This window comes from Nitrosomonas sp. Is35 (assembly GCF_033063295.1).
Taxonomy (GTDB): domain Bacteria; phylum Pseudomonadota; class Gammaproteobacteria; order Burkholderiales; family Nitrosomonadaceae; genus Nitrosomonas.
In genome coordinates this window covers 576,317-633,987 of record NZ_JAWJZH010000001.1, presented here as the reverse complement: position 1 = coordinate 633,987, position 57,671 = coordinate 576,317, and the positions used below count along the sequence as shown (strand labels likewise).

52 protein-coding genes and 3 pseudogenes (2 of these 55 running past the window's edge) are annotated in these 57,671 nt (G+C 47.0%); 14 read left to right on the top strand and 41 right to left on the bottom strand.

All coding sequences use genetic code 11. The annotated features are described in order from the left end of the window. The 7 genes from R2083_RS02955 to R2083_RS02925 all read left to right on the top strand — a co-directional run. Positions 1-157: the 3' portion of an FAD-dependent oxidoreductase gene (locus tag R2083_RS02955; RefSeq protein WP_317537449.1), read on the top strand. It extends 1,112 nt beyond the left edge of the window; only the last 157 of its 1,269 coding nucleotides appear in the window; its start codon lies beyond the left edge, outside the window; it ends in the stop codon at positions 155-157. 12 nt (positions 158-169) lie between these two features. Further along, the gene (locus R2083_RS02950; RefSeq protein ID WP_317537448.1) at positions 170-1,609 is read left to right on the top strand and encodes a class I adenylate-forming enzyme family protein; all 1,440 of its coding nucleotides are present in this window, start codon (positions 170-172) and stop codon (positions 1,607-1,609) included. A gap of 730 nt (positions 1,610-2,339) precedes the next feature. Then, on the top strand, positions 2,340-3,689 hold the full coding sequence (locus tag R2083_RS02945) for an NAD(P)/FAD-dependent oxidoreductase (RefSeq protein ID WP_317537447.1): 1,350 nt from the start codon (positions 2,340-2,342) through the stop codon (positions 3,687-3,689). A gap of 124 nt (positions 3,690-3,813) precedes the next feature. After that, a complete protein-coding gene (locus R2083_RS02940; RefSeq protein ID WP_317537446.1) occupies positions 3,814-4,848 on the top strand; it encodes a hypothetical protein in 1,035 nt (344 codons plus the stop codon). 1 nt (position 4,849) lies between these two features. Further along, positions 4,850-5,614, top strand: coding sequence for a lysophospholipid acyltransferase family protein (locus tag R2083_RS02935; protein ID WP_317537445.1), 765 nt, complete (start codon positions 4,850-4,852; stop codon positions 5,612-5,614). After that, a complete protein-coding gene (locus tag R2083_RS02930; protein WP_317537444.1) occupies positions 5,574-6,332 on the top strand; it encodes a glycosyltransferase family 2 protein in 759 nt (252 codons plus the stop codon). The genes R2083_RS02935 and R2083_RS02930 overlap by 41 nt, the downstream gene beginning before the upstream one ends. 6 nt (positions 6,333-6,338) lie before the next feature. Then, positions 6,339-7,115 (top strand): class I SAM-dependent methyltransferase, encoded by a 777-nt coding sequence (locus tag R2083_RS02925; RefSeq protein ID WP_317537443.1) that lies wholly within the window; start codon positions 6,339-6,341, stop codon positions 7,113-7,115. Here the strand turns inward: R2083_RS02925 and fabG are convergent. The 12 genes from fabG to R2083_RS02865 form a co-directional block, all read right to left on the bottom strand. After that, positions 7,108-7,836 carry a 3-oxoacyl-ACP reductase FabG gene (fabG, locus tag R2083_RS02920; RefSeq protein WP_317537442.1) on the bottom strand — a complete coding sequence of 243 codons (729 nt, stop codon included), beginning with the start codon at positions 7,834-7,836 and terminating at the stop codon, positions 7,108-7,110. The genes R2083_RS02925 and fabG overlap by 8 nt on opposite strands. Before the next feature lies 1 nt (position 7,837). Next, positions 7,838-8,683 (bottom strand): beta-ketoacyl synthase chain length factor, encoded by an 846-nt coding sequence (locus tag R2083_RS02915; RefSeq protein WP_317537441.1) that lies wholly within the window; start codon positions 8,681-8,683, stop codon positions 7,838-7,840. Positions 8,684-8,685: 2 nt separating this feature from the next. After that, positions 8,686-9,894: a beta-ketoacyl-[acyl-carrier-protein] synthase family protein gene (locus tag R2083_RS02910; protein ID WP_317537440.1), complete on the bottom strand. Its 1,209-nt coding sequence runs from the start codon at positions 9,892-9,894 to the stop codon at positions 8,686-8,688. A 28-nt stretch (positions 9,895-9,922) separates the two neighbouring features. After that, positions 9,923-10,633: a class I SAM-dependent methyltransferase gene (locus tag R2083_RS02905; protein ID WP_317537439.1), complete on the bottom strand. Its 711-nt coding sequence runs from the start codon at positions 10,631-10,633 to the stop codon at positions 9,923-9,925. Positions 10,634-10,666: 33 nt separating this feature from the next. Then, entirely contained in the window at positions 10,667-11,452 is a 786-nt protein-coding gene (locus R2083_RS02900; protein WP_317537438.1) for a polysaccharide deacetylase family protein, read from the bottom strand. Between the two features lie 12 nt (positions 11,453-11,464). Beyond that, a complete protein-coding gene (locus R2083_RS02895) occupies positions 11,465-13,762 on the bottom strand; it encodes an MMPL family transporter (protein ID WP_317537437.1) in 2,298 nt (765 codons plus the stop codon). 155 nt (positions 13,763-13,917) lie between these two features. Further along, entirely contained in the window at positions 13,918-14,502 is a 585-nt protein-coding gene (locus R2083_RS02890; RefSeq protein WP_317537436.1) for a LolA family protein, read from the bottom strand. Next, positions 14,499-15,434: an acyl-CoA synthetase gene (locus R2083_RS02885; protein ID WP_317537435.1), complete on the bottom strand. Its 936-nt coding sequence runs from the start codon at positions 15,432-15,434 to the stop codon at positions 14,499-14,501. The genes R2083_RS02890 and R2083_RS02885 overlap by 4 nt, the downstream gene beginning before the upstream one ends. A 151-nt stretch (positions 15,435-15,585) precedes the next feature. Next, entirely contained in the window at positions 15,586-16,827 is a 1,242-nt protein-coding gene (locus R2083_RS02880; RefSeq protein ID WP_317537434.1) for an AMP-binding protein, read from the bottom strand. A 208-nt stretch (positions 16,828-17,035) separates the two neighbouring features. Next, entirely contained in the window at positions 17,036-17,542 is a 507-nt protein-coding gene (locus tag R2083_RS02875) for a hypothetical protein (RefSeq protein WP_317537433.1), read from the bottom strand. Between the two features lie 43 nt (positions 17,543-17,585). Further along, positions 17,586-17,873 carry a phosphopantetheine-binding protein gene (locus tag R2083_RS02870; RefSeq protein WP_317537432.1) on the bottom strand — a complete coding sequence of 96 codons (288 nt, stop codon included), beginning with the start codon at positions 17,871-17,873 and terminating at the stop codon, positions 17,586-17,588. A 551-nt stretch (positions 17,874-18,424) separates the two neighbouring features. Further along, entirely contained in the window at positions 18,425-19,600 is a 1,176-nt protein-coding gene (locus tag R2083_RS02865; protein ID WP_317537431.1) for a cation:proton antiporter, read from the bottom strand. Between the two features lie 361 nt (positions 19,601-19,961). Between R2083_RS02865 and R2083_RS15370 the strand changes: the two genes are divergently transcribed. Genes R2083_RS15370 through R2083_RS02850 form a run of 3 tightly spaced genes read left to right on the top strand, consistent with a single transcriptional unit; the run spans position 19,962 to position 21,302 of the window. After that, the gene (locus tag R2083_RS15370; protein WP_411172550.1) at positions 19,962-20,168 is read left to right on the top strand and encodes a hypothetical protein; all 207 of its coding nucleotides are present in this window, start codon (positions 19,962-19,964) and stop codon (positions 20,166-20,168) included. Beyond that, positions 20,071-20,391, top strand: coding sequence for a transposase (locus R2083_RS02855; RefSeq protein WP_317537430.1), 321 nt, complete (start codon positions 20,071-20,073; stop codon positions 20,389-20,391). Before R2083_RS15370 ends, R2083_RS02855 begins: the two co-directional genes overlap by 98 nt. Further along, the gene (locus R2083_RS02850) at positions 20,388-21,302 is read left to right on the top strand and encodes a hypothetical protein (RefSeq protein WP_317537429.1); all 915 of its coding nucleotides are present in this window, start codon (positions 20,388-20,390) and stop codon (positions 21,300-21,302) included. Before R2083_RS02855 ends, R2083_RS02850 begins: the two co-directional genes overlap by 4 nt. On the opposite strand, the pseudogene R2083_RS02845 reads toward R2083_RS02850, so the two are convergent. Continuing rightward, positions 21,283-21,948 (bottom strand): annotated as a pseudogene (locus R2083_RS02845) (IS3 family transposase); the annotation flags it as partial. The gene R2083_RS02850 and the pseudogene R2083_RS02845 sit on opposite strands and share 20 nt — an antisense overlap. A 43-nt stretch (positions 21,949-21,991) precedes the next feature. Between R2083_RS02845 and R2083_RS02840 the strand changes: the two are divergent. Continuing rightward, positions 21,992-22,807, top strand: a complete 816-nt coding sequence (locus R2083_RS02840) for an integrase core domain-containing protein (RefSeq protein WP_317537428.1) — start codon at positions 21,992-21,994, stop codon at positions 22,805-22,807. A gap of 169 nt (positions 22,808-22,976) precedes the next feature. Further along, a complete protein-coding gene (locus R2083_RS02835) occupies positions 22,977-24,206 on the top strand; it encodes an IS256 family transposase (RefSeq protein ID WP_317537414.1) in 1,230 nt (409 codons plus the stop codon). Between the two features lie 36 nt (positions 24,207-24,242). Here the strand turns inward: R2083_RS02835 and R2083_RS02830 are convergent. Continuing rightward, positions 24,243-24,619: pseudogene (locus tag R2083_RS02830) on the bottom strand (transposase); the annotation flags it as partial. Between the two features lie 57 nt (positions 24,620-24,676). Here R2083_RS02830 and R2083_RS02825 point away from each other — a divergent pair. Next, positions 24,677-25,096 carry a hypothetical protein gene (locus R2083_RS02825; protein WP_317537427.1) on the top strand — a complete coding sequence of 140 codons (420 nt, stop codon included), beginning with the start codon at positions 24,677-24,679 and terminating at the stop codon, positions 25,094-25,096. A gap of 187 nt (positions 25,097-25,283) precedes the next feature. On the opposite strand, the gene R2083_RS02820 is transcribed toward R2083_RS02825, so the two are convergent. The 15 genes and pseudogenes from R2083_RS02820 to R2083_RS02760 form a co-directional block, all read right to left on the bottom strand. After that, positions 25,284-25,805 carry a hypothetical protein gene (locus R2083_RS02820; protein WP_317537426.1) on the bottom strand — a complete coding sequence of 174 codons (522 nt, stop codon included), beginning with the start codon at positions 25,803-25,805 and terminating at the stop codon, positions 25,284-25,286. Positions 25,806-25,981: 176 nt separating this feature from the next. After that, a complete protein-coding gene (odhB, locus tag R2083_RS02815; RefSeq protein ID WP_317537425.1) occupies positions 25,982-27,232 on the bottom strand; it encodes a 2-oxoglutarate dehydrogenase complex dihydrolipoyllysine-residue succinyltransferase in 1,251 nt (416 codons plus the stop codon). A gap of 12 nt (positions 27,233-27,244) precedes the next feature. Next, complete coding sequence (locus R2083_RS02810) at positions 27,245-30,088, bottom strand: 2-oxoglutarate dehydrogenase E1 component (RefSeq protein ID WP_317537424.1); 2,844 nt, start codon at positions 30,086-30,088, stop codon at positions 27,245-27,247. A 29-nt stretch (positions 30,089-30,117) separates the two neighbouring features. Then, on the bottom strand, positions 30,118-31,419 hold the full coding sequence (gene gltA, locus R2083_RS02805) for a citrate synthase (RefSeq protein ID WP_317537423.1): 1,302 nt from the start codon (positions 31,417-31,419) through the stop codon (positions 30,118-30,120). A gap of 84 nt (positions 31,420-31,503) precedes the next feature. Further along, the gene (locus R2083_RS02800) at positions 31,504-31,737 is read right to left on the bottom strand and encodes a succinate dehydrogenase assembly factor 2 (RefSeq protein WP_317537422.1); all 234 of its coding nucleotides are present in this window, start codon (positions 31,735-31,737) and stop codon (positions 31,504-31,506) included. Continuing rightward, entirely contained in the window at positions 31,734-32,429 is a 696-nt protein-coding gene (locus R2083_RS02795; RefSeq protein WP_317537421.1) for a succinate dehydrogenase iron-sulfur subunit, read from the bottom strand. The genes R2083_RS02800 and R2083_RS02795 overlap by 4 nt, the downstream gene beginning before the upstream one ends. A 273-nt stretch (positions 32,430-32,702) precedes the next feature. Next, a complete protein-coding gene (locus tag R2083_RS02790) occupies positions 32,703-33,002 on the bottom strand; it encodes a hypothetical protein (protein ID WP_317537420.1) in 300 nt (99 codons plus the stop codon). Continuing rightward, positions 32,953-33,072, bottom strand: a complete 120-nt coding sequence (locus R2083_RS15365) for a hypothetical protein (RefSeq protein ID WP_411172537.1) — start codon at positions 33,070-33,072, stop codon at positions 32,953-32,955. Before R2083_RS15365 ends, R2083_RS02790 begins: the two co-directional genes overlap by 50 nt. Further along, positions 33,018-33,767 carry a DDE-type integrase/transposase/recombinase gene (locus R2083_RS02785; protein ID WP_317537419.1) on the bottom strand — a complete coding sequence of 250 codons (750 nt, stop codon included), beginning with the start codon at positions 33,765-33,767 and terminating at the stop codon, positions 33,018-33,020. Before R2083_RS02785 ends, R2083_RS15365 begins: the two co-directional genes overlap by 55 nt. A gap of 97 nt (positions 33,768-33,864) precedes the next feature. Continuing rightward, positions 33,865-34,509, bottom strand: coding sequence for a hypothetical protein (locus R2083_RS02780; RefSeq protein WP_317537418.1), 645 nt, complete (start codon positions 34,507-34,509; stop codon positions 33,865-33,867). Next, positions 34,481-38,104: an RHS repeat-associated core domain-containing protein gene (locus R2083_RS02775; protein ID WP_317537417.1), complete on the bottom strand. Its 3,624-nt coding sequence runs from the start codon at positions 38,102-38,104 to the stop codon at positions 34,481-34,483. Before R2083_RS02775 ends, R2083_RS02780 begins: the two co-directional genes overlap by 29 nt. Before the next feature lie 162 nt (positions 38,105-38,266). Next, positions 38,267-38,419, bottom strand: a pseudogene (locus tag R2083_RS15360) (DUF6531 domain-containing protein); the annotation flags it as partial. Positions 38,420-38,482: 63 nt separating this feature from the next. Beyond that, a protein-coding gene (locus R2083_RS02770) for an IS5 family transposase (RefSeq protein ID WP_317530936.1) occupies positions 38,483-39,246 on the bottom strand; the annotation gives its coding sequence in 2 pieces (ribosomal slippage) (positions 38,483-38,931 and positions 38,931-39,246; 765 coding nt in all). 12 nt (positions 39,247-39,258) lie between these two features. Further along, the gene (locus R2083_RS02765; protein ID WP_317537416.1) at positions 39,259-39,696 is read right to left on the bottom strand and encodes a hypothetical protein; all 438 of its coding nucleotides are present in this window, start codon (positions 39,694-39,696) and stop codon (positions 39,259-39,261) included. 325 nt (positions 39,697-40,021) lie between these two features. Continuing rightward, positions 40,022-40,785, bottom strand: a protein-coding gene (locus R2083_RS02760; protein WP_317529838.1) for an IS5 family transposase whose coding sequence is annotated in 2 segments (ribosomal slippage) — positions 40,022-40,470 and positions 40,470-40,785 — 765 coding nt in all. Because the reading frame shifts where the segments join, the coding sequence is not laid out codon by codon here. Positions 40,786-40,874: 89 nt separating this feature from the next. Between R2083_RS02760 and R2083_RS02755 the strand changes: the two genes are divergently transcribed. Continuing rightward, entirely contained in the window at positions 40,875-41,306 is a 432-nt protein-coding gene (locus R2083_RS02755) for a hypothetical protein (RefSeq protein ID WP_317537415.1), read from the top strand. Here R2083_RS02755 and R2083_RS02750 read toward each other — a convergent pair. The 12 genes from R2083_RS02750 to rpoC form a co-directional block, all read right to left on the bottom strand. Next, positions 41,303-42,532 (bottom strand): IS256 family transposase, encoded by a 1,230-nt coding sequence (locus tag R2083_RS02750; RefSeq protein ID WP_317537414.1) that lies wholly within the window; start codon positions 42,530-42,532, stop codon positions 41,303-41,305. The genes R2083_RS02755 and R2083_RS02750 overlap by 4 nt on opposite strands. 192 nt (positions 42,533-42,724) lie before the next feature. Next, on the bottom strand, positions 42,725-43,489 hold the full coding sequence (locus R2083_RS02745; RefSeq protein WP_317537413.1) for a DUF2971 domain-containing protein: 765 nt from the start codon (positions 43,487-43,489) through the stop codon (positions 42,725-42,727). A 38-nt stretch (positions 43,490-43,527) separates the two neighbouring features. Continuing rightward, positions 43,528-44,106 carry a hypothetical protein gene (locus R2083_RS02740; RefSeq protein ID WP_317529999.1) on the bottom strand — a complete coding sequence of 193 codons (579 nt, stop codon included), beginning with the start codon at positions 44,104-44,106 and terminating at the stop codon, positions 43,528-43,530. A gap of 98 nt (positions 44,107-44,204) precedes the next feature. Continuing rightward, a complete protein-coding gene (gene thrC, locus R2083_RS02735; RefSeq protein ID WP_317538964.1) occupies positions 44,205-45,623 on the bottom strand; it encodes a threonine synthase in 1,419 nt (472 codons plus the stop codon). A 91-nt stretch (positions 45,624-45,714) separates the two neighbouring features. After that, complete coding sequence (locus tag R2083_RS02730; protein ID WP_317537412.1) at positions 45,715-47,028, bottom strand: homoserine dehydrogenase; 1,314 nt, start codon at positions 47,026-47,028, stop codon at positions 45,715-45,717. Between the two features lie 94 nt (positions 47,029-47,122). Then, entirely contained in the window at positions 47,123-48,349 is a 1,227-nt protein-coding gene (locus R2083_RS02725) for a pyridoxal phosphate-dependent aminotransferase (RefSeq protein ID WP_132429315.1), read from the bottom strand. A 204-nt stretch (positions 48,350-48,553) separates the two neighbouring features. Then, a complete protein-coding gene (locus R2083_RS02720) occupies positions 48,554-50,032 on the bottom strand; it encodes a DEAD/DEAH box helicase (protein WP_317537411.1) in 1,479 nt (492 codons plus the stop codon). Between the two features lie 229 nt (positions 50,033-50,261). Beyond that, the gene (locus tag R2083_RS02715) at positions 50,262-50,954 is read right to left on the bottom strand and encodes a NapC/NirT family cytochrome c (protein ID WP_317537410.1); all 693 of its coding nucleotides are present in this window, start codon (positions 50,952-50,954) and stop codon (positions 50,262-50,264) included. After that, positions 50,954-51,673 carry a cytochrome c-550 CycA gene (gene cycA, locus R2083_RS02710; protein ID WP_317529994.1) on the bottom strand — a complete coding sequence of 240 codons (720 nt, stop codon included), beginning with the start codon at positions 51,671-51,673 and terminating at the stop codon, positions 50,954-50,956. Before cycA ends, R2083_RS02715 begins: the two co-directional genes overlap by 1 nt. A gap of 97 nt (positions 51,674-51,770) precedes the next feature. Next, the gene (gene haoB / locus R2083_RS02705; protein WP_317532046.1) at positions 51,771-52,763 is read right to left on the bottom strand and encodes a hydroxylamine oxidation protein HaoB; all 993 of its coding nucleotides are present in this window, start codon (positions 52,761-52,763) and stop codon (positions 51,771-51,773) included. A 35-nt stretch (positions 52,764-52,798) separates the two neighbouring features. Continuing rightward, positions 52,799-54,511, bottom strand: a complete 1,713-nt coding sequence (locus tag R2083_RS02700) for a multiheme c-type cytochrome (RefSeq protein ID WP_317529993.1) — start codon at positions 54,509-54,511, stop codon at positions 52,799-52,801. Between the two features lie 247 nt (positions 54,512-54,758). Next, positions 54,759-57,671, bottom strand: the 3' portion of a protein-coding gene (gene rpoC / locus R2083_RS02695; protein WP_317537409.1) for a DNA-directed RNA polymerase subunit beta'. 1,290 nt of this gene lie beyond the right edge of the window; only the last 2,913 of its 4,203 coding nucleotides appear in the window; its start codon lies off the right edge, out of view — the gene reads right to left on this strand; it ends in the stop codon at positions 54,759-54,761.

The following is a 57,671-nucleotide window of genomic DNA, read 5'->3' as shown; positions in this document are numbered from 1 at the left end:
GAACATCTCGGCTTCTGAAGAAGCGCTTGCCAGTGCCAGAGTTATCGGAACTTGTTTGGCGACAGGATATGCGGCAGGTCATCTAGCAGCAGGTGTTATTAATAATGAAAGTTATGAAACAACCATAGCGACTGTTCAACGATTGCTCTTTTTTTGAACAAAAATCATTATGAAAATACCGGATTTTCTTTACCAATCCGCACGCCGTTGGCCGAACAATACAGCAATAGTCGACGAATGGGGCATGGTGAAGTATGCAGAATTGGAAGCCTTAGTTAGACAAATTGCAGCAAATTTGAAAGCTCTTAATATAGCACCTCATCTTGGCGTGGCCGTGATGGGCAAAAACAGTCGCTATTTTATAGCGCAATGCTTTGCTGTGATGGAGTGTGGGGCTGTAGTCATCCCGCTTTCCAATGAGATTACAACTGACGAAGTTCATGAAATAGTCAAGACCACGGGCTTACATGCAATATTGGCTGATCACACTAGTAAAGCACATTTTGATAATACACCGGACTTAATAAAACTTACTTACCAGGATTGGCGTTTATTCTTCTTCAATAATGCTAATAAGCGAATCCCCTTTGCAGCGCATGTCAAAAACCCCGCCTTCGTTCGTTTCACTTCCGGCACCACAAGTATTTCCAAAGGTGCCATTCTTTCTCATGAAAGCATCGCAGAACGCACTGAGTCAGCCAATCGAGTACTCCAGCTCGGACCAGCGGATACTATTACCTGGGTTCTTTCAATGGCTTATCATTTTGTAGTAACAATTATTCTTTATCTGCGCTATGGAAGTAGTATAGTCATTTGTAAAAACTTCATGGCGGATACCATTATTGAAAACAGCAACCGCCATAAGGCAACTCTACTATATTGTTCACCCTTGCACATACGTCTATTGATCAATGATCAAAGTGGACGAAAAATGCCTTCTCTTAAATATGTCATTTCCACATCCGTTTCTATTGCTGGAGCACAATGCCAGATGTTTTCAAATCGATTTGATATTCCCGTCAGTCAAGCTTATGGCATCATCGAAATTGGACTTCCCATCCTCAATTTTAAAAGAAATAAAGAATACCCTGATGCTATAGGCTATGTCCTTCCAGATTACCAGGCACAGATAATCAACGATCAAGGCAGTATTCTGCCTTCTGAAAAAACAGGAAATCTAGTAATACGCGGCCCCGGCATGCTGGATGGTTATCTTGATCCTCCCTGCAGCCGAGAAGATATTCTAAGAAACGGTTGGTTTCACACGGGGGATCTTGCTTCTATGGACATCGATGGACTGATACGCATAGCAGGAAGAAAGAAAAATATGATTAATGTTGCGGGTAATAAAGTGTTCCCAGAAGAAGTGGAGGCGGTTCTAAATCAGCACCCTGCTATAAAACTTTGTCGGATAAGCGGCTGTATGCATAATCTTCTGGGTGAATATGTTCAAGCAGAGGTCGTCTTGTATAATGGCGAAAAAAAAATTGATGTAGAGGAATTGATAACTTTTTGCCGAGATTATCTTTCTCCTCATAAGATTCCGCAAAAGATAGATTTTGTCGAATCACTGCCAATGACATATAGTCAAAAATTAGTTAGATATTAGTTTTGATTAAAAAATACAACTCTTCAGTCATTTCTAAAATCCATATCTACCCGAAACGTTAATGCGTTTTTTCCTGCGTATTATTCTACGAAATCACTGAATGCCGACCTATCGCGAGCGGCACACTACAAAAGGACAGCACTGGCATCGAAATGAGATGCCGAAGTGATTGATGCGCTTAATGCCATCGTGACCTGCCATGAGCGCTGGAGCTGACCAACGCACCGAATTGCTGCTGAGCACTGATCTCATGCATGACATCTTATACTGTGGCAGACGGCTCCGAACGTTGAATGTGATAGATGAAGCAAACCGAGAGTGCCTACGGCACATCGATTCCTTCAGCACGGTTGATCGGGTGTTAATCGCCTGCTCGGTCGCTATGATGTTCCCGATACCATATGGCTGAACACTGGACCGAAACTGGTCTCACAGTTGTTCACCGAATGGGCAGCGGCCAAAAGCAGACCATCCGATATATCCACAGCCAGGCAGCCTGACTAGGTCACCAACTCACTATGGCAAAATCCCAATATTTCTACGTTTGATTAGATCAAAAATGCGAGGAGACTACAGTCATTAAGCTATTTTCTCCTAACTAAACTGTTCGGATTCGTAAGGCCAGGTCAGTCAGTGGTAGGTTTGAAAAAATATTTAACATCCGGTATATTTCGGATCGGTAAAAAATGTTTTCTTCTGCGTCATTAACATAAGGATTATTTAGTCGGAGATGAACAATATCGCGCCAGAAATCATGCCTACACCGAAGGAATCCGCATTTACACAATGCGATGTACTCGTAGTAGGCGGCGGTCCTGCTGGATCAGCATGCGCCGCATTGTTGGCCAAGAAGGGCTTCGACGTCATTATGCTGGAAAAAGAAGAACACCCGAGATTTCATATTGGTGAATCGCTTCTGCCCGCTAATATGCCTCTACTGGAACGATTGGGCGTTGCCGAAGAAATAAAAAAAATTGGCCTGCTAAAACTCGGTATAGAATTTAACTCACCCGAACATGAGCATGTTTCTCTGATAGAATTTTCAGATAGTTGGAATAAGGATCTATCGTGGGCTTATCAGGTCAGGCGATCTGAATTTGATGAAATATTATTTCGTAACGCGGCAAAAAACGGTGTACATACCATAGAAAAGTGTCGTGTTCGGGATGTTCAGATCGATGATAAAAATATTGCACCAGTCCATGTCTATGCAGAAATGGAAACTGGACGAGCAATTACTTTTGAAGCTAAATTTATAGTGGATGCTTCTGGACGCGATACGTTTCTAGCCAATAAATACAAAACTAAACAAAAAGACAAAAAACATAGTAGTTCCGCAATTTTTGGACATTTCCATCAGGCCACTCGGTTACCCGGAGACAAGGAGGGGTATATTTCCATTTTTTGGTTTGAACATGGCTGGTTCTGGTTTATTCCCTTAGCGGATGGCACAACTAGTGTAGGTGCGGTATGCTGGCCGTATTACCTGCACTCCCGTAAAAAACCTCTAGATGATTTTTTTTGGGATACCATTAACTTAAGTCCACAATTGGCTGAACGCATGAAGCATGCGAAACTTGTATCTGAGACATATGCAACGGGCAATTACTCTTACTCAAGCACGATATCCCACGGCAAACAATTTATTATGATTGGCGATGCCTACGCATTTGTCGATCCAGTCTTTTCATCAGGCGTTATGTTGGCAATGAATAGCGCTTTCAAAGGGGCAGAAGTCGTTGAAACTGTTCTAAAAGAACCCACAAAAGCTCCTGCTAAACTTAAAGAATTTCAAGAAGTCATCAAGCATGGCCCCAAAGAATTTTCTTGGTTTATTCACCGAGTAACCAACCCGATGATACGTGAATTATTTATGTATCCCAAAACCATTCTCAAAACAAAAGCGAGTATCCTCAGTGTCCTATCCGGGGATATTTTCGGAAACCCTAAAATTTGGCCGTCTCTCTATGCTTTCAAATTCATATACTATTTATCATCTGTAATTAATCTAAAACGTTCCTGGGTAGCAATGAAGCGACGTACTCATAACATTCGTGATGTGGATAGCACTGTGCAGTGAGACATCAAGACAATCTGTGGTTTGAAATTAGTTTCGCAACGTGGCACATCATAAAATTCTCTTCTCTGTTCATCGATATTAAAATAAACAAATCTCCCGAATTTGTGAAAAGGCATAGTGCATCGTGGAGACGTTGATTATATCGCCATCAGCACAGCAACTGGAACAAAGTCAGTACGTATTGGGAGGCATGAGTCATACACATGAATTCGCTACTGAGCAAGGTACTATACTGCAACTGCCTTTACCCTTATTAGAGAAAAAAACTGAATTAAATGAATTGATCTTGATCGATACGCTTCCTGTAACACATGAATGCTCCTTTCCTCGTGGAACAATTCGGTATAGCAAAACACGGGAATTTATTTTCGGATATATCAAAACTGAACAGTATTTAGGATTGGAGCATTTGGAAGAAACAAGTCAACATGCCTATCGTGAAATGTTGCAATTGTGCTTGACATTGCAATTTCCACATCTTTTGCGAATATGGAATTATGTACCCCATATCAATGAAACTGAAGGCATGACTGAGCGTTATCGATTGTTTAATATAGGCCGAAAAAAGGCCTTTGACGATTATCCTCAGATAATCAGTAACAGATACCCTGCAGCTTGCGCTTTGGGCTCCTTTGATACTACTCTCAGGATCGTTTTCTTAGCCTCTACCCGGAAGCCGTACTACATTGAAAATCCACGCCAAATGAGCTCCAGTTTTTATCCTGAACAATACGGTATCGCCCCCCCTCTTTTTTCGCGCGCCACACTTGTACCTCAAGTCGCCGGCGCAGCACTTTTTATCAGCGGCACTGCCAGTATTGTGGGCCATGAATCACGTCACAAAAATAATATTCAAACCCAAGCCTATGAAACTTTGAAAAATTTGAATACGATACTGACACAAGCCAATATGATCATTAAAGAAAACAGAGCAGAATTTACGAATGCTCAATATTCTTTGAGTTTGAATGAGCTTTTCTGGCGTATATATATCCGATTACCCGAACACTTTGAAAGTGTGCGAAGTGTTTTGCAGCAAGCGGGGATCACACAAGCAGTATATGTGCAAGCCGATATTTGCAGAACGGAATTACTATTAGAGATTGAAGCGAGCGCGAATTACTTCACTCCTCAATCAGATCATATAAGAAATGCCTAAAATGACAAAATTAACCCTGCGCTTTTTTCATATCGTAGCGTTTTATTTGGCGCTGACTTGGCTTGCTAGTATGTTATTGATTGGAAATTTCGTGGTGTTTTTTCTCTATTACCTGCTCCCCATTGACACTGGAAAAATTTTTGGAAGAAAACTGAACAGCTTTGTTTTTCGGTTGTTCTTGAATGGATGCTGCCATCTGGGCCTAATGCATTTAGATTTGCACGCACTTGACAAGCTAAATGTAGAGCAAGGGATCATTATCGCACCTAACCATCCCAGCATGTTGGATGCGCTCTTGATTCTGTCGCGTATCAAAAATACCAGTTGTTTAATGAAAGCCAGCCTTTGGAATAGTATTTTTTTACATTCTGGAGCCAGACTGGCTGGTTACGTACGAAACGACTCTACTAAAAGTATGGTTCGCCGATCAGTTAAAGAACTCCAAAGCGGCAGTAATTTATTGATTTTCCCGGAGGGTACTCGAACGGTGCAGCTTCCCATAAATCGCTTGAAAACCGGCATAGGTCTTATCAGTACAAAAGCTCAAGCGCCTATTCAAACAATTCTGCTGCTCACCGATTCACCCTACCTGGCTAAACATTGGTCTATCTGGACCCCTCCCCCTTTCCCTATATATTTCAAAGCTGTTATCGGTCAACGATTTGAGCCTACAAGTAGAACTTCAGAAATCATCAATCTTTTACAAAATTATTATGATCGCACCCTTGACGACTCCCTCCACCAGCCACATACTGCTCATACCTAGTTATAATCCAGGTGACTTGATTATGGTCACGGTGCGGGAAGCTCTATTACGATGGCAGCCGGTATGGGTGGTCTGCGACGGCAGTACCGACGGTAGTACAGCAATTCTTCAAAAGATGAGCGAAGATAATCCCAACCTGAGAGTGATCGTAGTTCCATTCAATTTAGGGAAAGGAGCAGCTGTAATGGAAGGTCTGCGCCAAGCATCAGAATCAGGATTTACGCATGCGTTGACAATGGATGCCGATGGACAGCATCCTGCTTACCTTATCCCGCGATTTATGAATATCTCTATGGATAATCCTGACAGCATGATACTGGGCAAACCTGTCTTTGATGACACTGCCCCACAACTTCGCGTGCAAGGACGAAAAATTTCGAACTTCTTAGCCAATCTTGATACCCTTTGGATGGGCATTGGCGATTCTCTTTACGGCTTTCGCGTTTACCCCATTGTTCCACTTCTACGCATCATGCAGCAAAATCGTTTTATGCGTCGCTTCGATTTTGATATAGAAGCAGTAGTCCGTTTATGCTGGAAAAATATCCGTCCAATCAATGTGGATGCACCGGTCAAATATTTGAATGCAGATGAAGGAGGCGTATCGCATTTCAACTACTGGCGTGACAACGCGTTGTTAACATGGATGCACATCCGCCTTATTGTCGGTTTTATCGTACATTTACCACTGCTACTGTGGCGCAAATTCAACTCTTAACATTTTATGTCAGATTCAGAGCAATCCACTAGTTTCGTAAAAGCTCCTCATAAGCCTATTTCAGGTTATTACACAACTGAAGCAGAACGTGCCAGCTTTGTACGAGAAATGTTCGACACAACCAGTATTGATTATGATCGTATCGAACATCTTCTGGCACTTGGTACCGGTCAATGGTACCGCGGCCAGGCATTGAAGCGTGCGGGCCTGCAACCCGGAATGCAGATACTGGATGTTGGTTGCGGCACAGGATTGGTAGCGGCACAGGCCATTGAAATTATCGGTTCATCAAAACTACTGATCGGTCTTGACCCTAGTTTGGGCATGATGCAAGCAAGTTCTTTGTTCAAACAAGCCGCCCTGATTGGAGGCAGAGCAGAGTCTATCCCTTTTCCTGACAATAGTTTTGATTTCCTAAGCATGGGTTATGCGCTTCGTCATGTGAGTAACCTAGAGCAAGTATTTAGTGAATTTCTCAGAGTACTCAAACCTGAGGGTAAGCTATGCATTCTCGAAATTACCCGGCCCGAAACACGACTCGGTTCCACCCTATTGAAGACTTACATGCGAACCATCGTCCCGCTACTCGCAAGAGCGATTTCTTCAAACAGTCGAACAAGCAAGCTGTGGAGATATTACTGGGACAGTATAGAAGCTTGTGTTTCACCCCAGAGAATTATTCAAACATTGGAAAGCATCGGTTTCTCAGGCGTCAAGCAGCATCGTGAATTAAGGATTTTCTCAGAGTATCAGGCCACTAAATTACAACCTAAAATTAGATGATTCCTCCACTTACTGAAATTACCTGTCCGGTAATATAACTTGCGCCATTGCTGCACAGATAAGCTACCAGACTAGCAACTTCTTCCGGCTCTCCAGCGCGTTTCATCGGCACAAGACTTGCAATTGCCTTAGCATCGAACACATTCTCGATCATAGGCGATGCGATAATACCCGGCGCAACGACATTAACCGTTATGTTGCGGCTTGCAAGTTCCAGAGATAATGATTTGCTGGCCCCATGCAACGCCGCTTTGGCTGCGGCATAATTGACTTGTCCTCTATTCCCAATCATCGCTGCAATTGACGAAACACTGACGATACGACCAAAACGGTTGCGTATCATCGGCATGATCAAAGGTTGGGTGACATTAAAAAAACCGTTCAGTGACACATCCATAACATGCTGCCATTGTTGCTGCTTCATGACAGGAAATATGGCATCATCATGTATGCCGGCATTATTGATTAATATGTGTATGGGCGTATGTTCAGTCAGCTCTCCCAGCAACTGACGCGTCTGTTCAGCGTTGGTAACATCAAATTGCAGCGCACTCGCCGATAATCCTTGTTGCTGCAATTGATTCGCTAGACCTTGCGCTTTTTGAAAGTTCTGGTTGGCTTGAATATAGACATGATACCCAGCTTGCGCCAGTACATGACTAACTGCGGTTCCGATTGATCCACTGCCTCCAGTTACAAGCGCATTAATTTTGTTATGCATTTTAATCGACAACCACTTCAAGCGTTAAAGGCTCAACATACTCTAAATGAATCTGGCGCGGAACAGCACGATAAGAATGAAGTGCGTTTCGTGCAATCACTTGCAGCAAAGGGAGGCAGCGCGCGCTCGGATTGGAAAGACGCAACTCATCAAATTCACGCATTTCCATCCGAGTTTCAAGTTCAGTCGCATATCGTAATGTCAATTTTGCAAGAGCAGCGTCATTAGCGGCTGCATTTAACACCATAGCCACTGCAAAATTACTACTCATCGGTCGCACGTCACTTAACGGGTAGGGATACATAACATCACTGGATATTAGTAAAATCGATTCTCCTGTCCACAGTGCCTGACTACAAGCTTCCATGAGGCCAACCGCAAAACTTGCATCATACGCACACAAGCTGGTCGATGGCAGCGCACATTGATTCGCAATGCTCCAGTAACCCGCCGGTGCATTATGGACGGAATTATGAAAGCGCGTTGGTGAAATAAACCGCTCACTTTTTTCAGTATGTGCGAGTGTTGTAAAGATTGCATCGCAATTATCCCCGTCTCCCGAAGAAGAAGTGAATACCGTTGCTAATTGATGCGCATCGATAGCTGCAGCCTGTACTGCAGCATTCCCGACAGTTAATGCGAGGCGAACCATTTTTCCTACTCGCCGACGTTCCGTAGGGGGCAGACATGTTACCGCAGGGATTTCGAAGTCTGCCCACTGATATTTTTGCTCTCCACTCAAAATTGACTGGGCTACATTCCAATTGGGCAAACCGGGGCCCAGAAGACCGATACTTAGCACATGACACTGTAGCCTATCTTGCGAGAAATCAGCCCCCCCATTCATACTTAATCCTTAAGCCCCAAAACGATGCTGCAATTAGAACCTCCAAAACCAAATGAATTACTGAGTACATGATTTACAGGGCGGGCAACATTATGTATCAGATAATGAATCGGAGAGAGGGTAGCATCCAACTCTTCCGTGCCGGGACTTCCCCATGCAACCTGTTGTTGCAAGGCTAGGGCTCCTATGGCCACATTCAATGCACCTGCCGCTCCTAAGCAATGCCCGGTTGCGCCTTTGGTTGAGCTCGCAGGCGGCTTTTCCTCAAAAACTGCCGAAACTGCGATGCTTTCAATCGCATCGTTATTCTTTGTGGCGGTACCGTGCAAGTGGATATAATCGATTTCAGGTGCGCTAAGGCGCGCCTGTTGCAAAGCTGATTGCATGGCCTGGCGAGCACCCAGCCCTTCTGGATGAGGACTGGACATGTGATATGCATCACTACTCTCACCCACGCCCTTGATCAATAAACTTCCAGGCGGTGTATAGGAATCATCACGCGTCAAAAGTGCGAAAACTGCTGCTTCACCGATCGAAATGCCCTCTCTATAGGTGTCATACGGCATGCACGGATTCTGAGAGAGTAGTTGCAAAGAGTGAAAGCCATACAGTGTTGTCAGACACAAACTATCAACACCTCCAACAATTGCTGCATCAATCACGCCCAGTAACAACATACGTTGCGCCATGGCAAATACTTTTGCACTGGAAGAACAAGCTGTAGACACCACTGCTGTAGGTCCATCCAAGCCAAGTGCCAGGCGAACAAAATGCGCAACCGAGCATGTATTTTGAGCAAAACGATAATTCACCCACGAGGGTAATGCCCCCGTTTGCGGATCAAGCTCGCGATAACCCTTTTCTGTCTGCAACATCCCAGAAGTACTGGTCCCCAGAAACACGCCAATTCTGGTTTTATTAAAACGGCATTTAGCTTTTTCTACGGCATCGATAAAGTCATCCTGCTGCAAGCCCAAATAAGCCAATCTATTGTTGCGACAATCAAAGTCCTGCAACTCAGCAGATAAAAATACTTTATCTTCTGTGATATTCGTAATTCCTATATAGGTGTCTAAATCAACCGATTCAAACTTACAGGGTACCAGGCCAGTATGTTGCGACAAAAGACTAGAGCGCAAGCTTGCCAAACCGTTACCCAGGCAGCAGGTCGCCGTAAATGCAGGCATGGACAAATAAGCTTGGTCTTTCATATGTTATCTAGATAAAACTCATTGATAATCAAGGTCGATGGCAATGCAGGAGAATATTGGCAAACGGCGTTCCCTGGTGCATGGGAATAGCTGTCACTCTAAAACCGATTTTTTCAAGCTGTTCTTTCCATTCTGCTAATGAACGGCAATAAACGCGGATCGATACGTGTCCACGAAAAGCAAATACCACGGTATCCACCCACTTGCTGAACAAGAAAGGCAGGCCTGCTGCTGCATCCCCCACTCGCAGCAAAAGTGTTCCACCCGAGGATAAACACGCATAGACGCGCTTGAGTATGTCGTTTTGCTCGTTAGAAGGCACATAATGCAAAACATCAAGAATGACAACGACATCTGCAGACCCGAAATCGATGTTGCGCATATCGCCATGGATGATTTGGATACGCGAACCAAAAACCTGCAACGCTTGACGCGCTCGGATCACATCATTGAGCATGAGTTCAATCCCAGTTACCGAGGCCGCCTTAATTTCTGCCTTTTTCTCAGAATACCTGTACGTGTAATCATCCATTCCGCACAGCATGGCTGCCAGCAAACCCTGCCCGCAACCAATATCAAGTATACGTGTATAAGGAGATATATAGCCGGCTTGCAAAATGTGCATAAATACCGGATCTCGCTTTAATTTACCTCTGGCGAAATGCCAGGCAAACTTGCCTGCACGCTGGTAAGGCTTACAAATATGATCAACGAGTTCAGGTGATAAAAAATGACCCATTCCTAGTAATCAATCAAGTTAGAAAAGCCATATCTACAAACCATCCGGCAACACCTCAGGGTTGAGATTATTCTCAAATAATGTCTGCAACAATACCGGCAGTACCTCCACAATCACCGCCTTTCCATTGCAAGTCAGCGCCGCGTTACCGTCGTGTAACAGCAATATATCACCCGCCTGCAAATTCCTGCACAAACTATCCAGGACTACTCTTGCATTACGCTGACGCGTATCAAAACCGCGGCGTGTCCAACTCACCAGACACAATCCTAGTTTCTGCAGCACCACATCCAGAAAAATATTACGCAGGCCTGCTGGTGCACGGAAATAATGTGGGCGATTATTTGTCACTTGCTGTATCACAGTCTGAGCATTAACCACATCCCGGTATATTTTTTGCGTGCACCACAATGAAAAAGTATAACTATGCACCATGCTGTGATTCTCTAATTTATGGCCGCCCGCGACGATTGATTTTGCCAAATCAGGATACTGCTGCACACGTTTACCAATACAGAAAAAAGTAGCTTTTGCATTATATTGTTCGAGGATTTGCAATACTTGTGGAGTAACCTCGGGACAAGGGCCATCATCAATCGTAAGATACACAGCGCCTCCCGCTTTCGCCAAAGGTACATACGTTATATTTCTACCCAGCCACTGACTTCGTGGCCACAAACCCTGAGCAATCAGAACAACATGATTGCCAAACATGACGAACAGAGCATAGAACCATCCATCCGGTATCAAAAACAAGCAGATTGCTAGTAAATGCAACACGATACTGACACGTATCAACCTATTATAGTGATAAAACATTGATGTACCTATTCAGTTCTGACTAATAGAGCCTGAGTCTCTCCGCAACGTACTGGGTGCCATCAGCGCAGAAAAAATCAACGCAAAAAAGACTCCAGATGCAACTGTAATGCCAATCGTTTGTAAAATAGGGATTTGCGAAAAAATCAAAACACCATACCCAATCCCAGTCGTGGTCGCAGCCATCAGCAGCGATGCCAAAGTCATATTACTTTGAGAAGAACTGAAAAACAATGCATAATTTGAACCCACTGCAAAAACAAGTAATAAACCGATTATATTCAATAAATTCAACTGCGAACCAAGCAAATGCAACAAGGCGGTCACAAAAAGTATCGCACATGCCAACGGTAAAATTACCAGAAGAGTTGCTCGGAAAGATCTTAACACCAGTAACAATAAAACAATAATTGCAATAAAACCAGCAGCCGAGTGCTTCAATATTTTATTCAAATAAGTCTTATAGATAGAGTTAAAATCATCTTTCAAATCCAATAATACCGACTGCTCATTCAAGATATCGAGTAGTTCAGTTTGCAGCAACTCATGATTGATGCTTCCGACTTCACCATTTTGCAGTGGAGCTTGTAGCTGTATCAACGCATGATAAAAGTGATTCTCGCCTGCTTTTACAGGATAGAGTGTGACACCCAGCGTGATTCCGAAAGTGCTGCTTTCTAGCTTATCTGACCGCAGCAAAGGCAGTGCTTTGCTGTTTGAGACATCTTCAACGAAACCCTGAAAACTTTGCACGGATAGAGGCAATGTATGAGTAGCTTCCTGAAGCGCCTGTTCTAGTCGCTCGTGATCAGGAAGTACTTGCTGACGTTGTATTTGCTTGGCTTGACTTGGCAAATAAACACACGGGGCTTGGTAACCTCCCAACAACCCCTGTGCAACGAGCGCATCCAGTCTGGATAGAAACTGCTCGCAGCGTTGCAAGACTTGCTCTTCCGTTTTATCCTGTAACAACAACATATGCCGCACATCAGCCGCCCCCATATCGGCCCGCAGCTCACCGTCCAAGTCAAGCAATGCTGCAGGTATCGGGCTTAAATCATTTAATTCATAGCTCCACAAATAATCCTGCCTGCTTAAGAGCAACAGCAAAGCGCCTACTGTCAAAAACCATATGAAATACCGGAGATAATACCCCTTCATCATCATCAATCTTAGCCATGCTCCGACGGGATTGAGATCATGGATACTTAGCCGCTGCGGGAGTAGCGTTGGCAAGACCCAACGGGTACAGACAACAGCTACCACAAGACCGGAAATTGAGAATGTAGCCAATTGCATCAATCCGGTAAAACCGGAAAACAGCAGGGTCAAAAAACCACAAATGGACGTCATCACGCCTAAACCTACCGTACGCCAGAAAATAGGGTTATTACCGCCATTTTCTGCAGTTTGTGAACGCTGCAAAAAGAAATAAATTGAATAGTCTATGGACTCTCCAATCAATGTAATGCCGAAGCCGATAGTCATGGCATGGATGCTGCCAAAACCCAGACTCACAGCCGTAATTCCTGCAATCACCCCGCTAAAAACTGGCAATAAACCCGCAAACAACAGCTTAAGTTTGCGCAACACATAGAGCAAAATGGTAATGATCAGTATCAGTCCTATTCCGGATAGGCGAGACGCTTCTTGCTGAATGATTTTTTGCGTTGAGACTGCAAAACTAGCAGGTCCGCTGATCACTAGTCTGATATCATCCGTTTTTTGTCTGTTTTCTTGGCTCTGCGCTTGAAATGATTGCACCACTTCCTTGAAACTGGTTTGCATGAGCTCTAAGGCGGCTTCCTGAGCAGCGGTATCCGTACCGTCACTAGCTAATTGCACCAACAGTAATGCGCGTTCACCCTGATCATTGAACCACTGACCGTGTATGGTTTGCGGACCTTGCACTGGGGTCATTCGATCAACCAAGGCCATGATTTCTCCAGTAGGGTCACGCATAAAAAGAGACTTACTCAATAGCCCTGAAGCGAAAGATAATTCCAGTAAATTAGCAGAAATTACGGTTTCGAGGCTTTTGGGGGTAAACAGCTCAGTGCTTGTGTTTGGAGATAGTAAGTAGCGGTAGGTATAGATCAGTTTTTGCTCGGCAGGGTCGATTACACTCTGATCATTCAGGACATGAGAAAAAACTGAATTACTTCGAGCTTTAGCGGCAAACGATTTGCCTATCTGAGCAAGCGTAACGGTATCACTTCCTTCGATACCAACCAAAAGAATGCGATTTGCTGCACCATTCTGCAATTGCCCCAGCAGCATGGCTTCTTTTTTATTAGGTTCAGAAGGCAAGAAAACCGACAAATCGGTTCTGTAATCGGTATTGACTATTACCCAACCACACACTAGCACACATAGAAACCACAGGATTTGCGTTACGAATCGATTATTTCGAGTAATATACATTAGCTTTATAAAGCAATCAGACCAGATCGAACCGTCCCGGCCTACTCACCCGCATCTTTTCTGCTGACTTGCATGATGGAATAGTCACCATCCTCCAAATGTACTTCAACTGACTTTACACTGTCGTGGCTTCCATTCAGATTCAGCGATTTTAGAGCAGTTCCCTGTCGCAAGGGATTCAGCACCAACTTCCAGTCAACAAAAGTACCGGTTAATCCAACGCTGTAAAGATGGGTCAATCGTTCGATATCTCCCGCTAATAAAGCCCGCACTCCTTCAAAGTGCAGGCTGATTTCGGGATAGTCATCAATCTGCAAACTGTGCTTTCTACCCATGCGTTCTACTGTAACGGTATTGCCTGTCAGTTTGAGCAGCTCTGGTTTAGGTTGCAACGTGTTTCTGACCATGGTAGATGGAGCTATGAACATTAAATCTCCTGAAGACTCCAGTGGTACATCTACGCCTTTGATATATTTATTCTCAACGAAGGTTGCATGGATTTCTTTATGTTTGGTCATGAACTGCATCAATTGGTGGAGACTGATTCGATCAGCTTCAACTTGTGCCTGAATATTCGAACTAAGCAGCAATAAAAAACCAGCAAACCAATATTGATAATGACTCATTCTTCGCATGATGTTTGCCAAAAATCATAAAAATTAAACCAATTATAGGGATATTCCCGGCAATACTTTGCCAACAAATTTACGTATCGTTCGCGAGCGACTGTTACGGCCTGCACTTGATCTTCCTGCATGCTCGAGAAATCATAAATCTCTTCAAATACCAATCGATATTGATTTTCGCCCAGATACAAACCTAGCATCAACAGCACAGGTTTGCGCAATATTGCTGCGAGCCGGAAGGCGCTTTCAGAAAATGCTGCTTCTTCACCTAGGAAATACTGTGTTTTAAGATTTGTCTGCTGCAATGTACGGTCTGCCAGTATACCAATCATTGCTCCCTGTTTTAGCGCCTCATGCACTTGTATCATGGTCTCCAGATTACCTAGCGGTATGATCTCTTGTTGGAGTTCTGGATTGATGGCGGCCAGCACTTGGCCCAATTTTTTTGCATTCTCCTGATACATCAACTGTACCAATGGATAGTTCGTATGTTGATGAGCCAACGCCCGCAGCGCTTCAAAGCTGCCCATATGCGCACCGAAAAGAAACATGCCGGTATGTTGTTGCATGGCTGAGTGCAAAAGATGTTCGTTCTCTAGGGTAATGGAAAATAGCCGAACCTGCCCATTTAGAAAATAAATCCGGTCCAGCGATATGGTCGCAAAACAAAAAAAATGCCTAAAAATATCCCTCCATCGCACCGTTCTACCTAGGACTTTTTGCAAATATTGGCGCGAAGCATGCCGGGCTTGCGTAGCGGCCAATACAAAATAAAAACTGATGGGATAGAGTAGAAGCTTCGCAAAATTTCGCCCAAAAAACAAACTCAACCAAACCAGTAAGCGTAGCAGAATGAGACTGCCACGCTCTTTTCGCTTCATCCAATCCACATCTGTATTTATATCAGTCATCTCTTCCAAGAGTATGGTCAAATCCACTCAGAGCATTTTCATCCGCTTCTCTCTCATGATGCTAGAAAAGCGCCAAGTAGATTCACCCAGATTAATCGATACATTGTTCAATGAGGTAATAATAAATGTTATTTCATCTTAAGTAAGAAACAACTTAGAAAGCTCTGTAAAACTACTGCTTTTGGGGTTCTGTTGCACTCTGCTCCGATTGTAATTTTTGAGCAAGTTCTGCCAATACCTGATGTGGAAGCTTACCAGTGCTATTACGAGGTAGCTCATCGACGATAAAAAGCGGCCGGGGGATAAACGCCGCATCGATGCGGCTACGCAGGGCCTTCAGAATATCAGCCTTACTAATGCCCGAAGCAACCACAAATGCCGCCAGACGAGTTTCTCCGAGCTTTTCTTTCAGCGTATCCACCATGTCCGGAATAAAAAAAACACCATCTTTTACACCCTGAATGGTATTGAGCTGATAGTTTAAATAACCCAATGAACTCCGCTTACCGGCTATATTGACCTGATCGACCTTGCGTCCCAGTAATTTGAAGTGTTTTTTATCAATCACTTCGAGCACATCGTTGAGCTCTGTAGGTGAGAAAATATAATCGCCCTGCACCACTGCCCCGCCACATCCATCATCTCCGCCATCGGCTTGCATAATTTCTACCTCACCATAAGTTTGCCATACTGGATTTACCGTGGGTAAACGAGTGGCAATCTGTCCTGTTTCCGTGCAGCCATAAATTTCTTGAACTGGAACCTGAAATTTCGCTTCGATACTTTCGGCAAGTTGCAGACTCAGAGGTGCAGTAGCGCTGATGACCAAATCCACTGCGGGTAATTCCATTCCGCTTTCCATCCACGTTCTAAGATGCAACGGCGTACTAACCAATACACGGGGGCGCGGCAAACATTCCAGTTCAGTGCAAATATCTTGTGGAAAAAAAGGATGCGCCGCACCGAACGCCTGGCCGCCGAGCAATGCGACCAATACACTCGACTCCAATCCGTACATATGCTGCGGAGGTACGGTAGCCAGAACAGTAAACTTTTGATTCAGAAAATTCACATTTTCCCTAATTCTGCATAATTGCGCCTGTACGTTGCGTGTCAAGCTCCCCCAAGCTTTTGCATGAGGAATAGGCTCTCCGGTAGAACCAGAAGTAAATACATACGCCATCACATGATCAGCAGGAATCTCTGGAACTGAAAAGTCTTTTTTTAAATCGGATAGATAACCATAACACTCATGACTTGGTAAAACCGGATACTCCAGCTTAAAGCTTGGAAACTCGGTTATCTCAAGCACATCTTGGTCATAAAGGATATAAAAATCAGGATAGGTTTTCTGCAATTGAAAAATCATACCCTGATTATAGGTTGGTGGTAACAACATCGCTTGCCGGTTCAAGGCCGCCGCTCCCATCCCTACGGCAAACAAATACCGGTTTTTACAAAAATTTAGCAGATAAGGCTTGGTGGGCAATCGCATTGCCAACCCAAAACAGTCACGTAGAAAATCATGTGCTGTTATAGCGTGACTTTGCGTATAAGCGATTATCGCATCCGGTGTTTGGTGAGCAATCAGCTTAGGCATAGGCTTGCTAAACGAAAAGCATTTAGGAAGATTTTTTATTTTCCCAGTAGAGATTCCATCCTTTCAGAATCGGCAATCTTTTGAGATGAGGCAAAGAATAGGATCGTACAAAATACTCAATCACAAACATCATTGCAATAAGCGGGAAATACAATACGTTACAAAAGAAAGACCATATTACGGCAGATGCGAATATGTACAATAGTAAGCTTACCAAAGCTAATGCAATGAAAAATAACGCCCATGCCCATGTTGTATTTCTACAATAGTGATCTACTTCTGATGGCAACTCTAATCCATATACCATTTGAGCAAAATGAGTAACCAATGGCGTTTTGCCTGGTAACAACGTCGAAGCAAATACAGTGGCAAGTAAAAGCTGTGTAATGATGAATTGCATGAGGTAAATTAGTGCTAAATCCTGGTATTGCCCTTTGTGTAAAAAATGATGCATCAGTAACGGATAGCCTACTATCGTAACAATTGCAACTGTTGTCACCGTTATGATTTTACTAGAGTTGGTTTTCAACGTTATCTTCATCGAGCTAAAATTAACATCATAGATGAACTATTTATTTGGTGCGATTCACAGCGATATAAGCAGCCAAATACCGCAATGAACTAAAAATAGCTTCGTTTTCAGGGTCATCAGACTTTATTTGAAAGCCGTATTGCTTGGATATCGCTAATGCCAGTTCCAGAATATCAATTGAATCAAGTCCTAGACCATCCCTATATAATGGCAAATCAGGATCAATTTTATCTGACGTTACCTCAAGATTTAATGTTGACACAATAAGATGTGCTATTTCGCTTTCTAATTTGGAGGTTAGGTCAGTGTTATCGATAGAATTATTCATAGCTTGAATGTTTTACTTCTGCAGATTCATATTCGCAAGACTTGTATCAAATGCTTGAGAACTCAATTAATGATTATTTCAAAATATTATATGCACTCAGACGCTATATTTGACTAATCCATGTAATTGATGTGATTACTAGTTATCAGAATCTACGAAGGTTTGTATATTCTATCCAGAAAACATCAATCTCATTCTGTTTTAAATATTTTCGCGGAACTCATACCGCCTTTGCTCTTTCCCAATTTTAAGGATAGACATATGTGCGCAAATGATTTTCTAGATAATCTAAATAAATTCCATGCCCTCAATTAAAATTTAAACAAACATTATAATGTAGCATTTACATTTGTAAAGCTGAGGGAATGTGAAGTTTATCCACCATTTCTCCCATAAGCGGTACGACTTCCCTTGATAGTCATGTTTAACACAGAAAGCAATAGCAACGGATCCGTTTTATGAACGAGATGATCCAATTGAATCATTGTTATTTTAAGTATTTGTATTCCGATGTCTGGAATCTCTATTCTACCTAAAAATAATCACCAACATTACCGCAACTTCGGCGTCACAACGGGTACTGTAAGCATGGTACTTACCACAGCCATCACCAGTAGAGCTGTAAATGTTTGACTAGTAATAATTTGTTTATCCAACAGAACATTAGCGAAAACAATCATAATAAGGGCTTTGGTTTGCAGCAGCCAACCAATAATCCATGCCTCACCTTTTTCCCATTTTAGAATTTTGCCAGCGGCGTAGGCGCCTGCTAATTTTCCTGTTACAGAGGCAAACAAAAGTATGGTCGCCGCCGCAAAAACCGAGACGCCGTCCATTTCCCAATTTGTACGTAAACCAGTGCTTATAAAATATACTGGCAGCATAGTCATCATCACAAAGTGGCGCAATTTATCCATATCCTCTTGATTAAACCAATCAGAATCCATCACTACGCCAGCCAGAAATGCTCCAACCATAAAGTGCAAACCTGCCCAGTCCGATGTTAAACCACAAACTGCCAACCAAATAAAACTCACATACCAACGATCACTCTCTTGAATGGATAACATCAGCTTACGATACAAGAAGCTGATTGTAATAAAACTTACTATAAATATACTTTGAAGGCTCACTCTATCCCAATCAAGGAGAACCAGAGATAACACAATCCAGATAGCGATGTCATCTAGGCTTGCGTAACGCATAATCCGCTGGCCAATAGGCTCACGCAAGATTTTGAGCTTTTCCATCAACAAAATTAAAATGGGCAAAGCAGTTACTGCACATGCCATGCCCACACCAATAATAAACTGCCATATCATCCCCTTAGGGCCTATCCAATTAATATTAAATGTCATCAGCACGACAATTGCAGCAAGGCAACCCAATAACAGCGGAGAACCCAATGCCAATCCCGCAGTAATGCAGCTATCACGCCTATACAGCCAGGCTTTTTTCAAATCTAATTCGATACCAGCGATCCACACAAAAATCATAACCGCCCACCAGGCAATACCGTTGAGCGCTTGGAGTACCTGCGGATTAAATATAGACTTGTAGTGCTCTGGAAAAATTGCCCCTGAAACCCCCGGCCCAAGTAAAATGCCAACGCAAATTTGCACAACCACCAAAGGTGCCCAAAAATCAGTTTTCCCAAAACGCCAAATGAGATAGGGAACAGAGAAAATGATCACCATCACCATTAGAAAAAATTCCTGTGTATTCATAGTTTGTGTGTATCCTTTAGCTTATTTAGCTTTCTTCTGTTTATTCCAATTATCAAACAAGTGGTTAGATCCAGATTGGACATTGTTGCTCATTCTGCAAGAAAATGAAAGTGGCTGTAGTAGATCAGATTAAATCTGAGTCCAAAGTTTGAGTGCTTCTGTAGTCTCCTCGAATTTTTGATCCAAGACTTTCCAAATACAAACAACCCCATTTCAAACCAAGCGCCCTCAGAAATCTGCAAGAAATTACCGGTATTTTATTAATTTCTTGCAATCAAAACCATTGCACATGAAAAATATTATAATTTAAATCATATTGTTATGATTTATTCAGAGCTGACCACTGAATTTTCGTCATCTTTTGGAGAAGCACGAATTGACGTCGGTATTGCTGGAGGCGATCAATGCTCACCTCAAGACCCAGGGGCTGCTGGTTTCCAAAGGCACGATGGTAGATACCACGCTCATTCATGCGCCAAGTTCGACCAAGAATTTTGGCGATGCGGGCTACGCCAGCGATGAATACAAACGCGGATCACGGCAATTGGGAATACGCTGGTGCATATAAGATAAACGCAAGCCCGGACAGAATCTCTCGGAGAGTCAGAAGAAGCAACCGGAAGCATTCCTCGATCCGGGCGCGGGTGGAACATGTATTCCGGGTGATCAAGCGGCAGTTTGGATTCACCCGGACTCGCTACTGTGGGCTGATGAAGAATGCCGTTCAGGTGAACATGTTGATGGGCCTGGCCAACCTGTACCTGCTGCGCAGGCAGTTGATAACCGCTTGAGCGAAGACAAAGCCACCGAACTGTTCGGCTTGATGGAGAAATTCGCCGGTTACGGTTTCAATAAATCGCACGCCGCCGCTTACGCGCTGATCGCGTTCCAAACCGCTTACCTGAAAGCGCATTACCCGGCCGAATTCATGGCGGCATGTTTATCCGCGGACATGGACGACACCGATAAAGTGCAAATTTTCGTCGAGGACAGCATCGCCAACGGTTTGACGATTCTACCACCCGACATCAACTTGTCCGACTACCGTTTTGTTCCCGTGGACGGCAAAACCATCCGCTTTGGTGTCGGCGCAGTCAAAGGCACCGGAGAATCGGCAGTCAATTCGATCATCACGATACGCGGACAAACCGGCCCGTTCAGCGATTTATTCGATTTCTGCAACCGCGTCGACCGGCGCATCGCCAACCGCCGCGTGATGGAATCGCTAATCCGCGTCGGCGCGTTTGATACCATCAACACCAACCGTGCCAGCCTGATCGCTTCCGTCGGGGTGGCGATCGAATCCGCCGAACAGATGAGCCGGGCTGCCAGTCAGACCAATTTGTTCGGTGAAACCGGCGACCATTCGCATCTGCAAACACAACCGATCCAAACCGAAGCTTGGTCCGAGCGGGAAAAGTTGCACCAGGAAAAAATCGGCTTGGACTACTACTTCAGCGGCCATCCGTTCGATACCTACGCCGCGGAATTGAAACGCTTCGTCCGCACCCGGCTCGACCGGCTGAACCCCAGCCGCGAACCGCAACTAATCGCCGGTATCATCCACTCGGTGCGCGTGCAAATGACGCGCCGCGGCCGGATGTGTGTCATCAATCTGGACGATGGCAAGGCGCGTGTCGAACTGGTTGTTTTCAGAGAATTATTCCCTAATCCCCCCATTTTTAACAGGAGCATGCAGTAGAGAGTTTTAATTTAAAAGCTTCTGCCAACTTCATTGCTAGCGTGATACCTCCAAGTGCCATACTTGGACGTTCATTATTATAAATCCATAACCACTGTGTCGCAGTGAGTTGGGCCTCTTCAATGGTTGCAAATTCATTCATCTCCAGCCATTCATGCCGGACGGCCCTGTTATAGCGTTCCACGTAGGCATTTTGCTGTGGCTTTCCTGGCTGGATGTAATCGAGCTGGATACCTCGAGTTTCTGCCCAGCAACAAAGCGTGCCACTGATATTCTCCGGCCCGTTATCACAACGAATCTTCCTGGGTTTGCCGCGCCATTCGATAATCCGGTCCAGAGCGCGCGTAACGCGTTCTGATGGAAGCGATACGTCCACTTCGATTCCCAACCCTTCACGGTTGAAGTCATCCAGCACATTGAAGGTTCGAAAAGACCGGCCATTGGTGAGTTGATCAGCCATGAAGTCCATCGACCATGTGTCATTGGGCCGTTCTGGCACAGCTAGCGGCTCCGGTTTCTCCCGCTTTAATCGCTTGCGTGGCTTAATTCGTAAATTCAATTCCAGCTCACGGTAAATACGATACACACGTTTGTGATTCCATCCAAAACCCTTCACATTACGCAAATAAAGAAAGCATAAGCTGTAAGAATTACTAGCGTTGTTTACAGTATTTGGGAGAATACTGTAGATGAACATACACAAACGCACCCGATTAACTTTATTAGATCGTCAGGAAATCTGGCGGCTTTATCAAACCCGGCTGTGGAAGGTGGCGCATTTGGCGGAACGCTTTCATGTCAGCCGGCCAACGATTTATGATGTACTGAAACGCGCGAGACTGCAGGAATTTACGCCGCGTGACAGCACCAATCAGCGGTTCAAGACGTTGCAATACGGTCTTAAGCGCCTGGCTAAGGTCGAACAAGCCATCCAGGAACGGCTCAAGCGTGAAGCCAAACGCTATAACAAGTCTTACCCAGGTGAGCTTGTTCACTTTGATACCAAGCGGCTTTCCTTGTTGAAAGGGCAATCCGCCAATGAACCTCGCGAGTACCTGTTTGTGGCCATCGATGATTTTTCCAGGGAGCTGTATGCCGATATTTTTCCCGATAAAACTCAACACAGCGCAGCTCGCTTTCTCATAGACACTGTCATTGCCCAATGTCCGTATCAGATCGACTGCGCTTATTCCGATAACGGCAAGGAATTTAAAGGAACTGACGGCCATGCTTTCGGCAAAGCTTGCACACAACACGGTATCGGACAGAAGTTTACCCGCATCAATCGTCCGCAAACCAATGGCAAAGCCGAACGAGTCATCCGCACCCTGATGGATATGTGGCACAGCCAGATTTCCTTTAAAGACTGCGCCGATCGGCGCATTCTGCTTTCCCGTTTCATTAACTTCTACAATACCGTCAAACCTCATAAGAGTTTGAATAATGCTACCCCTTATGAAATACTTCACGCTTATTTCAATCAACCTCTCTGTAAACAACCCTGAGATTTCTTACACATAAGCCAAAGCCCCAACGCTTGTGACAAGTCGTCAGGCGTAGTAACCAATCGGCGATTTCTTCGTTCTCATCGTTGAGCGCCCTGGATAGAGGTGTAAATAATTTTGTGTAAATGGTCATATTGCAGGAAACTGTTTATATATTTTTGGAGCAAAAATGACCACACCCAAACCCCTGCCAGCCGGCTTAATTGATAGCCTGCTGGCCGATTACAAAAAGCCAGAAGATTTAATCGGTGAGCATGGTCTTCTCAAGCAACTCACCAAAGCGTTGGTTGAACGTGCCTTGCAAGCAGAAATGGCCGATCATCTTGGTCACGATAAGCACGAAACGGTAGTCAATGCCACTGGCAATACCAGAAATGGTAAAAGCCGTAAGACCCTGAAAGGTGAATTCGGTGAGTTACCCATCGAGATCCCCCGTGACCGTGAGGGCAGCTTCGAGCCTCTGATCATTTCCAAGCATCAGACCCGCTGGGCGGGCTTTGATGACAAGATCCTCTCGCTGTATGCCCGTGGCATGACAGTGCGTGAAATCCAACAGCACCTCACTGAAATGTATGGCACAGAAGTATCGCCTACGCTCATTTCTACGGTCACTGATGGCGTAATGGATGAAGTGAAGCAGTGGCAATCCCGGCCTCTCGATGCGGTGTATCCTGTGATCTATCTCGATTGTATCCATGCCAAAGTTCGTGACGCTGGTAGCGTTCGTACCAAAGCGATTTACCTGGCGATCGGCATTAACATGGAGGGCCATAAAGAAATACTGGGCTTATGGATTGCTCAGACCGAGGGTGCCAAGTTCTGGCTCAGCGTTGTCACTGAACTCAAAAATCGTGGCGTGCAAGATATCTTTATCGCCTGTGTCGATGGCTTAAAGGGCTTTCCCGAAGCGATTGAAACCATCTATCCACATGCCATTGTACAACTCTGTATCGTGCACATGGTTCGTAATAGTCTCAACTACGTCGGCTGGAATAAACGCAAGGAAGTAGCTGCTGATTTACGTTTGGTCTACAGCGCCGCCACGATTGATGAGGCTGAACACGCGTTAGCCGACTTTGAAGATAAATGGAACTATGCTTATCCACCGATCGCCCGATCTTGGCGCAATAACTGGCAACGCATCATTCCATTCTTCGACTACCCGCCTGAGATACGGCGCATCATTTATACCACCAATGCGATTGAGTCAGTCAATATGAGCCTACGCAAAGTCAGCAAAAACCGTGGATCGTTTCCCAACGATGAAGCTGTGATCAAATTGTTCTATTTGGCTCTCAGCAATATCGCCAAAAAATGGTCTATGCCACTAAGAGATTGGAAACCGGCACTAAACAGGTTTACTATTCAATTTAACGAAAGAATGCCTCGGCATTATTAACCACCGTTTACACAAAATCTAGGACACCCCCGCCGGACGATAACGATAGCAGGTCTCAGAAATGCCAAATGTTGTACAGGCCAAAACGATACTAACGGATTTATCCTGTACTGCCCATTGTGCCATTACTTTGCGCTGTGAGGGCTTTACCACTTTTTTCCAAGTGCCTCCTTCAATAGCTCATTCTGCATCTGGCTTTCCGCATACATCCGCTTTAACCGTTTGTTTTCCTCAACCATCGCCCTCATTTCAGATAGTAAGGCAGCATCCATCCCACCATACTTGCTGCGCCATTTATAAAAACTTGCAGTACTCATTCCATGTTCCCGGCATAAATCAGCCACAGGAATTCCTCCTTCAGCTTGCTTCAATATCTGCATGATCTGGCTTTCCGTAAATCGCTGCTTCTTCATCAGTAAAATTCCTCTTCGTCTAGGATAGAAAATTCTACTGCTTTGCTCGTTCAATTTTTGAGGGGATTACCATTCGACGCCAATCGCGCTTGGTTAAAAGAAGATCAACTATTGATCGCCGAAGCCAAAATCAGCAACCGCAACTACAACGGCGAAGATAGCGACGAACTCCGCATCACCGTCGAACAACTCTACGGCCTCGCCGGCATCCGCTCACGCTTCGCCAGACAACTTAAAATCCGCTGCGATGCTAGCACCATCGGACAAATCTCCAGCCTCAAAGCCTTACTGACACCTTTCACCTCTCAGGTGCAAAAAAACTATGCGAATTACTGCCCGGTTACAGTCGTCTATAGCAATGATTTGGCGAGCGGGGAACTGGAATTGGGGAATGACTGGCGGGTGTATTTACACGACGATTTGCTGGAATCGTTAAAATCGCATTTCAAGCTGGAGAATATTGAAATAATCTATTGAACGCTATGGATCGCTCCATTCATCCCAGGCGGGTTCAAGAATCAACCACGCAAACCCAGCGACCAAATATTCCGTTTCTCCTCTGTTCTTTCCATAACTTCCAAGCCACTACACTTTTAAGAGCGTTACTCCTTCGCAAAGGCCGATAGCGCGATTTTTGGAAGCTCAGTGAATAGGGAGGTGCATTTCAATTTTTGAGTTCTCTTGCTAAATATGGGATAACAAAAGAACTAATTATATTTCTACCAACGAAACCATAGAAATCCCATTTGAGTAGATCTCCCAAATAAAGCCCCTTTTTTCCCCGTTCTTTTGATATGTAGATCTTCTGCCATTTTTCTAGAGTTGTAAGAGCATAGTTCAAACCAGTTTCTTCGGTTAGTGAATAGCTTAACTGAGACCAGCAATAAATTTCTCGCCGAATTTCTTGAGCCTGAATAATGCAATTTGTTGCTTCCAGAATTTTCTGGATATGTTTTTTTATAAATTCTTGCTGAAACTCTACTGTTTCTTCGAGCTTTGAAAGTCTTTCCAGAGCTTTTACTTTATCTTCCATCCGGTATACGTTATTTCTTTCTTGATTAATCCATTCTTGTTCTGATGGCTTTAAGCTGGGTATAGCTTTATCAAGGGATTCAAATAGATCTTTAAATTCGATAGCCAGTTCTTTTCTCTGTTGACGATCATATTTAGCAGCATCGTTGTTCATGAGATCCCTAACATCTGCGGCAAGTGCAGGAAAAGGCAAAAAAAGAATAATTGCGAATATAATTAGATGTCTACACATATTATGTATATATAACTAAAGTTTCGGAATTTACAAAATCGGCAGGATGCGCTGATGCAAAGAGGCGCATCGATTTCATCGGTACCTGCGATTTTCTTTCACCTCTCCAACAACGGACTCATCGGATACTCCAGCGCTTCTTTCATCGCCACCAGCGACAGCACCGCTTCGCGGCCGTCGATGATGCGGTGATCATACGATAGCGCTAAATAATTCATCGGGCGGATGACGATTTGGCCGTTTTCGACGACTGCACGTTCCTTAGTGGCGTGGATGCCGAGAATGGCGCTTTGTGGCGGATTGATGATCGGGGTCGACAGCATCGAGCCGAAAACGCCGCCGTTGGTGATCGAGAAGGTCCCGCCGCTGAGTTCTTCAATGGTGAGTTTACCGTCTTGCGCGCGTTTGGCAAAGTCGGCGATTTGCAGTTCGATTTCCGCCAGCGACAATCTGTCCGCGTCACGGATAACCGGCACGACAAGCCCGCGCGGGCTGCCGACTGCGATGCCGATGTCGTAGTAATCGTGGTAGACAATTTCATTGCCTTCCACCGAGGCATTGACGATCGGGTATTTCTTTAATGCGGCAATCACCGCTTTGACGAAGAACGACATGAAGCCGAGTTTGACGCCGTGCTCCTTTTCAAACTCGGTTTTATAGCGCGTGCGCAGATCGATGATCGCCTGCATATTGACTTCGTTGAACGTGGTCAGAATCGCTGCGGTCGATTGTGACTCTACCAAACGCTCCGCAATGCGCTGGCGCAAGCGCGACATAGCCACCCGGCGTTCGGTGCGCGTTCCTGTTGCTGGTTTACCCGTTGCGGTGGATTCAATTCCAACTTTTGCAGCCACACCGGATTTACTAGCCATATATGCTTGCACATCCTCTTTGGTAATGCGCCCGCCGAGGCCGGTGCCCTTGATCGCCGACGTTTCCGTCGCTTTCAGATTATTTTCTTCCGCCAGTTTGCGTGCTGCCGGCATCAGCATCGGAATTGCGGTATCGACTGCTTCAACGCTTGATTTTTCTGCGTTCAGCGCAGCAGGGGCTTGCGCCTGCTGACTTGCAGCGGGAGCCGGTTTGACTTCATTCTCCGGTTGAACGGCCGCTTCGGTTTCAATCATCGCGATCACTTCGCCGCTGACGACGGTTGCGCCATCCCCTTTCAGCACTTTAGCCAATACACCGGCACTGGGTGCGGGCAGTTCCATCACGACTTTATCGGTTTCGATGTCGATCAGATTTTCCGACCGGTTGACGTAGTCTCCCGCTTTCTTGTGCCAGGAGATTAACGTAGCTTCCGCTACGGATTCGGATAATGCGGGAACTTTGACTTCAACTAGCATGGCGCCCTCGTGCTAAATTTTTTCTCGGAATGCTGCGACGATTAACTCATTCTGTGTAAATTTGTGTCTTGCCGTATAACCGACTGCCGGGGAAGCCGAAGATGCGCGCAACGCATAGCCCAGCACCTGATCCGGTTTCATATGGCGCAATAAATAGTGTTGAATGCGATGCCATGCGCCTTGATTACCCGGTTCTTCCTGACACCACACCACTTCCTTGGCGTTGCCGAAGCGATCAATCTCGGCTTGAAATTCCTCGTGCGGGAACGGGTAAAGCTGTTCCAAGCGGATAATGGCCATATTTGAGATTTGCTGCTCTTTGCGGTACGCCATCAGCTCGTAATAAATCTTCCCGCTGCACGCGATAATGCGTTTTACTTGATTGGAATCCAGATTTTCAGTTTCGGAAATAACCGGATAAAAATGTCCATGCGCCAGTTCGTCCAGACTGGACACCGATTCCTTATGGCGCAGCATGCTTTTCGGACTCATGATGATCAGCGGTTTGCGGATCGGGCGGATCATCTGCCGCCGCAGCACATGAAACATTTGCGCCGGGGTCGAAGGCACGCACACTTGAATATTGTAGTCCGCGCATAATTGCAAATACCGCTCCAGCCGCGCGGAAGAATGTTCCGGCCCTTGCCCTTCGTAACCGTGCGGCAGCATCATTACCAAGCCGCACAAGCGGCCCCATTTGGCTTCGCCCGAAGCAATGAACTGATCGATCACCACCTGCGCGCCATTGGCAAAATCGCCAAACTGCGCTTCCCAGATCACCAATTCGGTCGGTTGCGTGGTGGCGTAACCGTATTCAAAACCCAGCACTGCTTCTTCCGACAGCATCGAGTCGATGACGACAAAATCCGGTTGTTCGGGGTACAAATGGCGCAACGGCACATAAATCCGTTCGTTCTGATCGGCGGCTACCTGGTCATGCAATACCGCGTGGCGGTGAAAAAATGTGCCGCGGCCCGAATCCTGTCCCGACAATCTGACCGGATACCCTTCCTTCAACAAGGATGCGTAAGCCAGATTCTCCGCCATGCCCCAATCCAGCGGCAATTCACCATTGCCCATCGAGCGCCGGTCGGCAATGATTTTTTCCACCCGTGAATGCAGTTTGAAACCTTCGGGAATATCCGTCAGCCGCAATGCAAGCTGTTTCAGCGTTTGCAGCGCAACACCGGTTTTAACCTTCTTGTTCCATTTGCAGGGTTGGACAAAAGGCTCCCAATTGATGGCATATGGCGACTTATAGTCATAGCACACCGTCTTGTTTGGGTTGACGCCTTCATCCATCGCTTCGCGGTATGCTTGCGCCAGCTGATCCGCGTCTTCCGGTTTGATCACGCCTTCTCCAATCAGCTTATCGGCATAGCGTTTGCGTGTGCCGGGATGCTGATTGATGATTTGATACATGCGCGGTTGCGTCACCATCGGTTCATCTTGTTCATTGTGACCAAGGCGGCGGAAGCACACCATATCGATCACGACATCCTTATGAAAACGCATGCGGAAATCCAGCGCCAGTTCGGCTACCATCACCACCGCTTCGGGATCGTCACCATTGACGTGGAAAATCGGCGCTTCGATCATTTTGGCAACATCGGTGCAGTACAAGGTCGAACGGCTGTCGCGCGGATCGGATGTGGTGAAACCGATCTGATTATTGATGATGATATGCACCGTGCCGCCGGTGCCGTAACCGCGGGTTTGCGATAAATTCAGCGTTTCCATCACCACGCCTTGCCCGGCAAAAGCCGCGTCGCCGTGGATCAACACCGGCAGCACGCGGTCGCCCAATTTGTCGTTCAGCAGATGCTGGCGTGCGCGCACCGAACCCTCGACCACCGGATTGACAATCTCAAGGTGTGACGGATTGAACGCCAGCGCCAAGCGCACGATGCCATCGGCAGTTTTAATCGCGGATGAAAATCCTTGATGATATTTCACGTCGCCGGATGGTAACGCTTCCGGCTGCTTTCCTTCAAACTCGCGAAACAGATCGGCGGGCATTTTTCCCAGCGTGTTGACCAGTACATTGAGCCGGGCGCGATGCGCCATGCCCATGATGATCTGCTGCACACCGGTTTTACCCGCTCTATGAATCAGATTGTCCAGCAGCGGGATCAGACTTTCATTGCCTTCGCCGGAGAAGCGTTTTTGCCCGACATAGCGGGTGTGCAGATACTTTTCCAGCCCTTCTGCGGCATTCAGCCGCTCAAGAATATGGCGCTTATAATCCGCGGAATAATCCGGATTCGATCGTTGACCTTCCAGCCGCGCCTGAATCCAGCGTTTCTGCTCCACCGAAGAGATATACATGTATTCGGCGCCGACCGAACCGCAGTAGGTTTCCCGCAGAATCTGCAATATCTCGCGCAACGTGGCATGCTCGGGACCAACCAAAGAACCGGTGTTGAATACCTTATCCATATCGGATTCGATAAAGCCGTAATGCGCCGGATTCAGTTCGGGCACATCCGCTTGCTGTTTCAGTCCGAGCGGATCCAGCTTAGCCTGATTCAAACCCAGATAGCGGTGCATGTTGATCAGTTGCAGCACGGCAACTTGCTTGCGATCGTCCGTATCCGCGGCCACCGCTTCGGGTAATACGGTTTGTGTTTCTCTGCCGGAAGGTTTCGCGGTGGGAACGGCAGCCGTCGAACCACTCACTGGCGGTTGCGTTTGCCGGGTTGCGGCAGCTTCCGGTTGTTTCGCGAGCTGGTCAAAGTATTCACGCCAGGCGAGCGCGACCGAATTGGGATTATGCAGATACTCGTCATAAACCGCCTCGACAAACGCGGCATTCGCACCGGACAAGAGCGTATCATCCAACAACGGCTTGTTCATAAGGTCAGCGGCCTAAAATAAATGAACGGCTATTTTTTAATGTACGAACTGGGCACATCGCGCATCGTCGTGCCCGTATAAAGCTGACGCGGGCGCCCGATTTTATAATCCGGATCGGATACCATCTCGCTCCATTGCGCCACCCAGCCGACGGTGCGCGCCATCGCGAAAATCGCGGTAAACATGCTGGTCGGGATGCCCAATGCCCGCTGCACAATACCAGAATAAAAATCGACGTTCGGATAGAGCTTACGCGAAATGAAATAATCGTCTTCCAAAGCGATTTTTTCCAGTTGCAGCGCCAGTTTGAATAAGCGGTCGTTTTGCAACCCCAGCTCGTTCAACACTTCGTGGCAGGTTTCGCGCATCAGTTTCGCGCGCGGGTCCATGTTCTTATAAACCCGGTGACCGAAGCCCATGAGCCGGTAATTATCGTCTTTGTTTTTAGCGCGCCGGATGAACTCATCGATGCGCGACACATCACCAATCTCCTCCAGCATATGCAGGCAGGCTTCGTTCGCGCCACCATGCGCAGGGCCCCATAGGCAGGAAATACCCGCGGAAATACAGGCAAACGGATTAGCCCCGCTGGAACCCGCCAGACGAACGGTCGAGGTGGAAGCGTTCTGTTCATGATCGGCGTGCAAAATCAGAATCCGGTCCAAGGCGCGCACAATGACGGGGTTGGCCTCGTATTTTTCCGTCGGCACGGAAAACATCATGTGCAGGAAATTTTCCGCATAACTCAAGTTGTTTTGCGGATAAACATACGGCTGCCCAATATTGTATTTGTACGCCATTGCGGTAATCGTCGGCAATTTGGCGATTAAGCGGAATGCCGATTGTTCGCGGTGCGACGGATCGGAAATATTCAATGCGTCATGATAAAACGCCGACAGCGCACCGACCACGCCAACCATCACCGCCATCGGATGGGCGTCACGGCGGAATCCGCTATAAAACCGCACCAGTTGCTCGTGCAACATCGAATGGCTTTTGATCGCACCATCAAAGGTTTTTTTCTGCTCAGGTAACGGTAATTCGCCATGCAGCAATAAATAGCAAACATCGATGAAATCGCAATGCAACGCCAGCTGTTCGATCGGATAGCCGCGATACAGCAAAATGCCCTTGTCGCCATCGATGAAAGTAATCGTCGAGCTATTGCTCGCGGTTGACAAAAAACCGGGATCATAAGTAAACAAGCCACTCTGTGCGTGCAGCTTACGGATATCGATCACATCCGGGCCCATAGTTCCGGATAAAACCGGCAGCTCGATTGGCGCGCTGCCGTTATTCAGATTCAGAGTCGCTGTGCCTTTTTGTGCCATATGACTTCTCCACTTGTGTTGCGTATGATTTGATGAGTATGCACTGTTATCAGGTTCCAGAGCTGCCAGAATACCATCGGAAACCTAACTCTTTTGTAGTAATTCCAAAATTGCCTGCAAGTCACTATCGCGGTTGATTTGTTTTGCTGCGATCAAATCCCACAGGTCATTATCCGGTAAGGACAGTAATCGTTCAAATTGCTCTAGTCCTTGCTGATCCAATTGCGCGTAATGCTGATCCATAAAACGCTGCAAAATAATATCCAATTCGAGCAGGCCGCGCCGACAGCGCCAGCGGGCGCGTTCGAATTCCTTCATACCGTTCTTTTGACCATCATGTCCTTGATTTTGCCGATTGCCTCGGTAGGATTCAAGCCTTTAGGACAGGCATCGGCGCAATTCATGATGGAATGGCAGCGAAACAGCCGGTAAGGATCTTCCAGATTATCCAGCCGTTCAGCGGTCGCCTGATCACGGCTATCGGCCAGGAACCGGTACGCTTGAAGTAACCCCGCCGGGCCGACGAATTTATCCGGATTCCACCAGAACGACGGACAGGAAGTGGTGCAACACGCGCATAAGATGCACTCATAAACGCCGTCCAACGCCGCTCTTTCCTCCGGCGACTGCAACCGCTCCGTTTCGGGCGGCGGATCGTTGTTGATCAAATAAGGTTTGATCGAATGGTACTGTTGAAAGAATTGCGTCATATCCACGATCAGATCGCGAATCACCGGCAATCCGGGCAACGGCCGTATTTCCACCGGCTCTTTCAGGCTGCGGACCGGCGTGATGCACGCCAACCCATTGCGCCCGTTGATATTCATCGCATCCGAACCGCACACCCCTTCGCGGCAGGAACGGCGCAGACTCAAACTGTCATCGATCGACTTAATGCGCAGCAACGCATCCAGCAACATCTTATCGGTCGGCGCCAGCTGCACGTCGTAATCCTGCATGTAAGGTTTTTCATCTTTATCGGGATCGTAGCGGTAAATCGAAAACTTCATGGGCTGGCTCCGGATGGTTTGAATACGGCTTAAATCGATAGAAACAACTCAGAACACTGCAAAGTATACAGATTTGAAACCGGATTGACAGCGTTTGGTTGTAATTGTAAATCGTCAGGTAGATCAGAGAAACGCCGTTTGCCACCATCAATTCTGCAAACCGCGGTTAATTTCTTACACTTTAATCCTCTTTCAGACTATTCAGATCGAAGAGACTACTGCAAGATGTTATTCCGTGAATCCTGAATGTTGCAAGCTGATCCAAGCTGCTCACTATGGCGCAAATCCGCGAACCTGCCAAATCATTACCATTGCAATCAGCTCAATGGACCACCGTTGACCAATGATAAATATCACTATTGCTCCCAATCGCAACAGAAGTTTACCTGGATTAGCGATGATTATCATAGTACTAACGACGATGTGCATCACAGCAAGAATACTCAGCAGTAGCAAATAATTTGAATAGCCAATATGCCAGAATGATCTTTCAATCAAGATAGTGCTTAAGGTGTAAGAAATCTCAGGGTTGTTTACAGAGAGGTTGATTGAAATAAGCGTGAAGTATTTCATAAGGGGTAGCATTATTCAAACTCTTATGAGGTTTGACGGTATTGTAGAAGTTAATGAAACGGGAAAGCAGAACGCGCCGATCGGCGCAGTCTTTAAAGGAAATCTGGCTGTGCCACTATCCATCAGGGTGCGGATGACTCGTTCGGCTTTGCCGTTGGTTTGCGGACGATTGATGCGGGTAAACTTCTGTCCGATACCGTGTTGTGTGCAAGCTTTGCCGAAAGCATGGCCGTCAGTTCCTTTAAATTCCTTGCCGTTATCGGAATAAGCGCAGTCGATCTGATACGGACATTGGGCAATGACAGTGTCTATGAGAAAGCGAGCTGCGCTGTGTTGAGTTTTATCGGGAAAAATATCGGCATACAGCTCCCTGGAAAAATCATCGATGGCCACAAACAGGTACTCGCGAGGTTCATTGGCGGATTGCCCTTTCAACAAGGAAAGCCGCTTGGTATCAAAGTGAACAAGCTCACCTGGGTAAGACTTGTTATAGCGTTTGGCTTCACGCTTGAGCCGTTCCTGGATGGCTTGTTCGACCTTAGCCAGGCGCTTAAGACCGTATTGCAACGTCTTGAACCGCTGATTGGTGCTGTCACGCGGCGTAAATTCCTGCAGTCTCGCGCGTTTCAGTACATCATAAATCGTTGGCCGGCTGACATGAAAGCGTTCCGCCAAATGCGCCACCTTCCACAGCCGGGTTTGATAAAGCCGCCAGATTTCCTGACGATCTAATAAAGTTAATCGGGTGCGTTTGTGTATGTTCATCTACAGTATTCTCCCAAATACTGTAAACAACGCTAGTAATTCTTACAGGTTTTGCACCGCTTGGCATTGTTAACCCAGATGATGCAAGCTTATCCGGCTACTTACTTACCATTAACAACTTCAATATCTCTAAAGTTTTATTCATTTCTTCATAATTATTTTTTTGAGACTCAGAGGCTCGCTTTGTAAAAATCCAGTCAGCCATGCTATCAATTCTATCTTTATAAAACTGATGTAACGCTTTTACTGACACCCGTGGTATTGGAGGATCCAAAATCCACCATTCTTCTTGATCGCGAATTAACCGGAGTTTTACAACATCTTGTTTCAAATCATCAGCAATTATCTTTCTTCCAGGTAATCCACTACCCATACTTTTTGCTATCCGATCAAAAACAATGGTTACAACTGCGGTATTTTTTTCAACTAAAATATTTGTGATTTCAAATGATTTAACAACAAAAATTGGATCCGCTTCAAATGCAATAACTTTTCCAAGTAATTCAGGATCTTTTCTGCTCTCTTCTTTTCGTCGGCTTGTTGTATATTTTGCAATATCCATTCGCATATCTGGATCACCCTCGAATTCAGCGAGGCAAAATTTTTCCGCGACAATCCTTACAGCATCAACTTCAGTGAGAGATTTAGCCCAGATACTGTGATTGAATGATACATAGCATACAATAGCTAAGATTATGAATATTATATGCTTACTACTTAATATTATTGTTTGGTTTGTCATATCGATACCATGTTACTGCCCCCATTGATTTTTCCCACCAAATTATCTGAGCAGCACCAAATGGCACCCCTGGTCTGCGAGCAGACCAGGAATCATATCTAGCGCCTGCTTTAGGATCGAAAATTAATACATGACCATTCCATTGTCCTACGTCACCCGGCTGAGGCTTATTATCAGGAACAGGCTTAAAACGCAGGTTATCCGGAAACATTTTAGAATTTGAATATTCATAAGGATAACCTGCCTCCTCATAGATTTTCCAAATAGACCCAGAACAATCAGCTCTATCTCGACTTGACCTTGCACCACCATTCTCATAATAAGGTACTCCTGACCAAGTTCTAGCAACTTCAGTAATCCGTTGCCCTTCCTCAAACGAAATTAGTTCCAAACCCAGCAGATCAAAATTCAAAACTGGATTCCCACCCACATAGCCCCAGACATTGACTCCCCCCGCCAGTCCAATCGGATCGGGCGAGATGTATCTTCCAGTCTCTGGTTCATAATAGCGGAAGTGGTTGTAGTGTAGCCCGGTTTCCTTATCGAAGTACTGGCCAGGAAATCTTGGATGGTATTCAAATAATTGACCGTTACCATCCGGGTCTTCGTTGGGCAGATTGGCGCCGAAGGCGTGGGTGTTTTCCCAGCGCCAGACGATAGTGTTGTTTTGATTCACGATCACCCGCGGGGTATTGAGGTGGTCAGCGTGGATGTAATGCACCTGGATCTCACTGGTGGCGGCGGGTTTCGTGATTACCGCGACCGGAATATCGCCCAGCCACACGGTTTCCTGCCTGACCAGCCAATCATTGGTTGGTGTGGTTGTTGATGCGTTATCCCGGTACTCCCCGATCAATTGTCCGCTTGGATCGTAGAAGAACAGAAACTTCGGACTCAGCGGGCCGTTTTTGCTGATGCGTTGATCCAGGGCATTGTATTTGTAGGTGTGTGTCTTGGCGCTTTTGACCGTGGCTACGAGTTTTCCGGCGGCGTTCCAGGTGAAGGTGGCGATACCATCGCTCAACGGATAACCGGCAGCGTTGTAGGTATAGTTCCTCGCAACCGGTCCGACCACGTTTGTCAGGCGGTTGCTGGTTCCAGCGATGACGTAGGGATAAACCGTGCCGCCGAACTGCGCTTGGGTACGGTTGCTGTTGGCGTCATACCCCCACAGCTTGAAGCCGTTATTGTCCGACTGGCTGACCAAGCGGTCGAGCGCGTCGTAATCGTAGCTACGGTTGTAAAGCGGATTGGTATCAGTTGTCTGCGTGATGCGGCTGGCAGGATCGTAGGTCAGCGTGCGAGTGTCGTTGCCAACCGGATGGGTGCTGAGCCGTCCATCTAAGTCAAAGCTGCGCGTATACGCTTGGCCATTTCCCCATACCCAGCTCTTCGGTTCGCCGAAGGGATGATAAGTGATGTTATTCAATAGCACATTGCCATTGATACGGATCTCGTTCGGACGTCCGTCGGCACCATAGCTGGTGGTGATCTGCGTGCCAGATGGATACGTGGTCTGGTTTAAGCGGCCAAAGCTGTCGTATTGGTAACCCAGTGTGTGAATGTAATTGATGGTGTTACCTGTGCCGCTTGCAATCTTGGCGGTTTGTATTTTTGTGAGTAAACGGCCATGCTGATCGTAGCTGAAGCCAGTGGAACCAGATTCATCGGTCATGCCGGTTAATCGGCCAACACCATTGGCGCCTGCATCGTAACTCCAGATCAGCGCAATTGCCCCAGGCACACCGGGTATTGTGGCATGGTTGCGTTTGGTCGGGCGGTTTAAGGAATCCCAGGTATACGTATGTTTGACACCCCGCGCGTCGAGCACGGTTTTGAGATTACCGGCACTGTCATAGGTGTAGGTCGTAGTGCCGCGATCGGCGGAGATTTCTTGCGTCACTTCGCCAAAACCGTTGTAGCTATAAGTTGTGGCGATATCGCGCGGATCGGCTACCTGGGTGATCCGGTCCAGCGCATCGTGCATTTGCCGGGTCAAGCCGCTGGCCGGATCGGTGGTTTCCGTCAAACGGTTGAGCGCATCGAACTGGAAATTGACCGCGTGCTGCAGCGGGTTAGCGATTTGCTTGAGGTTACCTTGCGCATCGTATTGGTATTGCGTGATCTGACTTTGCGCGCCAATGTCTTTCCACAGTCGGCTTAGCGCATCGAATTCGCGTTGCTGGGTTCTGGTCAGGTTATTGAGCGGATCGAACAGCTCTTCGTTAGTGCGGTTGCCCATTGCATCGAGCGTGTATTGAATGCGGTTACCCGCGTTATCGGTAATACCAGTCAAACGATGCGCGGCATCGTAGCTATAACTGATGAAACTGCCGTCGGGGAAGGTGATTTTCTTGAGCTGTCCAGCACCGTCGTATTGGTAGACGGAAGTTTCCGTCCCAATCGCGCGGGTTAGCAATCGCTGGCGAGCGTCGTAAGTCAATACCGTGATCAAGCCGTTCGGATCGATGATTTCTTCCGGCTGACCGTGAGGGCTGTAACGTGTAATTTGCGTGACGTGACCGAGCGCATTGGCGATGCTGACAATCTGCCCGCGACAACCGAAGTGACTGCCGCTGCAGGCAGCATCCGGCAGGTAATAGTCTGTGGTGGTGATATCAGCGACATCGGTGCGTGGGCCATCTTCGACTTTTTGCAGGATCACGCCGGGAATGCTGGGGTGATAACTATAGCTGGTACTCGAAGTGCGCGTCGTATTGGTTGCAGTGTCTTTGATTTGATGTTGCGTGACATTGCCGTACATGTCGTAAACAAAGCTGGTTTCGCGCCCAGCCTCGGTGATTTTGAGCGGCAAGCGATAGTTGACATGCCACTCGGTGAGAATCTTGCGTTCGCTGCTGCTGGCTGCGGATGTATAACCCAGTAAATCGCCCGGGCAGTTGCTGGCACTGCTCACGCCTTCAACCCGTGCGATCTCCAGATTTCTGTTTAGGTCGTAGGCATAGCATGTCTTATTGCCATTGAAGTCCGCACGGCTGATCGCATTGCCGTTGGCATCGTAGCTGATGTGGCTAGAAGCAGCACTACAACCCGAACCCGCCGGTTGCGATTGACCGGTGCTTCTGGCCACGCCAAGAATCGTTTGGAAATTGTGCGTATATTGACTGCCCAGCGGATCGGTCACGAGTGTGTGGCTGCCGTCGGTGCTATAGCCGAGCACATAGCGCTCCACTCCACCCGCATGCTCGGTCACCACTGCGCGGCCTTGAGTGTCGTAGGTATAAGTGGCGAAACGCACGCCATTTTCATCGGTGATGCCGGTCAGCGCATTCGGTAGATTCGCGCCACTGGTATACGCCGGTTCATTGTAGTGATAGCGGCGAACTTTGCCGTCGGGGTAGATGACTGAAGTCAGGTTGCCGACGGAATCATAAGCGTACTGAAAAATACCGCCAGCCGGATCGGTCATTGTTTTGATGCGGCTGGAACCATCGTAAGTGAAACTGAGTACGCGACCGGTGTTGTCAGTTACTGTGGTTAGGCGGCCGTTGGCGTCGTAGAACAACGTTTGGGTACGACCGTTGTGGTTCGTAATCGATAGCAATCTTCCAGATGTGTCATAGGCTTCAATCAAGTCATCGACTGTAATAAATTGCCAGCCGCTGCCGGGAATTTCTAATAATCGATCTGTAATATCGTTATCGCTTATCCACTGACCACCGATGAACCTAAAAAATACTGTTTTGCCATCAGGACGTTCTGCAAAGGCTATAGGTATCGAATTAGTTGTTTGGTTAAATACGAGTTGAGAATTATAGCTATGCCGCCACTGTATACCAATATGACGATCAAGTGTATTTTGTGCACTGTTGTAATAACGTGTGAATTTAAGTAATTGGGAGTCATAATCGGATTCAAATACATACTTATTGCCGGTTCGAGTATGTATAGGATTACCCGCATAAAGCGGGCAGCTATTTGAATCATAACCAAGATTTTTTATTAGGGCCTGTTAACACAATCTGATTGCTTCGACGATGAGAGCGAAGTGGATAAAGGAGATGAAGACGACATCGAGCTTATCGAACCTGGAGAAGATGCGGCGAAATCCCTTGAGCCTTCTGAACAATCGTTCGATCTCGTTGCGTTTTTTGTACATGGCACGGTTGTATTCCCAGGGTGACAAGCGATTTGCTTTGGGCGGAACAACCGGGATGTAACCCAAATCTAGTGCCAGTTGCCGGGTTTGGTCGCCCTCATAAGCACGATCCATCAGCAGGTAGGTGGGCGTATTGACGGGACCGAGGGAAAGCAAAAGCTGCCTGCCCTCTGGCGCATCGTGGGCGTGACCGGGCGAGAGGGCAAAGCTTATGGTTGTTCTGGAATCTGCGGCAACCAGATGAATTTTGGTGGTCCATCCACCTCGAGATTTTCCGATGGATTGGGGGCCGTTTTTTTTAACGCACCCGTACCGTCGGGATGGACTTTGATGCTGGTGCTGTCCAGCGAAACAGTTTCAATACGGATACGGATGATTTGCTGATGCTGAAGTTGCCCAAATACATGGCTCAGTACACCACTCTTTGCCCAGCGATTCATGCGGGTATAGATGGTATGCCAGTTGCCGAATCGCTTGGGCAGTCCTCGCCACTTGCAGCCATGCTCGGCAACGTAAAGAATGGCATTGAGAACTTGCAGATTGGAATGGCTGACGTTGCCACGCTGACGCGGCAGGCAGTGCTCGATCTGTTGATATTGAGTTTCGGTGATTTCCATCACCAAATTATATCAAATAGCGTTAACAGGCCCTAGATTGATATTCGCAGTATTCTGTTCACAATTGTACGCCGCTACTCCAGCAACTGGCATTCCACCATAAGAACAGACATACCATGGCCACATCGCTTGTGTAGCAGTAAAAGTCCAAGGTATACCAAGGTTGAGACCAGATACTGTGCACGTAACATTCTGTTGTGCATATATTATCTCCTGAGAACAAGAAACAGATGTTGCGTTGTAATATGTTGCAATTGTGATAGGACATGTAGATTTAATAGAGGCAAAAGGAGTTCCTCCGAGCATGCAACCAACAAGCTTTGCAGGATAAGAAATTATTTCAGCTTTAACTGAGAAAGATTGGAATCCTAAAGATATAAGTATTAGAGCAAAGGTTGTTAATAAATTAGGTATATTTTTCCTTTTGTTGCCAATAAAATTCCCTGTCATTACTACCTCCCAACACTGGTTGATTGGCTTTGGCTAAAGCTAAAGAAACTGCAGTCGCACCCTATGCACTGGTGAAAACAGTGCGATCATTATTACATTGCAAAAACTTGAAAGATAACTATATTATCTCTTTAAAAATCGGAATTTTATTGTCAATTCTTCAAACTAATACTATAAATAACAGCCCGATTACCACCCATTTCTTGATTAACTACCCAAGATTGGCTCTGAGTGATGAATCGGCGAGAGATATAGCAAACCGAGTCTGCACATAATGCGAGACCTTTACAAAACCCAATTTCCAAGAAAACTTAATTAGGGCCTGTTAACACAATCTGATTGCTTCGACGATGAGAGCGAAATGGATAAAGGAGATGAAGACGACATCGAGCTTATCGAACCTGGAGAAGATGCGGCGAAATCCCTTGAGCCTTCTGAACAATCGTTCGATCTCGTTGCGTTTTTTGTACATGGCACGGTTGTATTCCCAGGGTGACAAGCGATTTGCTTTGGGCGGAACAACCGGGATGTAACCCAAATCTAGTGCCAGTTGCCGGGTTTGGTCGCCCTCATAAGCACGATCCATCAGCAGGTAGGTGGGCGTATTGACGGGACCGAGGGAAAGCAAAAGCTGCCTGCCCTCTGGCGCATCGTGGGCGTGACCGGGCGAGAGGGCAAAGCCTATGGTTGTTCTGGAATCTGCGGCAACCAGATGAATTTTGGTGGTCCATCCACCTCGAGATTTTCCGATGGATTGGGGGCCGTTTTTTTTAACGCACCCGTACCGTCGGGATGGACTTTGATGCTGGTGCTGTCCAGCGAAACAGTTTCAATACGGATACGGATGATTTGCTGATGCTGAAGTTGCCCAAATACATGGCTCAGTACACCACTCTTTGCCCAGCGATTCATGCGGGTATAGATGGTATGCCAGTTGCCGAATCGCTTGGGCAGTCCTCGCCACTTGCAGCCATGCTCGGCAACGTAAAGAATGGCATTGAGAACTTGCAGATTGGAATGGCTGACGTTGCCACGCTGACGCGGCAGGCAGTGCTCGATCTGTTGATATTGAGTTTCGGTGATTTCCATCACCAAATTATATCAAATAGCGTTAACAGGCCCTAAATTAGCTGTAAGAATTACTAGCGTTGTTTACAGTATTTGGGAGAATACTGTAGATGAACATACACAAACGCACCCGATTAACTTTATTAGATCGTCAGGAAATCTGGCGGCTTTATCAAACCCGGCTGTGGAAGGTGGCGCATTTGGCGGAACGCTTTCATGTCAGCCGGCCAACGATTTATGATGTACTGAAACGCGCGAGACTGCAGGAATTTACGCCGCGTGACAGTACCAATCAGCGGTTCAAGACGTTGCAATACGGTCTTAAGCGCCTGGCTAAGGTCGAACAAGCCATCCAGGAACGGCTCAAGCGTGAAGCCAAACGCTATAACAAGTCTTACCCAGGCGAGCTTGTTCACTTTGATACCAAGCGGCTTTCCTTGTTGAAAGGGCAATCCGCCAATGAACCTCGCGAGTACCTGTTTGTGGCCATCGATGATTTTTCCAGGGGGGGGTGTCCTAGATTTTGTGTAAACGGCGGTTAATAATGCCGAGGCATTCTTTCGTTAAATTGAATAGTAAACCTGTTTAGTGCCGGTTTCCAATCTCTTAGTGGCATAGACCATTTTTTGGCGATATTGCTGAGAGCCAAATAGAACAATTTGATCACAGCTTCATCGTTGGGAAACGATCCACGGTTTTTGCTGACTTTGCGTAGGCTCATATTGACTGACTCAATCGCATTGGTGGTGTAAATAATGCGCCGTATCTCAGGCGGGTAGTCGAAGAATGGAATGATGCGTTGCCAGTTATTGCGCCAAGATCGGGCGATCGGTGGATAAGCATAGTTCCATTTATCTTCAAAGTCGGCTAACGCGTGTTCAGCCTCATCAATCGTGGCGGCGCTGTAGACCAAACGTAAATCAGCAGCTACTTCCTTGCGTTTATTCCAGCCGACGTAGTTGAGACTATTACGAACCATGTGCACGATACAGAGTTGTACAATGGCATGTGGATAGATGGTTTCAATCGCTTCGGGAAAGCCCTTTAAGCCATCGACACAGGCGATAAAGATATCTTGCACGCCACGATTTTTGAGTTCAGTGACAACGCTGAGCCAGAACTTGGCACCCTCGGTCTGAGCAATCCATAAGCCCAGTATTTCTTTATGGCCCTCCATGTTAATGCCGATCGCCAGGTAAATCGCTTTGGTACGAACGCTACCAGCGTCACGAACTTTGGCATGGATACAATCGAGATAGATCACAGGATACACCGCATCGAGAGGCCGGGATTGCCACTGCTTCACTTCATCCATTACGCCATCAGTGACCGTAGAAATGAGCGTAGGCGATACTTCTGTGCCATACATTTCAGTGAGGTGCTGTTGGATTTCACGCACTGTCATGCCACGGGCATACAGCGAGAGGATCTTGTCATCAAAGCCCGCCCAGCGGGTCTGATGCTTGGAAATGATCAGAGGCTCGAAGCTGCCCTCACGGTCACGGGGGATCTCGATGGGTAACTCACCGAATTCACCTTTCAGGGTCTTACGGCTTTTACCATTTCTGGTATTGCCAGTGGCATTGACTACCGTTTCGTGCTTATCGTGACCAAGATGATCGGCCATTTCTGCTTGCAAGGCACGTTCAACCAACGCTTTGGTGAGTTGCTTGAGAAGACCATGCTCACCGATTAAATCTTCTGGCTTTTTGTAATCGGCCAGCAGGCTATCAATTAAGCCGGCTGGCAGGGGTTTGGGTGTGGTCATTTTTGCTCCAAAAATATATAAACAGTTTCCTGCAATATGACCATTTACACAAAATTATTTACACCTCCAGTAAGTTAGAATATTTTTTCGAAACTTCATCGAAACCAGAAAAATTAGAAACCTCCTCGGCTTTTCCTCTAGCTTCCTTCCGAATAACCTTTTATCTTTCCGAGTAATCTTTTCAATCTGCCATCAAACCCTAAAGCAGCAAGCAGAAAATGACCGCACGCCATTGACCGGGTAAGTTTCACCGGCAACGATTTGAAAGGACGACACATCCAATCGGGCATCCTGAACCGGCAAGGTATCGACCGCCAGCAATTCGCTCGCGATATCCGCAGGTTTCAAATCACAGCGGACGCCGCGGATCAAGCCGATCAGCTTCAACGCATCCACACCGTAAGACTCCAGACTTAATGACTCAAAATAGACTTTTATTCCCTTTGAATCGATCTGGCAGAAATGATCGTTCAGGCGGCACATCATTCGCACCTCGCTTTCATACTGCCAGCTTGAGAATTTGATCGAGATTAATTGGGTTAAATCGGATTCGGTAAAACCGCCGCGCTGCCATGCAGCGTCGACATCCAGCTTGACGTGCTCCGGTTGATAACTGACGCGGATCGCCATATCATCCGGAATTTCAAATACCAACGCAACACCGCGATGACCATCGGCATAATGACTCCATAGCACGGGATCTCGATAGTGTTCTGTAAGACAAATGACGCCGTAGCCCTCATTCATTTGATTTCTGAAGGCTTCCAGCTTGGGCTGTGTATCGCTACCGGAAAAATCGGCAGCACACAATTGAAACGGATCGCTCAGTTCATTGATGCGTGCAATTTTCAACCGGCGGTCACGCAGGGCTCTTAGGGCGAATTCGGAGGAAGTAAAGTGATAAATAATCATGAGCAAATTACCTGCAACCAGCAAGCATTGATAAACAAAGTGCATTGCACCTCACTTTGCTGATATTCAAGCTTGCATAATCGTTATCCCTTCGCACCCACATGTTTTAACAGTGATTCTTCTATTTGCAGCAACCGTAATACGGGATTTTTCAGTTCCTCAGTTTTCGTCCTTGCAAATTTACGAAGCTCATTGAAACAATCAAGAAATCTCTCGTTAATGACAAATTCGATATCAAAACCATACTTAGCTTTAATATTTGCTCGAATTTTCGCAATATCCTTTTCTTGGCTGTATTTTGAGTTCTCTCTCGAGCCCTTAATTATTGGGCTCCATAACATGATATGTCGCTCATAATGGGGAAAATACTTATTGGCATACTCAATATCGCGCGAAAACTTCTCAGTTAGTTTCTGCGCATTATTTGGCCGCCTATCTTTTACATACCTGAGTCCTGTCGCGAGGTGAATAGCAACCTCACAAATATATACCTTACGTTCTTTCAGATTAATTCCCACAACATCAATTTCACCTTGAACATCGGGAGTGTAAAGATTCTTCTGAATAAAATCGCAACCTTTAATGTGCTCCAAATATGAAGCTACTAATTCTTCACCAATATTCAAAACTCGATCCTTGATTCCTTGTACAATCAACAGCATCAGCTCTCATGTTGATACTTTTATTCTTTCTTTCGAATAGATAAAAACTTATCAACAAAACTGTTCCATTCACGGCTTAGAACTATTGGAATTTCACTCTATAAAACCACTCTGCACTGCGCATCAATATAACCTTTCACCGCCTGCGCATCCGCATCCTTAACCACAAACCGTTGCGGCAAGCTCTCCAGATTCTCGAACCCGGCCGGCCGTTCCGTTTCTTGGCCAATGGCTTCCTGGATACTTTCGGCGAATTTCGCCGGCAATGCGGTTTCGAGGCAAATCAGCGGCACGCCGGTTTCGCGGTGTGCTTGGCCGACTTTGAGGCCGTCGGCGGTGTGCGTGTCGACCAGCACCTGATAGCGTTGATAAATGTCGCGTATCGTGGCAATTCGAGCGGCATGGTTGCTGCTGCCGGAGACGAAGCCGTAGTCCTGGATTTTGGCGAATAGCGGCGTTTGCGACAAATCGAAAGGTTTGCCTTGATCAACTGCTGACCACAATTCCCTGACCTGTTGCGCGTTGCGTCCGGTCAGGTCGAAGATAAAGCGCTCAAAGTTGGAGGCTTTAGAAATATCCATCGACGGGCTGCTGGTATGCTGGGTTTCGATGGTGGCACGCGGACGGTAGACACCAGTGCGGAAAAATTCATCGAGCACGTCGTTTTCGTTGGTAGCCAAGATCAAATGTTTTATCGGCAATCCCATCATCCGGGCGACATGTCCGGCGCAGATGTTGCCGAAATTGCCGGACGGCACGGCGAACGATACTTGCTCGTCGTTGCTTTTGGTCGCGGCGAAATAGCCTTTGAAGTAGTACACCACTTGCGCGACGATGCGCGCCCAGTTGATCGAGTTGACCGTGCCGATGCGGTGCGCTTCCTTGTAAGCATGATCGTTGCTGACCGCTTTGACGATGTCCTGGCAATCGTCGAACACGCCGCGGATGGCGATGTTGAAAATATTCTTGTCTTGCAGCGAGAACATTTGCGCGGTTTGGAAGCGGCTCATTTTGCCGAGCGGCGACAACATGAACACGCGAATGCCGCGCTTGCCACGCATCGCATATTCGGCGCTGGAACCGGTATCACCCGAAGTCGCGCCGAGAATGTTCAATTCATCGCCGGTTTTGGCCAATTGATATTGAAACAAATTGCCGAGCAATTGCATCGCGATGTCTTTGAACGCCAGGGTTGGCCCGTTGGACAATCCCAAAATATACAGACCCGGTTCCAGTGTTTTCAGCGGTGTGATATCCGGGGTACCGAACACTTCGGCGGTGTAAGTTTGATGGATGATGCTGCGCAAATCGTCCGCCGGAATGTCGTCGACGAAGCGCGATAGGATCTCGAACGCGAGCGCCGGATAACTTAAATTCCGCCAAGCCGCCAGTTCCGCTGCCGTGATTCTGGGGTAAGTTTCCGGAATGGCCAGTCCGCCGTCCGGCGACAGACCGCTCAACAGGATTTCAGAGAAAGTTTTGGGCGGCATACCGCCGCGGGTAGAAATATAACGCATGGCTGGTTTCTTCAGGTTATGCAACAGCGAGAGACCGGGAGCACAGCAGACGCCCGCAGAGCAGTCCGCTTTCTCCGGACCGGCCATCGCTTTAGTTGTTCAGTTCTTCAATACGCAGGCGGAATACTTTGCCGCTGACCACCGGCAGCGCTTCAATGCGGGCAATCGCCGCGTTGATGTTTTTCTCCACCGTCAAATGCGTCAGCATGATGACACTGACTTGTTCGGATTCGTCGCTCGCTTCTTTTTGCAGCAAGGCACTGATGGAAATATTATTGTCTGCGACAATGCGGGTGATTTCCGCCATCACACCGGGTTTATCGATGACTTGTATGCGCAAGTAATACGAGGTTTCCACTTCTTCCATCGGAATCACCGGCGTATCGGACAGCAAATCGGGCTGGAATGATAACGGCGGCACGCGATGCATCGGATCGGCGGTATGCAGACGCGTCACATCGACCAGATCGGCGATGACCGAGCTGGCGGTTGGTTCCGCACCGGCACCGGCGCCGTAGTAAAGCGTAGCACCGACGGCATCACCCTTGACCACGATGGCGTTCATCACACCTTCGACATTGGCAATCAAGCGCCGTACCGGAATGAGTGTGGGATGCACGCGCAATTCGATACCTTTTTCCACCCGTTTGGTAATCCCGAGCAACTTGATGCGGTAACCGAGTTGTTCGGCATAACGAATATCTTCACCGGTCAACTTGGTAATGCCTTCGGTATACACTTTGCTGAATTGCACCGGAATGCCAAAAGCAATCGCCGACATCAGGGTGATCTTATGCGCGGCATCAATGCCTTCGATATCGTACGTCGGATCGGCTTCGGCATACCCCAGCTTTTGCGCTTCCGCTAACACTTGCTCAAAGGACAATCCTTTCTCACGCATTTCCGACAAAATAAAATTCGAAGTGCCGTTGATAATCCCGGCAATCCAGGTAATGCGGTTGGCCGTTAAGCCTTCGCGCAATGCTTTAATGATCGGGATACCACCAGCTACCGCGGCTTCAAATGCGATGATCACACCCTTAGCACGCGCGGCTGCAAATATTTCCGTACCATGGTTGGCCAGCAGTGCTTTATTCGCTGTTACGACATGTTTGCCGTGCGCCAGTGCTTCCAGGATCAAGTCCTTAGCGATGGTTTGTCCACCGATCAGTTCGACGACAATATCGATGTCGGGATTGGTCGTGATCTCATGCGCATCACCAGTGACAATCACATTGCTATCCGCCAGTGCGCGCGCTTTTTCCAGATCCTTATCAGCGATCATGGTGACGATAATTTCACGGCCCGCGCGGCGGGCAATTTCTTCGCGGTTACGTTTCAAAACAGTGTAGGTGCCGCCACCGACAGTGCCAATTCCTAATAAGCCAATATGGATGGGTTTCATAGCATTTATCAATATAAAAAACAGTGTGTGATTGTAGTACTTACCGGATGACAGGAACCGGAAAGCGAGAAAAAATTACTTGAGAGCTTCTTGATTATGTTCCATACCGTTTGCGGTAGCGTTGCAGAAAATGGGCAATGCGTCCCATCGCTTCGGTCAAATCGTCGACATTAGGCAGAAATACCACGCGAAAATGATCCGGACGCTTCCAGTTAAAACCGGTGCCTTGAACCAATAAAACCTTCTCTTCCAATAACAGATCCAGCGCAAATTTCTGGTCATCCTCGATCGGATAGATTTCCGGATCCAGACGCGGAAACAAATACAGCGCAGCCTGCGGTTTAAAGCAACTCACACCGGGAATTTCCGTCAACAAATTCCAAGCAACATCGCGTTGCCGCATCAAGCGGCCGGTCGGTAATGTCAGATCATAAATACTTTGATAACCGCCCAACGCGGTCTGAATGCCGAATTGCGACGGTACATTGGCGCATAACCGCATCGAAGCCAACATATTAAGCCCGGCGATATAATCGCGCGCATGACTCTTCTCACCCGAAACCACCGCCCAGCCGGAACGAAATCCGGCGGCGCGGTAATTTTTTGACAGGCCATTGAATGTCACAAACAAGACATCGTCGGCCAATGAAGCAATCGAAGTATGCTCGGCATGCTCGTATAAGATTTTGTCGTAAATCTCGTCGGCATAAATGATTAATTGATGCTGACGGGCAATTTCAATGATCTCCAGCAGCAGTTCCTTGGGATATAGCGCACCGGTTGGATTGTTCGGATTGATGATGACAATGGCGCGAGTCCTGGAACTGATTTTTGCGCGGATATCGTCCAGATCCGGCAACCAGCCTGATGCTTCGTCACACAGATAATGTTTGGCAATACCGCCCGACAGAACTACCGCGGCAGTCCATAATGGATAATCCGGCATCGGAATCAGCACTTCATCGCCATTATCCAGCAGTGCTTGCATCGTCAACACAACCAGCTCGGATACACCGTTGCCGATAAAGATGTCGTCCAATTGCACATTGGGAATTTGCTTTTCCTGGGTGTAATGCATGATCGCCTTGCGCGCGGCGAACAATCCTTTGGAATCGCAATAGCCGGAAGCATCTGATAAATTCCGGATGACATCTTGCAGAATTTCTTCGGGTACATCGAAACCGAACGTAGCAGGATTGCCAATATTCAGCTTGATAATGTGATGCCCTTCTTCTTCCATTTGCCGCGCCCGTTCAAGCACAGGGCCGCGAATGTCATAACAGACATTGGTTAATTTACTGGATTTTAAAATTGGACGCATGATAAGCAACGGAATCTATTGAGATGGAATAAGAAACCAAACCCCAAACCTTGCAATACTGAAATTTTCCGATTAAATTGACCCCAGCATTATATATGTTATCCTCGCACTTCCGTGCTGGAAATACGCTATGCCTCTCGTGCGAATTTAGTTTCCTGTCATTTATTACCTGGAAGAAACAGCGCATGAATCCCGGAATCTGTACTATTTCTCTTTGTTGGCTACGGGAGTCATAAACAAAGCTGGAATTGGTCTACTGGCATGATGCCGGTGCATTGTTTTCTTATGTAATCCATTGGAATCTGCCGTCAAGGCATTCGCATCGGAATATTTAGAAACATAGGGCTGCGTAAATAGCGGATCTTCGGCCTTCTTGGCACGTCGGGTATGTTGGGCGGTTATTTCTTTACCAAAGTGAACAACTTTTTCATCACTTTTCACCCATGAATTGGGTTTCTTATTTTGCTTGGATGATCCACCATGCTTGGATCTCTGCTCACCGGTCATTACTTTTTTATTGGCATCGCGAATCTGCGGTTCTTTTGATTCAAATCCTTCGATTTGTTCTGTATTAATTTTGATTCCCAATAATTTCTCGATATCAGCCAGTGCATTATTTTCTTCCTTGCTGGTTAACGAAATGGCAAATCCTTTTGTTCCGGCACGCCCTGTTCTACCAATGCGATGCACGTAATCTTCGGGATTATTGGGTAACTCAAAATTAATCACATGAGATAATTCGTCGATATCAAGACCCCGTGCAGCAACGTCGGTCGCAACCAGTACACGAATCAAACCTTGTTTAAAATTATCCAATGCTTTGGTACGCTGCAGCTGATTTCGATCGCCATGTATCGCTTCGCTTGATATATCGTGCTTGTTGAGCCGCTGCGCTAAACGATCCGCGCCTTGTTTGGTTCGTGTAAATACCAACACTTGTTGCAAATCTTTTTGTTTAATCAGCTGAATCAGTAATTCTTGCTTTCGAGTGGCATCAACCGGATAAACGACATGAGTTATTAATTCACTCACTGAATTTTGTTTGGCCACTTCGATCAGTACCGGGTTTCGTAATATCTTACCTGCAAGTTTTTTGATATCTTCCGAGAAGGTCGCTGAAAACATCAAGTTTTGACGCTGTTCAGGAAGTAACTGAATAATTTGTTTGATATCGGGCATGAATCCCATATCCAGCATTCGATCAGCCTCATCCAAAACCAATATCTCAACTTTTGTCAGCGTTAAAGTTTTTTGCTGAATATGATCCAGCAATCGTCCCGGTGTTGCTACTAAAATCTCTATGCCAGAACGAACAATATCGATTTGAGAATCGATATTTACCCCGCCATAAATAACCGTCGATCTGAGTGCCAAGTGCTTTCCGTATGTTTTGACACTATCATGCACTTGCACAGCAAGTTCTCGCGTTGGAACTAAAATTAATGCACGGATGGGGTGCCTAGCGGGTGACATGCTGGTGTTTGCATGAATCTCCAGCCTTTGCAACATGGGAAGGGTAAAGCTCGCCGTTTTGCCGGTACCCGTTTGAGCCCCTCCCATCACATCTTTTTTTTCTAAAATAACTGGTATTGCTTGTTCTTGTATCGGTGTCGGATTGATATATCCCTGATCAGAGATAGCGCGCAATAATTCGGCAGATAAACCGAGTTGCTCGAATGACATATTTACTGCTCCTGAAAATTTCCTGATTTATTTGCTATATTCATAATTCATCATTGAAGTTTTCGAGAAAAAAAGATTCATTATTTTAATGATAGTTATACGATTCCAACAAACAAAAGAACCCGCACAAGTTATTTTGTGCGGGTTCTCTTCTAGTTACATCATTAGCCTTATTCAGAATTTCAAAACACTCTGAAAAGTAAATAAAAACTGAGCGTAAAAAGTTAAATTACTCTTCATCCTCATCTTCATCATCACTCTGGGCTTCTGTGCTGCCAGCTGATCCTCCAGCCGCTCCTTCACCCTCGTCTTCTTCCTCGTCTTCGTCTTCTCCACTACCGCCTTCATCTTCTTCCTTCACCAAAACCAGCTTGCCAGCTTTCAAGCTCGCATTCAGGTCGGTCTTCGGTACTTCTTCATGTACCAGGTTCTGATGGCAGTCTATACACGTCGCACCTTCCGTCTTCATCTTCTTGTGCGCTTCTTGGGCGTCAGCTCCCGGTGGATTCGGGTTCTTATGGCAGTCACGGCAGGTGATGCTGTCCCATTTCTTCAGGTTCATCCGCGCATCGTGCGCCATGATCAAGCGGCGTTCGTTAAATTTCTCCAGCGTCGAGTAGTCATTCATCAGTTCCAGATACAGTTCTCTCGCGCCATCCACTGCGTGGCTATACACCGCTAAATGAAAGTTCTTGAAGCCTTGCGGTATATGACAATCTTTACAGCTGGGATTGACACCCAACGCACCATAGTGCGTCGATTGTCTTAATTCCGTTTGCGTATAGGTCATCGAGTGGCAGCTGGTGCAGAATTCTTCGGTCGAGAGTGCTGCTTCCCCGCCAAATACGACCGCTACCAGTACGATGCCCAGCAGACCACCTGTCAGCAGCGTGCCTATCGCTCCTTTTTGTATGCCTGTCATTACTCTTTTCCTTTATCTTTTTTGTCCCCTGTCTTTTCCTTTGCGCTGGCTTGGAATTCGTCATGGTACTTGAATTTTGGCTCGCCTACGAAAGTGCCGTCCAGTTTGTAATGCTCGTGCATTGCTTTGACGTCTTTGACCATCTTGTCAAAGTCAAAGGTGTATTTAGGGTCTACTGCAGGGGTGAATGGGGTGTAAGGGGCTTTCGCGCCTTTCCAGGGTGAGCCTTCGTAGTTCAAATGGCAAGCTGCGCAGGCTTCTTCAAAGTGGAAGTCTTGGCCTTTGTCAGCAACCACTTTACGTTGTGTGGTGGTGCCTTTGCTTTCAAATGCTTGTCCTGCCTTGCGGTGGTCGCCACGGTAGTTCTTACCAGGTCCGTGGCACGATTCACAACCTACTGCCGCTAGGGGCTTCTTCGCTGCTTCTATGGTATAGCCGCCTTTCTTGCCGAAGCCGTCTACGTGACAGCCTACGCAGTCTTTGTCTTGGGTGTAGTCTTTTTCCGGATCCAGTTTGGCTTTAACTTTGGCTTCTTTGCGTGCGCCAGGTTTCAGCGATTCCATCGCTTTGGCGTGCGCGGTGTCTTTCCATGCTTTGGCTTGCGATTTGTGGCAGGAGCTGCATTTCGCGCGTCCTTCAAAAGTGTCCGCTATCGCTGCGCCTGAGAAAAATGCGGCTGCTGCCAGAACAGCCAGTAGATAGGTTATTGGGTGTTTCATCCTTCCTCCTTTATGCTTTTTTAATTCAAGTTTTTGATGGCTCGTATTGTACGCTATCGCCGCTTTGTGTAAATGGCTATTTCGCTGGCGTTTCCGTTTACGGTAGCCGGTATACCCAGTAGCCGCCTTGTTGATAGATCAGTTGCGCTACGTCCAGTTCGGTCGGGGCTTTTTTGTCTACAAACGGTAACATCCTCGCCAGTAGGGTTTGGCTGCTCTTTTCGTCACTCAGGAAGAATACTCTGATTTCTTCGTCCGCGACCGATTGCAGGGTGTAGGTGTCAAAGTCGTTTTCCTTCAGTTGCACTTTCATCTGGTTGATCATGCCGTGCATGTTGCCGGTCATCGGGAAGTTCTGAAACGCTACGCCGATTCTGTCGGGGTGCATGAGTCCTGCTTTATACAGGTCGGTGACATGTACGATGACATAGGTTTCCCGGTCTGAGCCTATCAGTTCCCGCAGTTGCTTGACGCCTTCTTCCGCAGGGGCCGTCAGGGCTTCGCTGAAACGTTTGAATTGCTCCCGTTCTTTTTGACTGGCTTTGCTTCCCCAGAATTGTTTTTCATAGGCTTGGATGGCTTCGCTTTGTTCCAACCAGGGGACCGGTATCATCAGCGGTTCGTTCAGGTGGCTGGTAAAGAGTGTGTCGTGGCCGGTGAGCAGTTTGATTTGCCGCGATGTGTCCCACCATGAGAGTATCAGGGCGTCTTTCGGGGCGTGTTTGGCTATCGCCGCTGCCAGGGTGCTAAGTTCCGATGGTTTGCGGTCAAAGTTGTAGAGTATTTCGTTGGTGCTGTTCTTCCAGTAAATTAGTACCGGTGCTTCATCCTTTTGTCTTGCGACGATGAATTCGGCGATGGGTTTGGCTACGCCGTCCGCTTGTACTTTGTATTGGCTTAGCTTGAGTTCGGGCCAGCCCGATAGGTCCATTTTGCTGAACTTCTGGCTGTCGCCTTCCGCGACCAGTTGATATTGATAGGGGGCCGGTACCGGTTTAAACCATAAATACGCAAACCAGCCCAATAAAAGCAAACCTCCCGTCACTAGGATGATTCCTAATGACGGGAGTAGCTTGTCTGACGATCGCACTGCCTTGGCAGTGCGATCTTCTGCGTTAGCGCTTATCAAGCTTCGCTTTGTTTACGTTTGCGCCAGCCTGCCAGTGCCAGTGTTCCGGCTAGCAGCATGCCACCGCCTAAACCGCCCAGAGAGATTTTCTCTGCTGTGCCGTCTAAGTCGAGTAGGCTGGTTTTCTTGGTTTCAAGATTTTTAACACGTTCTTGCAGTGCAACCATTTCACGGATGCGGGTGTTTTCGTCTTGAATCTCAACATAAGCGCGGTTGATCGGACCCCAGCCTTCGGTGTAGGTCCAGCCGCCTGGGTTAACGTGCGCTAGGCCTACGTGCATCTTGGCCAGGTCGTTTTCATGCATTTCCAGCACTTTCAGTTCGATGGCTGCAGGGCTGTTGCCTTTCGACCAGAACAGTTGGGCAAAGTAGGCGTAGCCTTCTTTTTCCGGTGCAGGTGGTGCAGGACGGTTGGTTTTTTGACCGGTCAGCAGGCCTTCTTTGTACAGTTGATGTACGACTGCATTGGCTTCTTGGTATTTAGCCAGTCCTTCCAATGTGCCTTTGTCCATCAGATCGAGGTAGGAGCGGGCAAAACGTTCCGAGTGGCATTGGGTACAAGTGACTACCCATGAGTCCAGACGTTTTTCCGACCATTCACTTTTGATGTTTTCCGCAATTCCAGGAACAAACGGGTAGTTCGCCCAGCGGATTTTTCTGACCATGTTGTGGCTATATTCGCCTTCGTATTCCATGTGGCAGCCGGCGCAGGTTGGTGCGCTTTGTCCGCCTACTGCATAGGCGTCTTTTAACGGTGCTTCCCAGTTCCATTGGTTGCCCAGCATGCCGACAATTTTGCCGTGCTTGGACATGGAGTACGCTTCCCAGTTGTTGTGGTCTACGCCGCTGTGACAGGTTGCGCAGGCTTCCGGTCTGCGGGATTCCGCTGCTGAGAATTCGTGACGGGTGTGGCATGAGTCACATTTGTTTTGGTTGGTGTGGCACATTGAGCAGCCTTCGGCTACTTCACGTTGTGGCATCGCTGCCCATACGGTAGTTTCTACGTTGGCTTTGTAGTCCAGTGCGTGCGATGGGCGTCCATCCGGCCATTGGTCGTGCGGCCAGATCATCGTGTCGCGTTCCGATTCACGTTCCGCAAATTCTGCCAAGTGACAGGTGCCGCATACATCGGCCGTCGGCATTCTGATGTCTTTGGTGTGGTCGGCTTTTTTCTTCGCACCAATGTCTACGTGACAGTCGATACAGCCAACTTCTTTCAGGTTCTCGCCTTCAGCCAGTCTGCCCATCGAGCGAAGGTTCTTTTCGACTTCTTCCAGTTTGGCTTTCTTGTAAAAAGTAGGTTCGCCCGGTTTCAGGTTGCGCACTTTGTCCAGGTTCGCATGGCTGCTTCTCTTCCATGCTTGTACCCATACCGGTGATTCGTCGGTGTGGCATTCCACGCATTCTTTACGGCTTGCTACTTCTTTGTTCGTGGTCGGTGATTTGTAAAATGTCGCCGGATCCAGGTAAATTCCGTACGGGATCGGTTCCCAGTATTGCGCCAGTGTGCCGCGTCCCGCTCCTTGCGCAGGATCTTTGTAGCGCTTAACCAGCGCTTCGTGCAGTTCCTTCGGCGTTACTTTCGTACGGTCCAGTTTCAACGCTTCATACAGTTCGTTCGGTACGCTCGGTATGTCAGCCTGGGCCGCTCCTATCAGCATCCCTCCTAACAGTACCGCTACTATCCTCGGCCATAGCTTGCCTTTCATCTCTCTCTCCTTTGGTTTTCCATAAGTTTCTTCCTTGCCTCTTCTTTACTTTGCTCTTCTTCTTGTTCTCTTCCACCATGAATACCCTTCATATACCCAGTATCCAGAGCTTTTACTTCCTTTATCTATCCATTCCCTCTGCCCATACAATTCCTCATCCCACAGGCAGTAAGCATCTTCTAGACTACTTAGTCACCTCACCACTGTCAAGGGGACTGTAGATGATCGATTATTAAATTTCTATTTTCTAGACTGTGCTATCGATTGAAATGCTTGATTCCAAACCTAAATCGGATATTCTTCCTTGATTCTTGCGTTTGCTATGGAAAGACAGTCCCGTCCCCGCTGGAACTAGCCTTCCTACGATCACATTTTCCTTCAAGCCACGTAAATCATCTTTTTTGCCCATGATGGCAGCTTCAGTCAACACGCGCGTTGTCTCTTGGAAAGATGCCGCTGAAATGAATGAGTCGGTAGACAATGATGCTTTTGTAATACCAAGCAACTGGAATTCATACGTAGCAGGCATTTTTTTCTCAGCAATCAGCCGCTCATTCTCTATCAACAGATCGGCACGCTCGACTTGCTCACCGGTAATAAACGTCGAATCACCCGCATTAGTAATTTGCACTCGTCTTAACATCTGACGCACAATAACTTCAATATGCTTGTCATTTATCCTAACGCCTTGCAACCGGTATACGTCCTGAACTTCATCGGTGATATAACGTGCCAGTGCTTCAACACCCTGTAAACGCAATATGTCACGAGGATCAGCCGGACCGTCAACGATAATTTCCCCTTTGTTAACAACTTGCCCATCATGCGCCATAACATGCTTATCTTTGGGAATTAGATATTCATGAACGGTGCCTTCTAGATCGGTAATGACAAGCCGCTGCTTACCTTTAGTATCTTTTCCGAACGACACGATGCCTGTTACCTCAGCTAACATGCCGGCATCTTTGGGTGATCGTGCTTCAAACAGCTCAGCCACACGCGGCAAGCCACCGGTAATATCACGCGTTTTCGATGTTTCCTGGGGTATTCTTGCCAACACTTCGCCAACACTCACCTGCTGTCCGTCACGTACTGTAATAATACAACCGATCTGGAAAGTAATGCTCACCGACTGATTGCTGCCAACCATCTTAATTTCATTACCATCATCATCCAGGAATTTAACCAATGGACGCAAACCTTTCGACTGCGAAACACCACGTCGTTTCGGATCAATGACCACCAATGTCGACAATCCGGTCACTTCATCGATCTGTTTGGCAACCGTTACACCCTCTTCGACATTCTCAAATCGTACTTTACCGGTATATTCTGTGATAATTGGCCGTGTATGCGGATCCCACGTGGTCAATATTTGACCGGCTTTTACCGCCTCGCCGTTTCGTACCATCAATGTCGCACCATACGATGCTTTATGTCTTTCACGCTCACGGCCATTTTCATCTTGAATGATGATTTCACCACTGCGCGAGATGGCGATTAATTCATTTTGCGCATTCGTCACGTAACGCATTGTAGAAGAGTAATGCACTACACCACTTGATTTACTCTCAACTTGACTGACGACGGCCGTTCTGGATGCTGCACCACCGATATGGAAAGTACGCATTGTCAATTGCGTGCCTGGTTCGCCAATCGATTGCGCGGCGATGACACCGACGGCTTCGCCCACGTTGACCGGTGTGCCACGCCCCAAATCCCGGCCATAACATTTAGCGCATAATCCGTACCGGGTCTCACAAGTTAATGGCGTGCGCACTTTAACTTCATCAATACCCAAGGATTCGATTAAATCAACAGCATCTTCATCCAATAATGCGCCCGAAGCAAATACGACTTCCTGATTTTCCGGATTAATTAAATCGTTTGCCACAACTCTACCAAGAATCCGCTCGCGGAGTGCTTCAATAATCTCACCGCCTTCCACCAGTGCCTTCATCACCACACCGTTACCGGTGCCGCAATCTTCTTCTGTAACTACAAGATCTTGCGTAACGTCAACCAAGCGCCGTGTCAAATAACCCGAGTTTGCAGTTTTTAATGCGGTATCCGCCAAACCTTTACGAGCACCATGCGTCGAAATGAAGTACTGCAAAACGTTCAATCCTTCACGGAAATTAGCGGTAATCGGGGTTTCAATGATCGATCCATCCGGTTTCGCCATCAGTCCACGCATACCCGAGAGCTGCCGTATTTGTGCTGCCGAACCGCGTGCACCGGAATCCGCCATCATATAGATCGAATTGAATGATTCTTGCACCAATGGCTTACCATCTTCACCCAATTTGTCTTTACCCGTAGCTGGATCTTGCACTACTTCCACGCCGAGTTGATTCATCATCGCCTTAGCAACCTGATCGCCGGTGCGCCCCCAGATATCGACTACTTTGTTATAGCGTTCACCTTGCGTCACCAGACCTGAAGTATATTGACCTTCAATTTCTTTCACTTCTTTTTCCGCTGCCGCAATGATATCGCCCTTCTGCGTCGGTATCAGCATATCATCCGCGCAAATTGATATCCCCGCGCGTGTCGCATATGTGAAGCCCGAATACATCAGTTTATCTGCAAAGATAACCGTCTCGCGTAATCCGCAACGTCTAAAGCTCGCATTGATGAGCTTTGAAATCTCTTTCTTTTTGAGAGTTTTGTTCAATAGTGAGAAAGGTAAGCTCGGCGGGAAAATCTCAAATAATAAAGTTCTTCCCACAGTTGTCTCATAGCGAGTAATCTTTTCACAGCGCTCGCCATCGGCGTTAGTTTCATACTCCTTGATTCTCACTGTGATTTTGGCATTTAACTCGACATTACGGGTTTCATAAGCGCGCGAAACCTCGCCCACATTCTGAAATATCATGCCCTCACCCCGCGCCCCTACCTTTTCCCGCGTTGTATAGTAAAGCCCGAGCACAATATCCTGCGACGGTACAATAATCGGTTCACCATTGGCGGGTGACAATACATTATTGGTTGACATCATCAACGTACGGCATTCCATCTGCGCTTCTAACGAGAGCGGCACATGGACAGCCATTTGATCACCGTCAAAGTCAGCGTTAAAAGCTGCGCATACCAGCGGATGCAATTGAATTGCCTTACCTTCAACCAGTACCGGTTCAAACGCCTGAATACCCAATCG

Bases quoted from the DNA above. Each gene is read 5' to 3' on its own strand.
- R2083_RS02950 (WP_317537448.1), top strand. From the start codon at position 170: ATGAAAATACCGGATTTTCTTTACCAATCCGCACGCCGTTGGCCGAAC.
- R2083_RS02945 (WP_317537447.1), top strand. From the start codon at position 2,340: ATGAACAATATCGCGCCAGAAATCATGCCTACACCGAAGGAATCCGCA.
- R2083_RS02935 (WP_317537445.1), top strand. From the start codon at position 4,850: ATGACAAAATTAACCCTGCGCTTTTTTCATATCGTAGCGTTTTATTTG.
- R2083_RS02925 (WP_317537443.1), top strand. From the start codon at position 6,339: ATGTCAGATTCAGAGCAATCCACTAGTTTCGTAAAAGCTCCTCATAAG.
- fabG (WP_317537442.1), bottom strand. From the start codon at position 7,836: ATGCATAACAAAATTAATGCGCTTGTAACTGGAGGCAGTGGATCAATC.
- R2083_RS02915 (WP_317537441.1), bottom strand. From the start codon at position 8,683: ATGAATGGGGGGGCTGATTTCTCGCAAGATAGGCTACAGTGTCATGTG.
- R2083_RS02910 (WP_317537440.1), bottom strand. From the start codon at position 9,894: ATGAAAGACCAAGCTTATTTGTCCATGCCTGCATTTACGGCGACCTGC.
- R2083_RS02905 (WP_317537439.1), bottom strand. From the start codon at position 10,633: ATGGGTCATTTTTTATCACCTGAACTCGTTGATCATATTTGTAAGCCT.
- R2083_RS02900 (WP_317537438.1), bottom strand. From the start codon at position 11,452: ATGTTTTATCACTATAATAGGTTGATACGTGTCAGTATCGTGTTGCAT.
- R2083_RS02890 (WP_317537436.1), bottom strand. From the start codon at position 14,502: ATGAGTCATTATCAATATTGGTTTGCTGGTTTTTTATTGCTGCTTAGT.
- R2083_RS02870 (WP_317537432.1), bottom strand. From the start codon at position 17,873: ATGAATAATTCTATCGATAACACTGACCTAACCTCCAAATTAGAAAGC.
- R2083_RS02865 (WP_317537431.1), bottom strand. From the start codon at position 19,600: ATGAATACACAGGAATTTTTTCTAATGGTGATGGTGATCATTTTCTCT.
- R2083_RS02855 (WP_317537430.1), top strand. From the start codon at position 20,071: ATGCGCCAAGTTCGACCAAGAATTTTGGCGATGCGGGCTACGCCAGCG.
- R2083_RS02840 (WP_317537428.1), top strand. From the start codon at position 21,992: ATGAACATACACAAACGCACCCGATTAACTTTATTAGATCGTCAGGAA.
- R2083_RS02835 (WP_317537414.1), top strand. From the start codon at position 22,977: ATGACCACACCCAAACCCCTGCCAGCCGGCTTAATTGATAGCCTGCTG.
- R2083_RS02820 (WP_317537426.1), bottom strand. From the start codon at position 25,805: ATGAACAACGATGCTGCTAAATATGATCGTCAACAGAGAAAAGAACTG.
- odhB (WP_317537425.1), bottom strand. From the start codon at position 27,232: ATGCTAGTTGAAGTCAAAGTTCCCGCATTATCCGAATCCGTAGCGGAA.
- R2083_RS02810 (WP_317537424.1), bottom strand. From the start codon at position 30,088: ATGAACAAGCCGTTGTTGGATGATACGCTCTTGTCCGGTGCGAATGCC.
- gltA (WP_317537423.1), bottom strand. From the start codon at position 31,419: ATGGCACAAAAAGGCACAGCGACTCTGAATCTGAATAACGGCAGCGCG.
- R2083_RS02800 (WP_317537422.1), bottom strand. From the start codon at position 31,737: ATGAAGGAATTCGAACGCGCCCGCTGGCGCTGTCGGCGCGGCCTGCTC.
- R2083_RS02795 (WP_317537421.1), bottom strand. From the start codon at position 32,429: ATGAAGTTTTCGATTTACCGCTACGATCCCGATAAAGATGAAAAACCT.
- R2083_RS02790 (WP_317537420.1), bottom strand. From the start codon at position 33,002: ATGAAATACTTCACGCTTATTTCAATCAACCTCTCTGTAAACAACCCT.
- R2083_RS02785 (WP_317537419.1), bottom strand. From the start codon at position 33,767: ATGAACATACACAAACGCACCCGATTAACTTTATTAGATCGTCAGGAA.
- R2083_RS02780 (WP_317537418.1), bottom strand. From the start codon at position 34,509: ATGACAAACCAAACAATAATATTAAGTAGTAAGCATATAATATTCATA.
- R2083_RS02765 (WP_317537416.1), bottom strand. From the start codon at position 39,696: ATGACAGGGAATTTTATTGGCAACAAAAGGAAAAATATACCTAATTTA.
- R2083_RS02755 (WP_317537415.1), top strand. From the start codon at position 40,875: ATGAACATACACAAACGCACCCGATTAACTTTATTAGATCGTCAGGAA.
- R2083_RS02750 (WP_317537414.1), bottom strand. From the start codon at position 42,532: ATGACCACACCCAAACCCCTGCCAGCCGGCTTAATTGATAGCCTGCTG.
- R2083_RS02745 (WP_317537413.1), bottom strand. From the start codon at position 43,489: ATGCACTTTGTTTATCAATGCTTGCTGGTTGCAGGTAATTTGCTCATG.
- R2083_RS02740 (WP_317529999.1), bottom strand. From the start codon at position 44,106: ATGCTGTTGATTGTACAAGGAATCAAGGATCGAGTTTTGAATATTGGT.
- thrC (WP_317538964.1), bottom strand. From the start codon at position 45,623: ATGCGTTATATTTCTACCCGCGGCGGTATGCCGCCCAAAACTTTCTCT.
- R2083_RS02730 (WP_317537412.1), bottom strand. From the start codon at position 47,028: ATGAAACCCATCCATATTGGCTTATTAGGAATTGGCACTGTCGGTGGC.
- R2083_RS02725 (WP_132429315.1), bottom strand. From the start codon at position 48,349: ATGCGTCCAATTTTAAAATCCAGTAAATTAACCAATGTCTGTTATGAC.
- R2083_RS02720 (WP_317537411.1), bottom strand. From the start codon at position 50,032: ATGTCATTCGAGCAACTCGGTTTATCTGCCGAATTATTGCGCGCTATC.
- R2083_RS02715 (WP_317537410.1), bottom strand. From the start codon at position 50,954: ATGACAGGCATACAAAAAGGAGCGATAGGCACGCTGCTGACAGGTGGT.
- cycA (WP_317529994.1), bottom strand. From the start codon at position 51,673: ATGAAACACCCAATAACCTATCTACTGGCTGTTCTGGCAGCAGCCGCA.
- R2083_RS02700 (WP_317529993.1), bottom strand. From the start codon at position 54,511: ATGAAAGGCAAGCTATGGCCGAGGATAGTAGCGGTACTGTTAGGAGGG.